Genomic DNA, 46,075 nt, shown 5'->3' with positions numbered 1-46,075 from the left:
GGGGAGGGGGGGGACGGGGCTTCGGGGATGGGGGAGCGGGCGCAGCGGAAATGAGCGCCGATACGAGCGAAGGGGTGCGGCAGTGCCGGCCCCGCTTAGTCCAGGCGCAAGACGCGCACGGTGACGGAGCCGAGGTTGTGCGAGCCCGTGATGCGCAGCGTCGGCGCGTTCGCGGGGAGCTGCTCCGGTGGGACAGCGCCGCGGGCGACCTTGAAGGTCGTCTCCCCGAAGGAGCCGTCGGTGTCGATGTGCACGCGGATGCCCTCTGGAACGAGGATCTTGACCTCCCCGAATGCGGCCCCCACGTCGATGGTGGTGTGGTGCGAGGCCAGGCGCGCGGCGAGAAGGTCGACAGTCACTGTTCCGGCGTGCGCTCGGATCTCCTGGTAGGCGGGCACGGTCCAGTGGTGGAGCCGGCGATCAGAGAATAGAGCCTGCACCCTGTTGTTGGGCAGGTTCTCGCCGGTGACCATCTGGTTGGCGAAGTAGGCGACCTCTTCCGGGGATCGCGTGGGTACCGCCGGGCGGTTGAAGTTGGTGAGCTTCTCCCAGAAGCTTTGCCCATTGTTCGTGGGTGCGGGCCGCTGCGTGGGCGTGCTCGGGCTCGGCGGGGCAGCGGGGGTTGTCGGGTGGCCGTAGAGTGCCGTGCGCGGGTCGAGGAAGAGATCGGTCAGCGGCACGAGCAGCTCGCCACGGGTCTGGGCGACGATGCACTGCTGCACCCGCTCGTCGAACTCCGCGATGCTGATCTGGCCTCGGCCAAGTGCGTCGTGGAGGAGAGCTTGGGCGCGGTTGCGGTCGTTGTCATCGCAACGGAGGGCGTCGTCGTTCATGGCTAAGAGGATAGTGCAGCTTAGCGAAAGCTGGGCGCGCTGGGCATAGGCGAAGGCCGCTTCCCGGAGAGATACTCCCGTGGGAGTAGGAAAGCGGCCTTGGGGTGTTGCGTCCCCCGGGGTACGAGAGGCACAACTGAACGCTGCTAAGCCATGTGGCTTGGTCCTATCGGATGAAGTTCAGCACGGCGGAGATGATCACTGCCAGCAGCCCGCCACCGAAGAGGGAAAGCCAGAAGGTCTTTGCCGTGTTCTTGCCCTCGTCCGACTTGTCGATGCCAAAGATCTTCTTGAAGAAGGACGCGATGCCGTCCGTGGAGGATCCCTGAGGCTCGTTGTTTGCCGGGGGATCGGTCGGCTTATCGGTCTCGCTCGGCTCTGGGTCGGTGGTCTCGCTTGGCTCCGGCTCGCCTGGCTTCTCGGTCTCGGATGGACCCGGCTCTGGGTCGGTGGTCTCGCCTGGCTTGTCGGTTTCCGTTGGCTCCGGAGTGGGCTCAGGCTTGGTCGGGTCGGTCGGTGCCGGATCAGTTGGCTTATCCGACGAAGTGGTCTCGCCCGGCTCCGGGTTGGTCGGCTTGTCGGTCTCAGCCGGTGCCGGGTCAGCCGGCTTGGTCTCCGACGGCTCCGGGGTCGGCTCCGGTGCCGGAGCAGCCTTGATGGTGGTCTGGTTCAGCTGAACCGCGGTGGTCGTGCAGTTGGTTGGCACGGTGGGCGCTACACCGCTACTAGTGTTCATCGTCAGGCTGATGATGTTGCTTGCAGCGCCGATGGTGACCTTCTCGCCATCCTTAGAGCGCAGGGTGAACTCGGCTGGCTGCGCGGTGACGGTAATGTCACTGGCGGAGGTCTTCGACGCAGAGAGTGCGTTGGAGATGCTCAGGACACCATTGGCGAGGGTGATTCCCTGCGGGCTACCCACGAGCTCCGCGTTGGGGGAGACCTGCAGGCGGACGGTGCTGTTTTTCGCGCTGACGGTCTTAACCAGGCTGAAGAGCGTCTTGTTAGTGATCTTAGTAGTGCCGGTCGTGACCTTCACCGGGATTTCCGCGCCAGCCTCGACCTCGGTGGGCATGTCAACGGTGATCGTGTTGCTGGTCTCGGCCACCCTCTCGCCGAGCGCATTATACGTGCACTTCAGCGCCAGGTCCTTGCTGGTGGACTCAGCCGCTGCCTGGCTGAGCAGGGAAGGGGCAGCTACACCGGTAGCCGTAAAAAGGAGGGAAACTGCGGCCGCGCCAGCTGCGACACCGCGATTAATACGAAGGCTCTTCATCGGGCCATCCTTAAGGTCTCGTACCAATACCGCACAGAAGGTTTCTGTGGTGAAAGTAAATATAGCATTGGCGTGAACTGACTAGCGGGCCAAAACCGTAAAAGCTTTTCTTGGCTTTGGTTTCCGCATGTGCGCGGGTGCACCCGGGGTGCAGTCCGCTTCACCCGCTAGACTCTGAGCCCATGGGAATCTTTTTTCGTGAGTCCAAGAAGGTCGGCCGCAACGGCCGCATCAACGTTTCCAGTGGCGGGGTGGGCGGCTCCTACAAGCTGGGGCCGGCCCGCATCACCCAGAAGGCCAATGGGCAGCAGATGATCCGCATCCAGACCGGCATCCCGGGTCTGAATTTCACCAAAACTTTCGGCAAGAAGCGCCGCTAAGCCACATAGCGCCCGGCGCCATCGACGTTCCGGGCCCACTGCAGGTGTAGCTCGTGCCCGAGCCTTGCGACCTCGCCCTGGAGCTCCTCAAGGTGCTGCTCGATCACCGAGCCCGGCCAGAGCGTGGTGCGCATCTGCAGTTCCACGCCGTACTGTTCCGCCGCGGCGGCGGCTACGCGTAGTGAATCCCACATTCGCTCCGCGGCCCGCGGCGCCAGCCCCGTGACTGCAGCAGCATGACGGGGGAGTGCCTTAACATCCAGCCCGATCCAGTCGGGTCGCGTGGCCTCCTTGGACAGCAAGGCGCGCAACCGCGCCGGCGCGTACCCGCTGGTGTGCAATCCCACCGGGAAGCCAGCAGCCTTCGTGTCCGCAATCGCTGCGGGTAGCCCGGCGGCCGCTAGTGGCTCCCCACCAGAGATCACCAAACCGTCAAGCATCCCCCGGCGCCGCTCCATGAGCTCCAGAGCATCCGAGAAGAGCGGTCGGCCCTCGGCTCCGCGAGTCCCACCCGAGCCTTCGCCAGCCCCGCCCAAATCTGCAGCAGGCTCGCCTCCGCCCACCACCGGGAATTCTTGCAGCTGCGCATTGTGGCAGTACACGCAGCGCAGCGGGCAACCCTGGGTGAACACCGTCGCTGTCAATTTTCCCGGCCAGTCAGTAGCGGAAAAGGGAATCAGCCCTGCCAAGGCCAAGCTGTTGGCGTCCTGAAAAGCGGCGGAACTACGCATGCGGTCGGGCTCCAACCGCGGACGGCGAGAACTCGCCAACCTGCCCAGTGCTGACTAGTCCAGTATCGTGCGACCCCGCACCGTCAATCTCAGCACCGCCCAGCCCGGCCTCAGCCTCGCGGAAGTACTCCCGCTCGCTGAACTCGCCGCGCTTGCCGGTGTTGAAGCTGCTCGTCGGCCGGAAGTAGCCCATCACGCGCGTCCACACCTCGGTATCGGTGCCGCAGTTGGGACACTGCGGGTGTTCGCCGGAAAGGTAGCCATGCTGTGGGCATACCGAGAACGTCGGGGTGACCGTCAGGTACGGCAGCTCGAAGCTCTCCAACGCCCGGCGTACCAAGGTCGCGCAGGCCTCCCCGGAGCTCATCGCGGCTCCCATGTAGAGGTGCAGCACGGTGCCGCCGGTGTACTTCTTCTGTAGTTCCTCCTGCTCGGCCAGTGCCTCGAAGGGGTCCGGGGTGTGCGCCACGGGCAGCTGCGAGGAATTGGTGTAGTACGGCTGCTCTGCGGTGCCTGCCTGCAGGATTTCCGGGTAGCGTGCGCGGTCCTCGCGGGCGAAGCGGTAGGTCGCGCCTTCAGCCGGGGTGGCTTCCAGGTTGTAGAGGTTGCCGGTAGCTTCCTGTGCTTCGACGAGCCGGTCGTTGAGGTGGTCGAGTAGCCGGGCGACGAGCGCGTGGCCCTCGTGGTCGGTGATGTCGCGGTCCCCGCCGGTGAAGTTGCGGATCATTTCGTTGCAGCCGTTCACGCCGATGGTCGAGAAGTGGTTGTTCAGGTTGGGGAGCCAGCGGCTGGTGTAGGGGTACAAGCCTCGTTCCATGTTCTCGGTGACGAACTTCCGGCGCCGTTCCAGTGTGTTGACCGCGAGGTCCACGAGTTCATCTACCGCCGCGAAGAGTGCTGCTTCGTCACCACGGTGCAGGTAGCCGAGCCGCGCGCAGTTGATCGTGACGACGCCGATCGAGCCGGTCAGCTCGGAAGAGCCGAAAAGGCCATTGCCACGCTTCATTAGTTCGCGGAGATCCAGCTGCAGGCGGCAGCACATGGAGCGAACCATGCCCGGGTCGAGGTCCGAGTTGAGGAAGTTCTGGAAGTACGGCAGTCCGTACTTGGCGGTCATGTCGAAAAGCAACGCGGCGTTGGTGCTGTACCAGTCGAAGTCCGGGGTGATGTTGTAGGTGGGGATGGGAAAGGTGAACGGGCGGCCATCGGCATCCCCGGCGCTCATGACCTCCAGGAAGGCCCGGTTAATTATGTCCATCTCTGCTTGGAGTTCGCCGTAGGTGAAGTCCACGGGCTCGCCCCCGATGAGTGGGTTCTGTTCTGCGAGGTCGGCGGGGCAGGTCCAGTCGAAGGTGAGGTTGGTGAAGGGGGTTTGGGTGCCCCAGCGGGAGGGCACGTTGAGGTTATAGATGAATTCCTGCAGGCACTGCTTGACTTCCTCGAAGCTGAGGCTATCCAGGCGGACGAAGGGGGCCATGTAGGTGTCGAAGCTGGAGAACGCCTGGGCGCCGGCCCACTCGTTTTGTAGGGTGCCGAGGAAGTTGACGGCCTGGCCGCAGGCGCTGGAGAGGTGGCGGGGCGGATGGGAAGAGATCGCGCCCGGGACGCCGCCGAAGCCTTCTTCGAGGAGTTGGCGCAGGGACCAGCCGGCGCAGTAGCCGGTGAGGCTGTCGAGGTCGTGGATGTGGATATCGCCGGAGCGGTGGGCGGCGCCAGCCTCGGGGGCGAAGATCTCGTCCAGCCAGTAGTTTGCGGCGATCTTGCCGGAGGCGTTGAGGATGAGCCCGCCGATTGAGTAGTCCTGGTTTGCGTTGGCGTTGATGCGCCAGTCTTGGCGGTGCAGGTACTCCTCGACTGTTTCGGTGGGGTCGACGGCGACTCGCTGCTGCGCGTTGCGGGTGTGGCCTGTGCGGTGGGCTGAGGATCGAATGCTGGGTGCGGACATGGAGGCTCCTCTCGTCGGGGTGGGGATGAGCCGTGGCGGGTGGGGTTCCACCCCGGCTGGTGCCAAATAACATACGTGGAATTCCGGGCCCCGCAAGCAATGGAAGCGCAATATATAGATGGTGACGTGTCTATAATGCCCATATGTAGTGCCTAGTTGTGCGTGTGGTGTGTTTGATGCGCACGTGTAGTGAGAGCGTGATCTTGGCCTCATTGGGGTGTCGAAGTGGTTCCGCAGTGCTCCCGTCATGGCTCGCCACCCCTCTCGCCTGCCCGCGACGGGAAGGTGAGCTGGGCGTTAACTGAACATGGCCATAAAGCCCTCTCTTTGGCTGCAAGATTGCCCGCCTGTGGTGCTAATCTCACTTGGTGGCAATTCGAGCCGGAGGGAGTAGAAGTGCACGTCCGAATTCGTCAGATCGCGGGTCTCGACGGGCTGCGAGGGGTCGCGGTGGCAGCCGTGGTGCTGTACCACTTCTTCGGCGACATCCTGCCCGGCGGGTTCATGGGCGTGGACGTCTTCTTCGTGCTCTCCGGCTTCCTGATCACGTCGATTCTGCTGCGCGAGGTCGCCCTCACCCAGGGCGTGAGCTTCCGGGTCTTCTGGAGGCGACGTCTGCGGCGCATCGCCCCGTTGGCCCTGTTCGTTCTCATCATGACGACGGCCGTGGTGGGGACGATCGGCGGCGATCTTGCGGTGAAGCTGCGCGCCCAGTTTTTCGGTACCGCGTTCTTCGTCAATAACTGGGTGCAGATCGCGAACTCTGAGTCCTATTTCGCGAAGTCGGATATCCAGGTCACTGCACACTATTGGTCGCTGGCGATCGAGGAGCAGTACTACCTGATCTGGCCGATTCTGGTCTGGTTGGTGCTGCTCGCCGTGCGGCGCAACGCGACTCGCTTCCGCCCGCGCATGGCGGTGCTGACGGCGGTGTTGGCCGTCGCCTCCATGGTCGCGATGGCGGTGATCTTCGATCCGCAGCAGGACCCGTCGCGGGTCTACTACGGCACGGATACTCACGCTTTTGGTCTGCTGCTCGGTTCGCTGGTCGCACTCCTGCTGACCTCCCCGGTGCGTTCCCGGGTCGCGGACTCGCATCCGCGCCGCCTCAACTGGTTCAAGCATCAGCTGCTCGCGGGCTGGGTCCCTGCCCTGGCCTTCGTGGGGCTCGTGGCGATGATGATGACCGTGCACGCGGAAAGTGCGTTCACCTACCGTGGCGGGCTGGTCATCGCCAGCCTGTTGACTTCTCTGGTCGTGATGGGGCTGGCGCGCGGAGATAACGCCATCGACGAGTGGATGAACATCCGCGTGCTCCGCTGGCTGGGGCACCGCTCCTTTTCCATCTACCTGTGGCACTGGCCGATCGTGATGATTCTGCCGGTTCTGGTGCCCAAGGCCCCCGAGCGGCTCATCGGCCTCGTGGCTGTGATTCTTACCGCCCTGATCTCCGAGTGGAGCTTTAATCACATCGAAACCCCGTTCCGGCGCCACGGTTACCGCACGACGATCAAGGGCTGGTTTAGTGGTGGAGTGATGCGCAAACTGAGTGTCGGATTCGCCGTCGTCCTCGTGGGGGCGCTGACCGCCTGCGGGCTGGCCACCGCTCCTTCGGAGTCGAGCCTGGAAAAGGACCTGAAGGAAAAGTCCGAGCGCCTGCAGAAGGCCAACGAGGAAGCAGCGAAGACCACCCCGCCCGTCCCGAAGGATGGCAGCAAGATCCCGGTCGAGGATCGCAAGATGCCTTCCGGCAACAAGATCAGCATGGTCGGTGACTCCGTGATGCTGGCCTCCGTGGACGCGCTGCAGGAGAAGTTCCCTGGCACGACCGTGGACGCAGCACAGAGCAGGCACTACATCGCGGCACTGCCGATCCTGCAGCAGATGTCGGACGCCGGAACGCTGCGCGAGTTCGTGGTGCTCGGCCTGGGCACCAATGGCCCCTCCGACGGCGCGGGGGACCCGGAGATGCTGAAGAAGATCCGGGAGGCCGTGGGCAAGGATCGCGTCATTATCTACGTGATGCCCTACGGTGACCGTGACTGGATGGCGCACGCCAACGAGGAGCTCATCGCGGAGGCGAAGAAGACCCCGAACGTTTACCTCGCGAACTGGTGCGAGGCAGCGAAGGAGAACGACGACTTCGTCGACGGCATCCACCCAGGCGAAAAGGGCGCGAAGCTCTACGCCGGCGCGGTGAAGGATGCGCTCAAGCAGTGGAAGAGCGGCAAGAAGGATATTCCACAGAGCTGCAGCAACTAGCTCACGGTTAGGGGGAAAGGCGGCAACACGGCGGGGGAGTGAGGCTGGGCTGGGGACTGTTAGCGCCAGCCAGGGCCAGCCGTGGTCGCCTGCCGGTACGTGCGCCTGGAGTCACGCCCGAAAGTACCTCCGGGTGCATTTGGTTTTCGGTAGCCCCTGGGGTAATCTGACCCGCGTAGATTGTATTGCTCCGATGGCGCGTACCGAATGGTAAACGGCAGAGGGTGCTTAATACAGGGATCTTCGTGCCGAGTGCGCGGAGTGATACAAAACGGTAGTGGCCCCGGAAAGAGCCCCCATTTTTTGCTGTTCAAGGGTGTTTTCGCTCAGTTCGGCAAGTGGGTGCCCCGCCAGGGGGTTCACGACATACCGAGGCTTCTGCAAGTTTAAAACCCAAAGAAGAAAGTCTATCTATGCCAACTATTCAGCAGCTGATCCGCAAGGGTCGCCACGATAAGCCGGGCAAGGTTGCGACCGCCGGTCTGAAGGGCTCCCCGCAGCGTCGTGGCGTGTGCACCCGCGTGTACACCACCACCCCGAAGAAGCCGAACTCGGCTCTGCGTAAGGTCGCCCGTGTCCGCCTGACCTCCGGCATCGAGGTCTCCGCTTACATCCCAGGTGAGGGCCACAACCTCCAGGAGCACTCCATGGTGCTCGTCCGCGGTGGTCGTGTGAAGGACCTCCCGGGTGTTCGCTACAAGATCGTCCGTGGCGCTCTGGATACCCAGGGTGTCAAGGACCGTAAGCAGGCACGTTCCCGCTACGGCGTCAAGAAGGAGAAGTAAGCCATGCCACGTAAAGGTCCAGTAGCACAGCGCCCACTCGTCAAGGACCCGGTGTACGGCGACGTCCTCGTCTCCCAGCTGGTCAACAAGATCCTGATCGACGGCAAGAAGTCCACCGCTGAGCGCATCGTCTACGGTGCCCTCGAGCAGTGCCGCGAGAAGACCGGCACCGACCCGGTCCTGACCCTGAAGAAGGCACTCGACAACGTTAAGCCGGCCCTCGAGGTTCGTTCCCGCCGCGTCGGTGGCGCAACCTACCAGGTCCCGGTCGACGTCCGTCCGGGCCGTTCCACCACCCTGGCACTGCGTTGGCTCGTCACCTTCAGCCGCCAGCGTCGCGAGAACTCCATGGTTGAGCGTCTCGCCAACGAGATCCTCGATGCCTCCAACGGCCTGGGCGCTTCCGTGAAGCGTCGCGAGGACATCCACAAGATGGCTGAGGCTAACCGCGCCTTCGCTCACTACCGCTGGTAGTCGCTTGACCGGCTGGCCGCGGTCGCTGCGGCTAGCCCAGGCGGGAGTAGTGGGGGAGGGAAAACTCCCCCTACTCCAGACGGCCATAAAAATGGCAAAATAGAACCTGAACAGACCCATGCGGCTCGCTAGGCCTTATGCGACCAACAACCTTAAGGTCCGGGCCGCTCGACAACGATTGAGCGGAGTTTTTAACCAGTGGCACTCGAAGCACTGACCGACCTGAAGAAGGTCCGCAACATCGGCATCATGGCCCACATCGATGCCGGTAAGACCACCACCACCGAACGTATCCTCTTCTACACCGGTATCAACCGTAAGGTGGGCGAGACCCACGACGGTGCATCCACGATGGACTGGATGGACCAGGAGAAGGAGCGCGGCATCACGATTACGTCCGCCGCGACGACCTGCTTCTGGAACGACAACCAGATCAACCTGATCGATACCCCGGGTCACGTCGACTTCACCGTTGAGGTCGAGCGTTCCCTGCGTGTCCTGGACGGCGCTGTTGCTGTCTTCGACGCGAAGGAAGGCGTTGAGCCGCAGTCTGAGCAGGTCTGGCGCCAGGCTGATAAGTACGACGTCCCGCGCATCTGCTTCGTCAACAAGATGGACAAGCTGGGCGCGGACTTCTACCACACCGTGCAGACCATCATCGACCGCCTCGGTGCGAAGCCGCTGGTCATGGAGCTGCCGATCGGCGCTGAGGACAACTTCGAGGGTGTTGTCGACCTGCTGCAGATGAAGGCCCTGATGTGGCCAGGCGTCGTTGCCGCAGGCACCGAGCCGACCATCGAGGAGATCCCGGCCGACCTGCAGGAGAAGGCTGAGGAGTACCGCGAGAAGCTGATCGAGGCTGTCGCGGAGTCCGACGAAGAGCTCATGGAGCGCTACTTCGCCGGCGAGGAGATCACCGTCGACGAGATCAAGAAGCAGATCCGTCACCTCACCATCAACGGCGAGGCATACCCGGTCTTCTGTGGTACCGCCTACAAGAACAAGGGCATCCAGCCGATCCTGGACGCCATCGTCGACTACCTGCCGAACCCGATGGACGTCGGCTCGATCAAGGGCTTCGACCCGAAGGACCGCGAGGTTGAGCGCAACCGCAAGCCGTCCCGCGACGAGCCGTTCTCCGCTCTGGCGTTCAAGGTCGCTGTGCACCCGTTCTTCGGCAAGCTGACCTACGTTCGCGTCTACTCCGGTTCCGTGGAGACCGGTGACAAGATCATCAACTCCACCAAGGACAAGCCGGAGCGCGTCGGCAAGCTGTTCCAGATGCACTCCAACAAGGAGCAGCCGGTTGACCGCGCATCCGCCGGTCACATCTACGCCTTCATCGGCCTGAAGGACACCTCCACCGGTGACACCCTGTCCGACTCCGCTAACCCGGTCGTCCTCGAGGACATGGACTTCCCGGACCCGGTCATCGAGGTGGCCATCGAGCCGAAGACCAAGTCTGACCAGGAGAAGCTGGGTACCGCTATCCAGAAGCTGGCGGAAGAGGACCCGACCTTCACCGTGAAGCTGGACGAGGAGACCGGCCAGACCGTCATCGGCGGTATGGGTGAGCTGCACCTCGACGTCCTGGTGGACCGCATGAAGCGCGAGTTCAAGGTCGAGGCAAACGTTGGTGCTCCGCAGGTTGCTTACCGCGAGACCATCAAGAAGCCAGTCGAGAAGCTCGAGTACACGCACAAGAAGCAGACCGGTGGTTCCGGTCAGTTCGCTCGCGTCATCATCGCTCTGGAGCCGCTGGAGCCGGAGGAGGGCTCCGAGGAGACCTACGAGTTCATCGACGAGGTCACCGGTGGCCGTATTCCGAAGGAGTACATCCCGTCGGTCGACCAGGGTATCCAGGACGCCATGCAGTACGGCTACCTCGCTGGCTTCCCGCTGGTGAACATCAAGGCCACCCTGCTGGACGGTGCTTACCACGAGGTTGACTCCTCCGAGATGGCCTTCAAGCTGGCTGGTTCCATGGCTCTCAAGGAGGCCGTGGCGAAGGCTAAGCCGGTTCTGCTGGAGCCGATGATGGCCGTGGAGATCATCACCCCTGAGGAGTACATGGGTGAGGTCATCGGCGACGTCAACTCCCGCCGTGGCTCCGTGTCCTCCATGGAGGACCGCTCCGGTGCGAAGGTCGTTAAGGCCCGCGTCCCGCTGTCCCAGATGTTCGGCTATGTTGGCGACCTGCGTTCCAAGACCCAGGGCCGCGCCAACTACTCCATGATCTTCGACTCCTACGCTGAGGTTCCTCAGAACGTGGCTGAGGAGATCATCGCCGAGCGCACCGGCAAGTAGTTCCCGATGCGGGGTGGGCTAGCTGCTAGTGCTAGCTAGCCTCCCGACGTCGAGGTTCTACACCTTTAAGCCCACCCGGGTGCGGTCCACGCGAGTGGAACCGCGCGAAACCTGGGCAAACACCGACCCCGCGCTTGGGGGGTGGGGTAGGGGCTTGCACGTCGCACCATCGAAGTTTTTAAAGTACTTCACATTTGAGTATGATGCGGTGTGCTGGCCGTTACCCACTTGGAGAGCCTTAAGAGTTCTTCAGGGTGGCTGAGATCAAGCGCCAGCGCGTCTGGTTGCTGATTTCAGGACAGTATGTAATCGGCATAATAAATTTCGGTTTGTCAGCTACCTGCCGTTAAGAGGTAAAATGGTGAACCGGAGAAGTAAATCAATGTGGCTGCGAGAGTCGTAGCCACCGAGAAGTCCAGGAGGACACTAAGTGGCGAAGGCAAAGTTCGAGCGCACAAAGCCGCACGTAAACATCGGTACCATCGGTCACGTTGACCACGGTAAGACCACCACGACTGCTGCGATCACCAAGGTTCTGCACGAGACCTACCCAGAGCAGAACAAGGCCTTCGCCTACGACGCCATCGATAAGGCGCCGGAGGAGAAGGAGCGCGGCATCACGATTAACATTTCTCACGTCGAGTACGAGACTGAGAAGCGTCACTACGCACACGTCGATGCCCCGGGCCACGCTGACTACGTCAAGAACATGATCACCGGTGCTGCTCAGATGGACGGCGCCATCCTGGTTGTTGCTGCAACCGATGGCCCGATGCCGCAGACCCGTGAGCACGTTCTGCTGGCTCGCCAGGTCGGCGTTCCGTACATCCTCGTTGCACTGAACAAGTGCGACATGGTTGACGATGAGGAGCTCCTCGAGCTCGTCGAGATGGAGGTCCGCGAGCTGCTGGGCGAGCAGGGCTTCGACGAGGAGGCTCCGGTCGTCCCGATCTCCGCACTGGGCGCCCTGGAGGGCGAGCAGAAGTGGGTCGACTCCATCCTCGAGCTGATGAAGGCTTGCGACGAGTCCATCCCGGACCCGGAGCGCGAGACCGACAAGCCGTTCCTGATGCCGGTTGAGGACATCTTCACCATTACCGGTCGCGGTACCGTTGTTACCGGCCGTGTTGAGCGTGGCGTCCTGAACCTGAACGACGAGGTCGAGATCCTGGGCATCCGCGAGAAGTCCACCAAGACCACCGTCACCTCCATCGAGATGTTCAACAAGCTGCTGGACACCGCAGAGGCTGGCGACAACGCTGCACTGCTGCTGCGTGGTCTGAAGCGCGAGGACGTCGAGCGTGGCCAGGTCATCGCTAAGCCGGGCGCTTACACCCCGCACAGCGAGTTCGAGGGCTCCGTCTACGTCCTGTCCAAGGACGAAGGCGGCCGTCACACCCCGTTCTTCGACAACTACCGTCCGCAGTTCTACTTCCGTACCACCGACGTCACCGGTGTCGTTTCCCTGCCAGAGGGCACCGACATGGTCATGCCGGGCGACAACGTTGAGATGAGAGTCAAGCTGATCCAGCCGGTCGCAATGGACGAGGGCCTGCGCTTCGCTATCCGTGAGGGTGGCCGCACCGTTGGTGCTGGTCGTGTGACCAAGATCAACAAGTAATACTGCTTCTTTAAGCGGTTGGCTTGCCGCTAGCCCCTAGGGGCCGGCGGGAAGCGTTAACCCCCGGAGCTTCGCTTCTCAGCGAGCTACCGGGGGTTCCTTGCGTCTAAGGGGGCGGGGCTACTTGCCGGTCTTGAAGCGCTTTGTGGCGCGGTTGAGGACGTCCTGAGCGGTCTTCTCGACCCTCTGCTTCACCTTGGGTGGGACCTTGGACTCGTAGAGGCCCTGGCCCTTCTCCCTGAGCCACTTGCCGCCCTTCTCGCCGCGCTCGACGAGGTAGTCCGCGGTTGAGACGACGGGGTCCGCGTAGCGCTCTGCGAACTGGATGGCCTGTTCTGCGGCCTTCGGGTCGATGAAGGAGGGGCGGTGCTCCTGGAGCTGTTCTCGCACGGCTGCACTGAACGCGGTCTTGCGCTCCCAGCGCTCGTCGAGCTTCTTGAGCTCCGCGATGAGGGCCTCGTTGGACCCGCCGTGGTCCGGGTGGTGTTCGCGGACGATGGCGCGGCGGGCCTTGACGTACTCCGGGTTCTTGCGGAAGCTCTGGTTGCCGCCGGTGTTGCGGGCCTGGTTGGCCATGGAAGCCTCTTCTCGATGGTTGTGTGCCCTTGTTGGGTGCTTTGGAGCCCTGGTGGCGTGCTGGCGCTGCCGGGCTCGCTCTGGCGCTGCCGACCTTATGTGGCCGCTGTGCGCAATGCCTTTCAGGTTATCGCAGTTGGGAGCTCGTGTGGGTATATAAAAGCCCACCCCCTCCGCCGGATGGTCCGGGGGAGGGGGTGGGCCGGGGTGTTAACTGCCCGTTGTGCCTAGAGCGTTGCGCTCGGCGGGTGAGGGGCTGTTAAGCGTTGATGCCGTTTTAGGCGAACAGCTTGCGGGAAGCTGCGAATGCACCAGCTGCAACCATTGCGACGACTGCGAGTGCAGCCAGGCCGCGTGCGGCAGCGTTGGAGCCGGTCTCGGCTGCGATACCACGGTCGGTAGCTGCGGCGTCTGCGCCCTCAGCCAGCTGACCGCCCTGTGCGATGACCTCGTCCTTGTTCTCGCCGAGCAGCTTGTCGGAAGCAGCCTTCTCCTCAGCGGTCGGGTCCTCGTTCTTGCGACCCTCGTCCGGGGTGTAGGTCTGGCCGTCCTTCATCAGGTGGTAAACGATGCCACCGATGATCAGGGCTGCCGGCAGAGCCAGCCAAGCCAGCTTCTTCTTGTCGAACTCCTTCTCCTCCGGGAAGGCCTTTGCGTATGCGTCGCGCAGCTCGTCGGTGATCTCAGCGTTCACCTTGTCCGGGGAGTCAACGTAGAGGTTCGAATCCTGCAGGTGCTGGTACCAGGTGTTGCCCTTAGAGTCCTCCTTGGTTGCTGGATTCGGGATGCCCTGGTTGTCATCGCCAGCCGGGTCCTCGTCCTCGGACTTGTCGCCCTCGGTCTTCCCGTCCTCGGACTTGTCGCCCTCGGTCTCCGGATCCGTCTGGTTATTGTCCTCTGCGTGCTTCTTTACTGCCTCTTCAGCCTGCTCATCGGTCAGGTATGCGTCCGCTTCCTTGTTGTAGTAGCGGCCGTTGTCCGTGAGGTAGTACTCGACGCCGTCGACCGTGACGGACTGCGGGGTCGGGATCTGTGCCTGTGCGACGGTTGCGCCACCGACGGCCAGGGCGCCTGCCATGACGGCAGCGGTCAGAGTGCGTGGAAAACGCTTCATGATCTCTCCTTGAAAGAAATTGGTGTTGCGTAATGCCAAACATCGGAGGCGGCATCAACAGTGTCAACTATAAGCGCTTCCTTAACTCTCGCAACAAATTTTGCACACAGAATGAGAAAAACCCTCAAAAAGGGGTGGAATTCTCAGCTTGTCATTACTCCGCTTCTTGGGGTGCTTGCTCCTCCTCGCCCTTGTCCACCGTTGTGGAGGTGCCCTGGAACTGCCAGCCCACCACCGCATTGCGAACGGCCGGGGCGAGCAGGTTCGCCGGCTGAATGCAGCTGATCGTCAGCAGTCGGCCCGGCATGGGGCCCTCGCCCCAAATCTCGGGGCTTTGTGAGAGCCCCTCCTTCTCCGGGTCGTGGAGATCGGTTGCGGAGTACACGAGCCAAGTATCGCCGGAGGCCTGGGTGCGCAGGTAGAGCTTGTCACCGATGCTGACCTTGTGCTTATCCTTCGCGCCGTCGTAGAGGTCGTTAAATACGGCTGGAACGCCCGCGCCCGTGTGGCCCGTAATGACCACAATGTCCTTGGCGTTGGTGCCGGGTAGGGAGTAGGGCTTGTCCTCCGAGGTGTAGGTGCAGGCCTTGTCCATCGTGTCCGGGTTGATCGCGCCGTCCTTCACGCGACACGGCCCGTCCTCGAAGGTGGCGTGCATCTTCAGGGCGGGTACGTACATCTCGATCACAGGGGAGGGGTCGATGGGAGGCGACTGCTCCGCGATTACCTCGTTGTTCTCCAAATCCTCCGGAGGGGAGAACCCGCCCGAAGGCCAGAGCGCAAACACGAGCACCAGGGCTAGTGCGGCGGCACCGAGCTTGAGCCACATCGGCTTCTTCTTGCCATCGCGCGAAGAGGTCTCCCGCCAGGCAGAGCCAAGCTGCGGTTCCGGCCGCCGGTGCTGAGCTCTCTCTTCATCCCGGCGGGCGCGGCGCTGCTGCACAGCGGCCATCTCCGGACCAAGTGCGCGACCCTGCCTCGGGCTACGGTGCCCATGGCCAGGGCTACTGGACGTCGCGGTGCGCCGACGAGGAGTCGAGCCTCCTGGCTGGCCATCCCTGCGGTAACGAGGTTGCTCCCCCTCAGGCCGCGGGCGGCGCGGGCGTCGAGCGTTCGGTTGCCCGTCAATGGGGGCCTGCGGTCGGCGGCGCTGGGGTTCGCCCTGCGGTCGGCGACGCGGGGGTTCGCCCTGCGGACGTGGACGGCGCTGGCTCGGCGGAGTGGGGCGGCCCCCTTCTGATGCCTGGGGGCGGGGACGGCGCTGCGGTTGGCCCTGGCGTGAACGAGGAGTGCCGACCTCTTCTTGGGAAAGCGGGCGGCGGCGCTGGGGCCTACCTTGCGAGCGGGGGCGTTGCTCACCTTCCGGAATGGGTCGACTGCCGCGTGGCTGCTGCGCACGAGGGCGGGGGCGCGGGTGGGAGCCTTGAGCGGCGCCGTGGTCTGCGTAACGAGGGCCGCGGGTTGACCGCTGCCCTGCCTCCCGCTCCGGCGCCGGTGTGTTCGCGCGCCGGTAAGTCGGCGGCTGCGGGCCGCCCTCATCGGACTGCGGGGAACGTGGAGCAGGCAGCGGGGATCTCCTAGGATCCGAGGGGCGCCGACGGGGATCCATAGAATCGCTCACTGTTTTGCCCTCCTTATATATAAGGTGTCAGCAACGATCACGCCTGAAACCTCTACGAGAAAACTATGTGGCGATTCTAATGCGTGTTGCACACGCTGTGTTAAAGCTCCCGTCGTGCGCTGCCCTCGGCCCGTGAGCGAGCCGCCGCGGGCTCAGAAAAATAAATTTGGCCTCACGCGTTCGATGTGGTTGAATACTTGACGTTGCTTTAACACGGCACATGAGGCCATGCGTGCTTGATTAAGCCTAACCGGAACTGATCAGGATAAAACGCCCAGCCAAGAAGGTGCTGATGGTGAAGCGAGCATGAACCAACACAGTGGGGGATAACTCTGCTGTGCGGTACTTCGCGCGGGAACGGCGACACGCCCGACCGCGGGTGCCGGAGTGGGACATGGTAAATGAACAGCGGCAGTAAGCATAAGGAAAGAACCTTTTGCCTCCTCTGCGTCCACAACTGCAGATAACCAGCAGTATTTAGGCGCATGAGCACTAGTCCCCACGCGGGGAGGGTCTCTTCCAACACACAGTGTGTGCTTTGTGAACAACGCAAACGCGATCGTTTACCACCCCAACCGGTGCAACGAAGTGAACAGAGAAGACACTGAGCAAACTGGCGTCTGGACCAGGCCCCACGGCCGGACAGCGTTAAGACAAGAAAAGAAGCGTGTTCGCTCACAAGCTCGACAGCAGGTCGAGAACGTGGGCACGCTGAGGAAGAGGACAAGCGTGGCGGGACAGAAGATCCGCATCAGGCTCAAGGCCTACGATCACGAGGCAATCGACGCTTCTGCCAAGAAGATTGTTGAGACGGTCACTCGTACCGGCGCCCGTGTAGTCGGCCCGGTGCCGTTGCCAACTGAAAAGAACGTTTACTGCGTCATCCGTTCGCCGCACAAGTACAAGGACTCGCGCGAGCACTTCGAGATGCGTACTCACAAGCGCCTGATCGACATTCTCGACCCAACCCCGAAGACCGTTGATGCCCTCATGCGCATCGACCTTCCGGCAAGCGTCGACGTCAACATTCAGTAAGCCTGAGTCGAGTCTGAATACAGCAGCTTAAAGGCAGCGGAGAACAAAACTATGAGTGATATTGAGATCAAGGGCATCCTGGGCAAGAAGCTCGGCATGACCCAGATCTTCGATGACGAGAACCGCGTCGTACCGGTCACCGTCGTCGAGGCTGGGCCTTGTGTCGTAACCCAGGTGCGCACCAAGGACATCGACGGCTACGAGGCCGTCCAGATCGCATTCGGTGAGATCGACCCACGTAAGGTCAACAAGCCTGAGTCTGGCCACTTCAAGAAGGCCGGCGTTACCCCTCGTCGCCACGTCGCCGAGATCCGCGTCGCGGATGCTTCCGGCTACGAGGTCGGCCAGGACGTAACCGTCGAGATCTTCAACGAGGTCGACTTCGTGGACGTCACCGGCACCTCCAAGGGTCACGGCTTCGCCGGTGGCATGAAGCGCCACGGCTTTGCTGGCCAGGGTGCAGCACACGGTAACCAGGCAGCGCACCGTCGCGTCGGTGGTATCGGCGGAGCCGCTACCCCGGGTCGCGTCTTCAAGGGCAAGCGCATGGCAGGTCGCATGGGCAACAACCGCGTGACCATGCAGAACCTGAAGGTTGCCAAGGTCGATACCGATTCCAACCTGCTGCTCATCAAGGGCGCAGTTCCGGGTATCAACGGCGGCATCGTCGTTGTCAAGACCGCAGTGAAGGGCGGTGCTAAAGCATGAGCAATCTGAAGCTTGATGTACATACCGCTGATGGTAAGACCAACGGCAGCGTAGAGCTCCCAGCATCCATCTTCGATGTTGAGGCGTCCGTCGCGCTGATGCACCAGGTCGTTACCGCTCAGCTCGCAGCGAAGCGCCAGGGCACGCACGCAACCAAGGGTCGCGGCGAGGTCCGTGGCGGTGGCCGCAAGCCATTCCGCCAGAAGGGCACCGGCCGCGCACGCCAGGGCTCCATCCGCGCACCACACTTCACCGGTGGTGGCACGGTCCACGGCCCGCAGCCGCGCGACTACTCCCAGCGCACCCCGAAGAAGATGAAGGCCGCCGCACTGCGCGGCGCCCTGTCTGACCGCGCACGCCACTCACGCATCCACGTGATCGAGGAGCTCGTGCCGGGCCAGATCCCATCCACCAAGTCTGCACGTTCCTTCCTGGAGCGTCTGACCGAGCGCAAGCAGATCCTGGTCGTCCTCACCCGTGAGGACCTGACCGCTCGCAAGTCCGTCGCCAACCTGCCGAACGTGCACGCACTGCCGGCAGACCAGCTGAACACCTACGACGTTCTGTACGCAGACGACGTCGTGTTCTCTGTCGAGGCACTGGACGCCTTCATCAAGGCCGCAAGCGGCGCCAACAAGGCCGAGGACCAGAACACGAAGGAGGAGGCTAAGTGAGCAACAAGGTTGTAGATCCTCGCGACGTCATCATCGCTCCGGTCGTGTCTGAAAAGTCTTACGCCCTGATGGAGCAGAACGTTTACACGTTCCTCGTCGCACCAACGTCCAACAAGACCCAGATCAAGATTGCCGTCGAGCAGATCTTCGGCGTGAAGGTCGCCAGCGTCAACACCGCAAACCGTGAGGGCAAGCTCAAGCGCACCCGCTACGGCTACGGTCGTCGCAAGGCCACCAAGCGCGCCATGGTGACCCTGGTCGCCGGCAGCGATCCGATCGACATCTTCGGTGGCACCGTCGCGTAAGCGCCGGCAAACCGACAGGTAAAGAGGAAGCAAAAGTATGGCTATTCGTAAGTACAAGCCGACTACGCCGGGTCGCCGCGCGAGCTCCGTCTCCGAGTTCAGCGAGATCACTCGCTCCACTCCAGAGAAGTCTCTGCTGCGCCCGCTGTCGAAGACCGGTGGCCGCAACGTTCACGGCCACATCACCACCCGTCACAAGGGTGGCGGCCACAAGCGTCGCTACCGCGTGATCGACTTCCGTCGTAACGACAAGGACGGCGTGGTCGCAAAGGTCGCTCACATCGAGTACGACCCGAACCGCACCGCAAACATCGCACTGCTGCACTACCGCGACGGCGAGAAGCGCTACATCATCGCCCCGCGCGGCCTGAAGCAGGGCGCACTGGTCGAGTCCGGCCCGAACGCAGACATCAAGGTTGGTAACAACCTGCCGCTGCGTAACATCCCGGCCGGTACCACCATCCACTGCGTCGAGCTGAAGCCAGGCGGCGGCGCCAAGATGGCCCGCTCCGCTGGTGCCTCGATCCAGCTGCTGGGTAAGGAAGGCAAGTACGCAGTCCTGCGTATGCCGTCCTCCGAGATCCGCCGCGTCGACATCCGTTGTCGTGCAACCGTCGGCGAGGTCGGTAACCAGGAGCAGATCAACATCCGCTGGGGCAAGGCCGGCCGTATGCGCTGGAAGGGCTGGCGCCCGACCGTCCGCGGTGCTGCTATGAACCCGGTCGACCACCCGCACGGTGGTGGTGAGGGCCGCACGTCCGGTGGCCGCCACCCAGTGTCCCCATGGGGTCAGCTGGAGGGCCGCACCCGCCGCCCGAACCGTCCGAGCGACAAGATGATTGTCCGCCGTCGCCGTCCCAACAAGAAGCGCTAAGAGGAGGTAGCAGAGAATGCCACGCAGCCTTAAGAAGGGCCCATTCGTTGACGAGCACCTCCTCAACAAGGTGGATGCTCAGAACGAGAAGGGCACCAAGCAGGTCATCAAGACCTGGTCCCGCCGCTCGACTATCTTGCCCGACTTCATCGGTCACACCTTCGCCGTCCACGACGGTCGTAAGCACGTGCCGGTGTTCATCGATGACTCGATGGTTGGTCACAAGCTGGGCGAGTTCGCACCGACGAAGACCTTTAAGGGTCACGTCAAGGACGACATGAAGGGTCGTCGATAATCATGACTGAAACTGTGAATTCCGCACGCGCCACCGCGCGTTTCGTGCGCGTCAGCCCGATGAAGGCACGCCGCGTGATCGACCTGGTCCGCGGTAAGTCCGTCGAGGACGCCCTGGCAATCCTGAAGTACGCCCCGCAGGCTGCTTCCGAGGACGTCGCCAAGGTTGTTGCCTCCGCAGCGGCTAACGCAGAGAACAACTTTGGTCTGGATCCGCGCACCCTGGTCATCTCCGAGGCATACGCCGACGAGGGCCCGACCATGCGTCGTTTCCGTCCGCGCGCTCAGGGTCGTGCTTTCCACATCCGTAAGCGCAGCAGCCACATCACCGTGGTAGTCGAGAGCCAGAAGGGAAGTGCTCAGTAGTGGGCCAGAAGATTCAACCCCACGGCCTCCGGCTGGGTATCACCTCCGATTGGCGGTCCCGCTGGTACGCCGACAAGCAGTACGCTGACTACCTTGCCGAAGACATCAAGATCCGCGAGTTCCTCTCCGAGGGCCTCGAGCGCGCCGGCATCGCGAACGTGGTCATCGAGCGCACGCACGACCGTGTGCGCGTCGACATCCACACCGCACGTCCGGGCATCGTGATCGGCCGTCGTGGCTCCGAGGCTGACCGCATCCGCGGCAAGCTCGAGAAGCTCACCGGCAAGCAGGTCCAGCTCAACATCCTCGAAGTCAAGAACGTTGATGCCAACGCTCAGCTGGTGGCTCAGTCCATCGCCGAGCAGCTGGTCAACCGTGTTGCATTCCGCCGCGCTATGCGCAAGGCAATCCAGGGTGCAATGCGTCAGCCACAGGTCAAGGGCATCAAGGTTGTCTGCTCCGGTCGCCTGGGCGGCGCGGAGATGGGTCGCACCGAGCGCTACCACGAGGGTCGCGTTCCGCTGCACACCCTCCGTGCCGAGATCGACTACGGCACCCACGAGGCCCACACCACCTTCGGCCGCATCGGCGTCAAGGTGTGGATCTACAAGGGTGACGTCGTCGGCGGTCGCCGCGAGTCCCTGATGAACGCTCGCGACGAGCGCCCGTCCCGCGGTGGTCGCCGTGAGCGCCCGCGCCGCGGTGGTGCACGCCGCCAGCGCGCCGAGAAGAAGCAGGAGGGCTAAGAACAAATGCTTATCCCCAAGCGCGTTAAGTTCCGCCGCCAGCACCGCCCGAACCGTAGCGGTATGTCCAAGGGCGGCAACCGTGTGACCTTCGGCGACTACGGCCTGCAGGCCCTGGAGCCGACCTACATCACGAACCGTCAGATCGAGGCTGCACGTATTGCCATCAACCGCCACATCAAGCGTGGTGGCAAGGTGTGGATCAACATCTTCCCGGACCGTCCGCTGACCCAGAAGCCGCTTGGCGTGCGTATGGGTTCCGGTAAGGGCCCGGTCGAGAAGTGGGTCGCCAACGTCAAGCCTGGCCGCATCCTGTTCGAGATGTCGTACCCAGATGAGCAGACCGCGTTGGAGGCTCTGCGCCGCGCCGGCGCGAAGCTGCCATGCAAGGTGCGCATCGTGAAGAAGGAGGATCAGTTCTAATGGCTACTGGTATCCCAGCCTCTGAGCTCCGCGAGCTCAGCAACGAGGAGCTGACCACCCGCCTGAAGGAGAGCAAGGAAGAGCTGTTCAACCTTCGCTTCCAGATGGCGACCGGCCAGCTGACCAACAACCGTCGTCTGAGCGTTGTCAAGAAGGACATCGCTCGCATCTACACGGTCCTGCGCGAGCGCGAGCTCGGGCTGTCGACCAACCCTGGTGGTGACGCAGCATGAGTGAGGCTAACGTGAACAAGAAGGAAAAGGGCCAGAAGAAGGTCCGCACCGGCTACGTGGTCTCCGACAAGATGGCTAAGACCATCGTCGTCGAGCTGGAGGACCGCAAGCAGCACGCCCTGTACGGCAAGATCATGCGCACCAACTCGCGCGTGAAGGCTCACGATGAGGAAGGCCTCGCCGGTGTCGGCGACCGCGTCCGCATCGAGGAGACCCGCCCGCTGTCCAAGGACAAGCACTTCCGTCTCCTGGACATCGTAGAGAAGGCTCGCTAGTTTTCTCTAAGACTTTCCGGTCTTTGCCGGTGTGCTGATGTAAGTCAGTCGTGGTAAGGTGGAAATTCGCACTATATACCCGCCGTAGGCAACCGCCTATGGCGGGTCTTTTGCTATCCACGCCCCTTCTCAAAAGCTGCATATTAGGTTATGCTAAGTTAATTCGCGCTTGCTGCACTTGTGCCACCACTTTGGCCAACGCAGCCCATAAACCCGTTATTTCCGCATCATGAGACAAGGGGCGCGTGTTGTCTAGCAACCCGTTTGATGACGAACAGGGCAGCTTCTTCGCCCTTATCAACGACGAGGGACAGTACTCGTTGTGGCCTACGTTCGCCGCCGTGCCAGACGGATGGACCGTGGCTCTGGGAGACCCTTCCCGTGGCGTAGACGGCGGGGTATCGCGGGACGAGGCGATGGAGTTCATCGACCGCGAGTGGACCACCTTGCAACCGGCAGGAAAGTCTCACGCTTAAGTGAGTGCCGTACTTCCCACTGCTTCGCCTGGTGAGTCCGCTGCGGAGATTGGCCGCCTGCTCCGTCGCACCGCAACTCCAGCAATTAGTGCGGTGCTGTTCACTTTCGCCGGTGCCTTGCTCTCTCTGGTGCCCATTTATCTGCTGGCCAGCGTCATCGATGCGGTAGCCGCCGGTGACGGCAAGTCTGGCGTGCTGAAGGTGATTGTGTGGGCTGCCGTGGCGTGTATTGGTACTGCCGTTGTCGCTGGCCTTGCGGAGGCGCTGACGGGTGTGACGATTGCCCAGGTAGTTGCGAAGTTGCGTGAGCGCGCCGTCGCCGCGGTGCTGAATCTGCCTTCCACCACGGTGGAGTCCCTGGGCCGGGGAGAGGTGCTGGGCCGAGTTGGTGCGGATGTCGCCGCGCTGGTGAGCAGTGCCCGCAAGTCGGTTCCATCGACCCTCAGCGCGCTGGTGATGGTCGTGGTGGCCAGCGCTGGAATAGCGGGGTTGGATTGGCGCCTCGCGTTGGCGGGGCTGTGCGGGATTCCGTTCTATGCGCTGGGGTTGCGATGGTATCTTCCTCGTTCTGCCCCTTTGTATCGACGCCAACGCGAATTAGAAGCCGGTGTCATCGGTTCCTTGCAAGGTTCTATGGAGGGCATTCGTTCGGTTCGTTCGCATCGGCTGGTGGATAGCCGCCAAGGTCTCACCAGGCGCTACGCGCAGGCTTCGCGGGACGAATCAATCGCTGCGTTTCGTGTGTTTTCCGGGCTGGTGGCGCGGGAGAACTTCGCGGAGTTCATGGGGTTGTCAGCCCTGTCTGTCGTAGGCTGGTTGCTCTTCCGCGAAGATGCGGTGACGGTGGGCGAGATCTCGGCAGCGTTGATTCTGTTCCACCGTCAGTTCGTGCCGATCGGCACGATTCTGTTCACCTTTGATGAACTGCAGCGCAGCGGGGCGGCCTTGGGGCGCATCGTGGGACTCATTCGCTCCGCGGGTGCGGATACGCCACAGCCGATTGATGACTACTCCTCGCATCGGCAGAGTCCAGCTGTAGAGGTCAAGGGCCTGAATTATCGGTACGAGGATGGCCCAGAGATCTTGCATGACTTGGCGTTCCACATCCCTGCGGGGTGCACGGTATGCGTGGTCGGCGGATCGGGAGCTGGCAAGTCCACGGTTGCGGAAATTGTCTCTGGAACCCTCGAGATGGCAGAGCCGGGTGTGATCACCGTTGGGGGGTGCGACGTGGTGGGAATGAGTGCGCAAGAAAGAAGCTCGATCTTTTGCGTTGCCTCCCAGGAAAACTACGTCTTCGCGATGAGTTTGCGCGATAATCTCCTGCTGGCAGCCGAAGGTGCCAGCGACGCAGAAATATGGGATGCGCTGCGCCGAACCGGTGCGGAAGATTGGTGCACATCCTTGTCCCATGGCGACAAGCAGGGCTTAGACACAATGCTGGGCGAAGGGGGCCTGCACGTAGATGCGGTGGCGGCACAGCGTCTGGCGCTGGCCAGGGTGGCATTGTCTCGGGCTGGCGTCGTCATTCTTGACGAATCAACGGCCGAAGATGACGGTGACCTCGAGGAAACACAGCAATCACACGAGGCCTTTTCGATGTCCTTGGAGGACGCTGCCCGCGCGGCGATCCGCGGACGGACGGCGATGGTGATTGCGCACCGGCTCAGCCAAGCAACCTCCGCCGATAGCGTGGTGGTGATGGAGCGCGGGCGCGTGGTGGAAACAGGTACGCACGAGGAGCTGGCAGCAAGAAACGGAACATATGCCGATATGTGGACCGCCTGGAATGAGCAGGGGAGGCAGGCGCGTGTCTGACAACAAGGTGGTGACGCTGCGCGGGCTGGTCAGAAAAAATTCTCGCGCGATGGCTCTGAGTGGCTTGTTGCTGAGCATCTACCACGTGGCAGAAGCCATGATTGCGGTGTTACTGGGATGGTTGGCGCACAGTCTTATCGCTAGCGAGAATGTGTGGCACCTGGTGGGTGGAATCGCAGCCTTAGGCGCTACGCTGGCGACGGTGTCTGTGAGCTGGCAGACAGGGTTCCGGATACTGCAGGCTACGTCGGCTCGGAACGTATGTGAATTGCGGGCAGGCATCACCTCGCAGGTGGTGAGCCATGGTGGGCATTCCGACGATGCGGACAGTCTGCCTCGCCAGGAATTGCCCACGGTGGTGGGTGAAGACGTGGTGCAGGCGGTAGACATCATCGAAGTGGTCCCGGTGGGGATCAGTGCGCTGGTGGGAGCCATTTTCTGCACGATTGTTCTGGCGCTGATTGATCTGCCACTGGGAGTGGTGGTGTTGGTGCTCAGCGCGGTGGTGTTGATAGTCCTGCACCGGCTGTCTCAGATCATTGAACGCCGCGCGGAGCGGCAACAAACTCTGCTCGCGCGAGTGACCGCGCGCATGACCGACATTCTGCAGGGGCTGCCGGTGATCTCGGGAGTGGCTGGCGCGCATCCGGCCTACCGTGGATATGCGCGTAAATCTGAAGAGGCGTGTGCGGATGCTCGGAAGCTCGCGTGGGTCAGCGGAGGTTATGAAGCCGTGGCGATGGGCAGCAATGTGCTGTTGCTGAGTGCGGTGGGCCTGTACGCGGGCTATCGAACCATTTCCGGCGATGTGACGTTGGGGGAGTTGGTCACCGTGGTGGCGCTGTCACAATTTATCGCGGAGCCGATGCGGCAGTGCAGCAGAATGCCGCGCTTCATTGGATTGGCGAGGGCTTCCGTTCGGAGGCTGCAGCGCGTGGCGGAAGCTCAGCGGCTGCGTGAGGGGCAGGGCGTGCCATCTGCTCAGATTGGCACGCCTGCCATTTCCATGCGCGGTGGAGACGGTGAGGCCGAAGGAGACGGCGAGGTCGAGGGATCAGAGCAGGCTTCCGTGGCGTTCGCAGAGGGGCGACTGACGGTGGTGCACTGTTCAGCCGCATGGGCAGATGCTCTGGTGGATGCGTTGGTCGCGGGGGAGTCGATGGAGCTTGGCTCCCTGACTAGGCCACAAACTCAACAACTGTGGATCCGGGGGCGCGATATTTGCGAGATCTCGGTAGACGATGTGCGTTCCGCTGTGCTTGCCGAGCCTCGGAAGCCGGCATTGTTTGGGGACACAGTGGGGCAGGCGGTGCTGCGGAGCTCTGGAGAGGGCAGGGCGGAGGATGCAGTAGACATTCTTAACGCCTTAGGGCTCGATGAACTGGCGCCGGGGGCGGCTCATTCAGCCGGGGTATTGGATCACGAGCTGACCGAAGGTGCGCGCAATCTTTCCGGTGGTCAGCGGCAGCGGCTGGGATTGGCACGAGCGCTACTGGCTGAGCCGGAGATGTTGGTGATGGTTGATCCGGTCTCGTCAGTGGATTCAATGACGGGCATGAAAGTGGCGCGTGCGGTGAGAGATATTCGCCGCGGGCGTACCACGGTGGTCCTGTGTGTGGGGAGGGCCTTCCAGTCGGTAGCCGAGGACGTAGTTGATGTGAAGCCTCTAGCTGGGAGTTTGCGGACGCGGGGTGAGCAATTCCCGCTAGGGGGTTGTTGAGCAATAGAAGATAGGTTGGCCTACCCTTTGCATTGCCTACCCTAAGAAGTTGGTTGGCGCATCCTACAGAGAGGCCATAGTGACCATCATCGATCGTCAAGCTCAGACATCCGCAGAGCGCAGTACCCACGAAAATTCCGTCCGCGACATCGTCGGGATCGGCATCGGCCCCGGAAACCTCGGGCTCGCGGTAGCTATCGAAGAGCAAGCTCCAGAACTCGATGCACTCTTTGTGGAAGCCCGCCCGGAATTCAACTGGCACCCAGGCATGCTCCTCGAAGGATCCAACATGCAGATCAGCTTCCTTAAAGACCTGGTTACGGTGCGCAATCCGCAGAGCCGCTTCAGCTTCATCAACTACTTGCATCACAGCGACCGCTTGATTGATTTCATTAACCGCCAAACCTTCACCCCGGAACGCGTGGAATTCGCCGATTACCTCCGATGGATCGCGGATCACATCACCGTGGACACGCAGTACAACACCACCGTGACGTCCATCGAGACGCTTCCGGAACCGGCCGCAGACGGAGCTCGTTTTGTGGTGCACGTCCGCAGGAAGTTAGGAAGCGGTGAGTCCGAAGGGCAGCGAGCTCAGCAGTCGGAGTCCATTCGCTGCCGCAACGTGGTGGTTGCCCGCGGTCTGGAAGCCAAGATGCCTGCGTGGGCAGAGGACAGCTCCTTGGACACCTCGCGCATCTTCCACAACATCGATTTGCTCCCGCGCACCAAGAAGCTGCTGAACAGTGGGTGGGATATCCGCCGAGCTTTGGTGATCGGCGCGGGCCAGTCCGCAGCCGAGGCCATCCGGTACTTCCACGATTGCCCGCATATCGATACCGTCACGGGCAGCTTGAACAGCTACGGCTTCATCCCCGCCGATGACAGCCCCTTCGCCAATCGGGTGTTCGACCCGGAGGCCGTTGATGACTTCTTCCATGCGCCCGATGCGATCCGCAACGAGCTGTTGATCCGCCACCGGTACACCAATTACGCCTGCGTGGAATCTGAGCTCCTCGATGAGCTCCACGATCGTCAGTATCGGGAAAGCGTCACCGGGCGTCAGCGGCTCGATATTCGCCGGACCACGGAGGTGCTCGGTGCGCGTAATTGTTCCGACGGCAGCGTCGACGTGGACATTCGCCACCGAGTAACCGGAGACGTGGTGACAGAAAACTTTGACGTGGTGGTGTGCGCCACGGGCCTCCGATCTCGCGGTCTTGCGGGGATTCACGCTGATAGTCACGGCAGTGAAGAATTCACCGTCACTAGGGATTACGGCGCCGTGCTCAATGGCGAGCGCGTGCCAGGACTCTTCGTGCAGGGAGCAACTGAGGCCACGCATGGACTCGGTTCCACGTTGCTCTCCAACATCGCGACCCGCTCCGGGGAACTGGTGGAGGCCATCACGGGACAGCAACGCACGCATCGTGCGCCGGCGGATGAAGATCTCCGCTCCGAGCAACATCGGGATTCTTCGCACCTGATCGCAGGCTGATTTTCCCGAGCCGTGCTCCGCGCGAGGTTGGCTGACACCTAGCCCGACGTCCGCCATCCGCGTCTGATTCCCTGTTTCCCCATCAACCGAAAGGCTCTTTGTGCCCACCCGATCGTCTGCTCACACTCCGTTTTCCTCTGGCGATACGCTTGCTTCTCGAGATGGCGGCGCCGTCATCGGTCATGGCCGCAGTGAACAGGATCGGATCGCCCAGCAGCGCATATGGAATGACACGGATCAGGATCGCGATCGCCCGGACCTGATTAGCCTGCTCCTGCAGCATGCGCAGGAGACCCCGGATGCGCTCGCAGTGGTGGATGACCGGCACAGACTGACCTATGCGCAGCTCGTCGCCCATGCAACTGCTGTAGCGCGAAATTTGCGGGAACACGGTATTGACGCTGGTCAGAGTGTGGGAATCTCCCTGCCGCGCAGCGCGGAGATGGTGGTGGGTATCGTCGCCACGTTGCTCGCCGGTGGCAGTTTTGTCCCGCTAGACCCCTCGTGGCCGCAGGCGCGCCGGGAATCCGTCACCCACGATGCCAGCCTGAGCTTCGTACTCACGCCGGACAACTGCGCGCTCACCGAAGACGCGCTATTCGACCTCGATGCCACCCGCGAGCTGTTCACCCCGCCGTCCACGGACAGCGTTGCGTACGTCATCTTTACCTCTGGCAGCACCGGCCGCCCAAAGGGCGCAATGATCCGCCACGGTGCGATCGTGGAGCGCTTGCTCTGGCAGCGCGATCAGATCCTGTTCTTCGGCCGCGATGATGCCTCCCTGTTCAAGGCACCGCTGGCCTTTGATATCTCCATCAATGAGATCTTCCTGCCGCTGGTTTGCGGGGGCCGCGTGGTGGTGGCCGCGCCGGGCGTGGAGCAAGACCCCCAACGCTTGGCCCGCCTCATCCATCGCGAGGGCGTGACGTTTGCGTATCTGGTTTCGAGTGTTCTCGACGTCATGCTCAAACAGGCCGAAGGCACGAATCTATTAGACAGCTTGCGGCATGTCTGGTGTGGCGGAGAGATGCTCACCCAGGCGCTGTTCCGTCGCTTTCGCCAGCAGCTGGCCATCCCGCTGTACCACGGGTACGGGCCAGCGGAAGCTACCATCGGTGTCTCCCACGTCATCTACCGTGACGACGAGGATCGCCTCAACACGAGCATCGGTGTGGCCAATCCCAACTGTCGGCTCTATGTGCTCGATGAGCACCTGCGGGTGGTTCCAGACCAAGAAATTGGTGAACTCTATGTGGCCGGATTCCTGCTGGCCAAGGGGTATATCAATGCCCCAGGACTCACGGCCAGCCGCTTTGTTGCGGATGTGTTTGCGTCGGACGGAAACCGGATGTACCACACGGGAGACCTGGTGCGCCGGCACAACGACGGCTCGCTGGAATTCGTGGGGCGGGCCGATAATCAGGTGAAAATCCGTGGCATGCGTCTGGAGTTAGAGGACGTGGAATCTGCGCTGGTGGGACACCCAGATGTGGAGGCGGCGAGCGTGATTGCTCGGGAGGGGCGACTGCTGGGCTACGTGACGGTGACTGCGGGCCTCGTGGGTGCTGCGATCCGTAGTTGGTGTGCCGAGGTACTGCCCGAATACATGGTGCCCGCGATTATCACCGTCATGGATGAGTTGCCGCGGACGGCCAACGGAAAAGTGGATCGGAAGGCACTGCCGGAACCTGATTGGAGCTCGCTCACTGATGCCCCGGCCGATGCTGAACGTGACGGGGAAACCGTTGCTCTGCTCGCGGAGGCAATGGCTGAAGCATTGGGGGTTAGCGCGGTGGGTGCGGAGACGGACTTCTTCGATATCGGTGGCGATAGCCTGCGGGCCATCACCCTGGTCTCGGCTCTGGGACGGCGCGGGGTGGAGGTGAGTGTGGGAGATATTTTCTCTGCGCGCACTCCACAGCAACTGGCTCGGTGCGCCGAAGAGCGCGGAACCTTCGTGCAGGATCCAGACGATGAACCAACCGGTGAGGTGCAGTCGCTGCCGATTCTGCGCTGGTTCGATTCCATTACTGATCACGTGGACGGCTTCATTCAGTCCGTGGAGTTTTCAGTTCCAGAAGATGTGGATGCGCAGCTGGCCGGGCGAATGGTGGCTGACGTGCTGCAGGCGCACCCTGCACTGCGGGCCCGTGTGCAGCGGAATCCCTTGCGGCTGGAACTCCCGGAGGGTCCTGGCGAAGAAGCGGTGGCGATCCACCCCACCACGGACATCGCTGCGCTTTCTGAACTGCTGGATCCGGCAGTCGGAGTGGTGGTAGCGGCTGGGCTGGTGCCCGGAAGATTGCGCCTGGTGGTGCATCACCTGGTGGTCGATGGCGTGTCATGGAACATTATCGGCGAGGACCTCGCCGCGGCGTATCGCGGGGAACAGCTCGCGCCGGAGCGGACGTCCCTGCGCCGATGGACGCAGCTGCTGCAACAGGCCGTTGATACTGGCGAATTCGCGGAGGATGCCAATAGTTCCCTGCCCCCATTGCCGAGTGCGGATGAACCTCTGCGGGACCCGCAGGTGCCAGCGCTTGCTGATAGTCCCGAGAAAGCGCCCACAGTCCGTGAGGAGCGCAGCGTGGTACATGAGGCATCAGTGCAGATCACGGACGAATTACTGGGTGCGGTGCCCCACGCTTTCCGCACGGGGGCGAATTCCGTATTGCTTACGGCATTGAGCGTGGCGTTGGCGCGTTGGCGTCGAAACAAACATGGACCCTGGTGGAGATGGAGGGGCACGGCCGCGAAACCCGATTCGTACCCGGGCCACAGGGCAGGGAAGCGGACCTCTCACGCACCGTGGGCTGGTTCACCTGCCTATATCCCATGCTGATCGACCCCACCCGGGCGGCAGTGCAGGAGGCTTCCGCGGCGACCGAGGGCCACATCGCGCCGCTAGCGCTGGCACTCAATGCAGTGAAAGACCAGCTCGCGGCCATCCCCGGCAACGGCGTTCCTTACCAGGCCCACACCTGGTTGCATCAGTCCGCGAAGACCCCTCCGCAGGCACAGGTGCTGTTCAACTACTTGGGGCGCGTATCCGCAGGAGCACAAGATTTCGCTCCCGCGGGTTCCACCGGCCAACTCGGCGAGCAACGCGACCCGGACCAGCCGTTGGTCCGCGAGCTGGAGTTCAACGCGATCGCCGAAGACACCGGCGAGGGATACGTCCTGCGCACCACGATCTCCTGGGCGCGCGGCAGGATCTCCCCCGAACGGATCGACGAATTGGTCGCGCACTGGGATGTGGCATTGCGCGAGGTGGCAGCGCTTGCCGATCACGGCGTGTTGTCCGTGGGCGACGTTGCCCCCCGCAACCGTGAACTCTGCGGACCTGGCACGAATCACTGCACAGAGCTCCGCGGAGCTGCAGGACGTGCTGCCGCTGACCCCGCTGCAGCACGGCATGTACTTCCACTCGCTATTCGAGGAATCGGCCAGTTCGTATGTGGAGCAACAGGTCTTGCGGGTGGAATGCAGCGAACCGTTTGACCGGGAGCGATTCGCTCGCGCTGCGCGTAATTTGATCCGACGCCACCCCGCACTGAGCACCCGCCCTTGGGAAACTGACGGTGGCGATGTGGTTGCCGTGATTGATCCGGGGGATTGCCGAGCATCTGCGGGTGGACTTTCGGGAGGTGACGGTGCCTGCTGAGTTGGCTGAGGCTGGATTGGAGGGTTGGCTCGCGCAGCGTGCGGAGGAGATTGCCGCTGACGACATCTCGCGGGGAATCTCCTTGCAGCCGCCCGGTGATGCCGCGCCCGAGCCGCTCATGCGATGGACCGTTGTGCTCCCGACCAGTGTCGATGGTGCGGTGTGTGGCCAGGACATCGCCGTGATCCAGACGGTGCATCACCTGATCGCCGACGGATGGTCCGTGCCCATCATGCTGGGGGATCTCCTGGAGATCTACCGGGATGACGATGCCCGGATCCCGCGCTACGACCCGGACGCCGGAATGGCCGGCAGCGTGCGATGGGTGGCGCGCAGAGACGCGGAAGCCGATATGTCCGTCTGGCGCGAGGAAATGCGCGAGGTGCGCCCCACGGTGCTGTGCCCTAATCCTTCGAGTTCGCTCGAGCGCCGGGAGTTGCTGGTAGACGATCCGCGGACTGTTGGCTTGTCTGAGCGTGCTCGGGCAGCGGGTGTGGGCCTGCCGGATGTGGTGCACGCGGCGTGGGGGCTGGTCCTTCGCACCTTGGTGGGCTGCGAACCTGGGGCTGACGTGGTGTTTGCCACTTCCGTTTCCGGCCGCGACATTCCCGTTCCTGGCGTGGCCGATGCCGTGGGCATGCAGCTCAACACCATCCCGGTGGTCGCGCCGGGGCAATCTGATCCCACCCTGCCGGTGACCAGCATGCTGCACGCCATGGTCCATCACAACAATCAGGTCCGCGATGTGCAGCACGTCAGCCTGGCTGATATTGCCCGAGACCTGGGAACCAACGCCAGCGAACTGCTGGATACGTTGATGGTGGTGGAGGTGCTGCTATCTCCACAGGACGTGGGCTGCCCCGGCTCGCCACTACAGGTTGCTGACGTGCGCAACAATGGCGCGCCGCACTTTCCCCTGTCCGTCGTGGTCAACCCTTCCGCTGAGCACCCACTGCGCCTGATCTACGATCCGCAGCGAATCACCGAGGTACGTGCCGAAAGGATCGCGCAGATGCTCGCGGTGAGTGTGGATTCTTTGCTGTCTGAATCCGGTGCGGTGGCGACCGTGGGTGAGGTTGCAGAGGCGTTGGGTGCGGTATCTGGTGTGGACACGCTTCCTTCTTTGTGGCGACGCAGCTTCGAACATTTCCGCGACCGGCCCGCCCTGACCAGCATCGGAGAAGACGGTGCTGCGGAGCATTGGACCTACGAAGAACTAGACGACGCCGCTCAGCGTATACGCGCTGTGCTGGACCGGAAGGTTGCCATCCACACCCCGAGAGTAGCCCTGCTCATGGAGCGCGATGCGTGGCAGGTTGCGGCCATTCTGGCGACCACGATGTCCGCCGGCACCTACGTTCCCGTGGATCCGTTGTCCCCGCAAGCGCGGGTGGAATTGATCCTGGAGGATTGCCAGCCCGATGCCGTGCTGGTGTCTCCCAGCGCGGAAAAAATGGTCTCTGAGCTGGTAGATTGTCCCGTCCTCGTGGTCAGTGAACAGACGATGAGCGGGGAAGCGAAGCCGCCTGCGGGCCGGTCGGCAAGCGTGGCCCGTGCCAATGACATCGCCTACGTGATCTACACCTCCGGCTCCACAGGGCGGCCGAAGGGCGTGGCCGTCACACACGCCAACGTGACCGCGATGCTGGGCAATGCTCGCAGCCACGTGGAGTTTTCGCAGGAGGACGTGTGGTCGATCAGCCACAGCTTCGCCTTTGACTTTTCGGTGTGGGAGATGTGGGCAGCGCTGAGCTCCGGCGGGCGTGCCGTGGTGATGCCGTATGCGCTGATGCGCTCGCCCGAGGATGCCGCAGAGGTGTTGCGTGCCGAAGCCATCACGGTGCTGAGCCAGACCCCAACCGCCTTTGCCGCGTTGGAGCCGCACCTCGGGCAGGACTCTGCGGTGCGCACGGTGATCTTCGGCGGCGAGGCCTTGGAGGCCCGCGCAGAGGCTGCCTACTGCAGTGCTCATCCGAATGTTCGGTTTATCAACATGTATGGCATCACGGAGACGACAGTGCACGTCACAGCACACGAATGCTCCGAGAATGCAGGGGAGGCCCGCAGCCCGATCGGCCGCCCGATGGACGGGTTGCGTACCTATGTTCTGGACGCGCAATTACAGCCGGTGCAGCCTGGAGAGACCGGCATGATGTACGTTGCCGGGCCGCAGGTCACCGCGGGTTATTGGGGGCTTGCTTCTACCACGGCCTCCCGCTTCGTGGCCGATCCTTTCGTTGGCGGCGGCGCGCGGATGTACTGCAGCAAAGACATGGCAAAGGTGCTGAACAACGGTCATCTGGATTACGTGGGCCGCGCCGATAGGCAGGTGCAGCTGCGCGGTTATCGCGTGGAGCTGGGGGAGATCGAGAGCGCGCTGGAGAAGGTCAGCGGTGTGCGGGAGGCCACCGTGGTGGTCGTCGATCTGCCCGAAGGCCAGGTGCCGGGTGCGTTGTTGATTACGGATTCTCGTGCCGACGCAAAGGCGATCACCTCCCGAGCTGCCGCAGCGGCCCGAGACGCGCTCCCTGCCTACATGGTTCCGCAGCTATTCGCGGTGAGTACGCAGGTGCCGCAGACCATCAATGGCAAGCGGGATGAGCGCGCGATCCTGGACCTTCTGGGTGAGATTCCTGCTGCTCAGGAGGCTTCGGGCACCTCGGATCTGGTGGAGGCGATCTCGCAGGCAATTGCTGATGCACTTCGCTTGGACCGCGCCGAGGTGGAGCCGGACTCGGACTTCTTCCGCTTAGGTGGAGACAGTATTCTTGCCATCCGCGTTACTCACGCGCTGGCGCGCGCTGATCTCAACGTGACTCCGCGGGACTTCTTCTTGGGCCGCACGCCACGCAAGATTGCCGAGCGGGTCACGCCGCAGGCCACCCAGCAGAAAATCCAGGAAACAAGGCAGAGCCAGGAAGAAGCCCTGCCCAAGGACGGGCACCAGGAGATCTCGGGGGCTTTCCCCATCCCGGCGATGCTGCGCAGGCAGATGGAAAGAGGCATGAGCGACCGCTTTGTGCAGGCGCGCCGCTTGGATCTGGGGCCAGTCGCTGTGGAGGACTTGGAACAGGCCCTGCAGCAGGTAGCGCAGGCACATCCGATGCTTCGTACGCGCGTGGACACCAGTTCTGCGTTCGCGCACTTTGTTGGTGCCGAGGGAGACGGCCCTATGGTTGTGCGGGCTTTGGACGTGGATGCATTGATCGATCACATCGATATTGCTGCTGGTCGTAGCGTGGTGCTCGGGTGTGTGGATGGGTACGTCAAGGCCGTTGCTCATCACGCGGTGATCGATAGCGCCAGTTGGATGATTCTGGAAGACGATCTGCGCGATGCGCTCGCAGGGCGCAGGATTCTCTCCGGGCAGGCGAGCTACAAGGATCTTTGCCTGCAAGAACTGCACGATGCTCACACCGCAGCAGCTCAGGATGCCCTGCACTGGAGTGAACTGGCTACGCTGCCACGGCCCGTCGAGGACTCGAACCAGTGGAGTACGGATCATGTGAGCACGCTCGAAGTGAACATTGACGGACAGACCGCGCAGGTCCTGCAGAGCGTTGCACCCGACGTGATGGGTGTGGACGTTCAGGACCTCGTGGCAGGACTGGTGACCGTCGCGGTGGCTCGAACAATGGGCACGGACGCGCGGAGCTGGGCCGTGGACGTAGAAGGCCACGGACGTCCGGCTGATCATTCCTATGGTCGAACCCTCGGATGGTTTACCACCATCGCGCCGGTGGAAATCCCGTTGGCTGATCCAGCGGATGCAGCACGTGCCGCAGCGGAAATGCGCGCGCTCCACGAGGACGGCACAGCCCCGGACCGCCGCACTTATCAGGCACTGCGATACACACACCCGCAAGGGCAGCGAACCCTGGCCCATGGGGCACAGATCCTGGTCAACTACCTCGGACGGGGAGAGACTGGCGCTGTCCTCCACGCGCCGGGCGATGCCGCCTGCCAGTGGACGGATTACCTGGTGGAGGCCGATGTGTGGTCTAGCGAGCGGGCCGTAAGCATGGAGCTGTCCGTGGTGAATGCGGTGATTTCCGCCGAGCGTTTGCGCAGCGCCATCGGCGAGGTTGCTCGCGAGTTGCAGGAGCACGTCAGCCGCGAGCAATCCTCAGGACGCCGCGCTCCGCTGAGCGTGCTGCAGCGCGGAATCTGGTTCCAGTCACAGGTGGCAGCACCGGGTGCCTACGTTGCACAGACTGCGTTGACGTTTGACCGGAGACTGGATGCCGAGGCCGTGGTGGAAGCCTTCCGGGACACAGTGACCGTGCATCCAGCCATGGGCGCGGAGTTCCACACCGATGCTTCCGGCCAACCCGTGCAGAACTTGCCGTGGAGTGGACAGGGCATTGACCTCCCCGTCGAGACCACCGAAGGGGATCTCGAGGCGATCATGCACGCTGATCGCAGCGCGGGCATCGATCTCGCATCCGTGCCGCTGGTGAAGGCAACCATCGTCACCGGCCGAAGTGACGGACAGCCTGGCGACACGCTGCTTCTTACCTACCACCTGGTTCTGGTCGATGGTTGGTCGCGTGCAGTGATGCTGCAAACCTTCCTCGAGAGGCTGACGTTGAGGTCCGGCCAGGCCCGCACGCAGGGTGCGGGAGAGTTGGTTCCTCGCGGTTGTTCTATTGCTGACGCCCTGCTCGAGTCCGTTGACACTCGCAAAGAGCAGGCAGATAGCGACTATTGGGTACATCGCCTAGAGACGTTGTCTCAGTCCACGCTCGTTGCCCCGCAGGCCGCGGATATCTCTTCAGAGCACGCTGGTAGCGAGTTGCCTCGCCAGGTGTTTGCCGAGGTCAGCGAGCAGCTGACCGGCGCACTGCAGGAAAAGATCCGGGCGCAGGCCGTGACGTTGACCTCCGTGGTCAACGCAGCCGTGGCCGTGGCCTTGGGTGCTGTCACAGGGGATTCGGATGTGGTGTTTGGTCAGTCTGTCAGTGGCCGCGATGCCTTGAGCGACCCCGCCATGTCTGATGTGGTGGGAGTGCTGCTCAACACAGTGCCAGTGCGAGTGACAGCTCGGCCCGGCCAGAGCATAGAAGAACTGGTCCAGGATGTTTATCGCCAGCGCATCGAGGATATGGACCACGATTCCGCGGACCTCGGCGCCATCCAGCGGCAGCTGGGGGTAGGCACGCTGTTCGATTCCATGGTGGTGGTGCAGAACTTCCTCGATCCGCAGGCAGCAGCGGAACTTCGGGAACGCCACGGGGTTGTGGAGGAGCGCGCGGAAGATTCCACGCACTTCCCTCTGACCTGGGTATTCACTCCGGGGCCGAAGCTGGGCATCAAGCTGGAATTCCGCCACGACGTGGTGGACGAGTCCCTCGCACATTCCGTGCTCAAGGCCGCGACCGAAGTCCTGACCGCGTTTGTGGACACACCAGAGGTCCCGCTCGCTCAGCTGGCCCAGTTGGCGCCAGCCCGAGCGGAGGATTCTTCCCCGCAAAGCACGACGGAGCAGATGGCTTCCTGGCAGAAGGCCGAAGGCATTGACCGCACCATTGCGGATGAGCTCAAGGACACCGCCCAGCGCTTCCCAGATCGCATCGCGCTAGCGGATGACGCACAGCAGTGGACGTTCGGTGAGCTGATTGCTCGCTGTTCCGACATTGCGGAAAAGATCAAGAATTGCGGCGTGACCAGCGGCGATACTGTCGCCATTGCGGTGGAGCGCTCCGCGCATTCGGTGGTGGCTCTGCTGGGAGCCCTGTGGGCAGGGGTGCGCTACGCGCCGCTTGATCTGACGCACCCCGATGGGCGGCTCCGGGTCCTCGTGGAGGACAGCCAGCCCGCAGCCGCGCTGGTGGACTCGAGTTCTCGGGAGCGCATGGAGCGGATCGGTGCGCTTCCTTGCGTCGACGTCACCACTGCCGATTCCCACGCCACCACCCACACGCCTGCGGCGGTGCCCGGGGACGATGCCTACCTGATGTACACCTCCGGATCGACCGGCAAGCCCAAGGGCGTGGTGATCAAGCATCGCGGGCTGCACAACATGCTGGACAATCACCGGCGCAAGATCTTCGCCCCAGCTGCTGCCGATGGGCGGACGTTGCGGATCGCGCATGCCATCAGCTTCGCCTTCGATATGTCGTGGGAAGAGCTGTTTTGGCTGGTGGAAGGCCACGAGGTGCGGATCTTCTCCGAGGATTTGCGACGCGATGCTGCGGCCATGGTTGAGGCCATTCGCGCGCATCAGGTGGATGTCATCAACGTCACCCCGACCGTTGCCGAGCAGCTGCTCGCGGAGGGGATGCTGGAATCCGGCGCGCATCGCCCGCGGCTGGTGCTCTTGGGCGGCGAGGCTGTCTCGCACGGCGTGTGGGAGACCTTGCGAAAGGCCGATGACGTGCGCGGATACAACCTCTATGGACCCACCGAGTACACCATCAACGCCCTGGGTGCTGGCACGGATGAGAGCGCCACGCCCGTGATCGGAATGCCGGTGGATCGCACGGCGGCGTTCGTTTTGGACCCGTGGTTGCGCCCCGTTCCTACAGGAGCGCCGGGTGAGCTCTACCTCGCGGGCAGCGGCTTAGCGCAGGAGTATCATGGGCTCGCGGCGCGCACCGCCAGCTCCATGGTCGCCTGCCCGTGGGGCGCCCCGGGTGAGCGGATGTATCGCACGGGAGACATCGTCCGCGTGCGTGCGGATGGCATGTTCGAGTACCTCGGACGCAGCGACGATCAGGTGAAAATTCGTGGTCACCGCGTGGATCCCGGCGACGTCTCGGCCGCCGTGTCCCGCGGCGTTGATCCCCGCATCCTCCACTGCGTGACCGTTCCTGTTCGTATATCCGACGCCACACTCCTGGCCTGTCACCTCGTGGCCCCACAACTGCGCGATGCGGACCAGGGGGAGCGGCAGAGTTTCCTGACTGGCGTGCGTAATGCATTGCGCGAGGAACTGCCCAGCTACATGATCCCGGATCGATGGTCGATCGTGGATGAGTTGCCGGTGACGTCGAATGGAAAGACCGACCTTGCTGCACTGGGTGAGGGAGAAAGGATCACGGAGAAGGGCCGCGAACCGGCGAACGAAACCGAGGAGATCACGGCGGAGCTGTTTGCCGAATCGCTAGATATTGAGCCCGAGGACGTGCCGGTGGATGCTGATTACTTTGACATGGGTGGGCACTCCATGGCGGTCATCAAGCTCTGCGCACTGCTGCGTGGAGAGCTGGGAGTGGAGGTTGGCGTGCGCGAATTCTACGGTCTGCGGACAGTCGAGCGCGTGGCGGAGTTTGTGGAGGCGCGCTCGTAGATTCAGCCCAGCAATTCGGCGAGTGCCGGGATGATCCCGTGGCGCCACATCGCAGGGTCGTGGCCACCGGGCGTGCGGTGATTGGTGGTGGGAAAGCCGCGGCGTGTCAGGGCATCGGCCACTGCATCCACGTGTCGTTGCATGGGCGGCTCTTCTGCACCGCACGTCAGTACGATGCGTGCCAGACCGGAGCCACTGTGAGCCGCAGGATTTTCGAGTGAGGGGCCAGTGAGCTGTGCGGCAATGTCGCCTCCTGCGGGCCCGTCCGAGAGCGTGTCCGCGAGCTCTGCAGAACGGTCAGCGGACCACCAGACGGCAGGGGACTGGGCGATGGCTCCTTTGATTGCAGGCGTGGTTTCGGTGGAAGCCGTAAGAGCTGCGCGCAGGGCGGAGAGACCGCCGAAGCTTTGCCCCACCAGGACTATGTGGCTGCTGTTGATGATCGGCGGAAGCTCGGTGGCCAGTGCGCTGGCGAATGTTTGGGAGGTGTACTCCTCGCTGCGGTCTTTGGCTGCCGGCAGGAAGACGCGGTTGATCTGGGGGATAAGCCCTGCCGTGACTGCCCGGTCCAGTGCGCCCGTGAGGTCATGCAGATGGATCCAGTCATCGCCATCCAAAAACACCACGGTGGTATCCGCACCGCGGTCATCGAGGCGCGCGGTGCAGCGCCTGCCGAATACCTTCCGGTCGATGGACAGGCGTGCGCCGGGCAAGTCCGCGATGACTTCTGGGGAGCGAGGCGGCCAGAGTGTCTGGTCCACAGAATCGCCGCTCAATAGGCTCGCCTGTGGGCCTGCGCCGTGTGCGTTATGTGGATCGGGATATTTCAGCTCGCCGGATTGAAAGCTATAGGTCACTGCTGAGTGCGCCGGGATGCGCACATCGACGGTGGACATCGATTCGGTGAGCTCGACGTTCGAGCGGTAGGGGTCCGGGAAAACGAGGGCTTCCGCATCCGCGGGCACCGAGATTCGGTGAAGGGTGGTCACGTCCGGGGAGTCTGGCATGAAAATTGCGCCACTTTCATCATTGACTACATAGGTAAACCTAAGCTAACATCCCCTGCATGCGAGTTGCTGTTTTCGGCTATCAGTCGTGGGGACACCGGACGTTGTCTGCGGTCATCAATGCTGGTCATGAAGTAGTTTTGGTAGTTACGCACCCTGCCAGCGATCACCCTTATGAGCAAATGTGGGCAGACTCCGTTGAGGAGCTCGCCAGCGAACATGAGCTCCAGGTGTGTGTCACTGAGCGCGTGGGTCAAGACGTCATTGAGGCGTTGCGCGATGCTGCACCAGACATCATCGTGGCCAACAATTGGCGAACCTGGCTTCCTCCCGAGGTTTTCAGCCTGGCCAAGCACGGCGCATTGAATGTCCACGATGGTCTCCTGCCCGAGTACGCCGGATTTTCGCCCATCCTGTGGGCGCTGTTGAACCGGGAAACTCACGTGGGCGTCACTGTGCACGAGATGGATGAAGTGCTGGACGGCGGACCCATCGTTGCCCAGCGCGCGATCCCCGTGGGTCCGCAGGACACCACCACGGATCTCGTGGCCAAGACCATCGACCTCATCGAGCCCCTCGTGGAACGCGCATTGAGTGACGTCGCCCAAGGCACCGCCACTGCGCAACCTCAAGATCCCACCCGCGCTACGTACTTCCACAAGCGCGGCGAGCAGGAATCTCGCATAGATTTCACCCAACCTGCGGAAGATATCGCCTTGCTGGTCAGGGCGCAGTCCGACCCGTACCCCAATGCTTACTTTGAATTCCGAGGCCAGCGAGTCCGCGTGCTTTCCGCGCACGTCTCGCTGGGCCGCTTCGGCGGAACCCCCGGCCGAGTCACCATCCCTCACGAGGGAGGAATCGCGGTGGTCTGTGGATCGCCCCGTGCCAACGTGCCGGCGCCGGCGATTGTTCTGGATCGTGTTCGTCTCGACGACAACTCGGAACTGACCGCCACCGAATTCTTTGGACATAGGGCTGGATATATCCAACCAAAGGTTTGACCTTTCCCTTTTGTGTACGGGCCACACCTCGCGCGGAAATCCGTCACCAGTAACAACGGAGAAAAATGACACTCAAGAAGATTCTCGTTAGCACCGCTGCTGTGCTGACCTTGGGCGCGGCACTGACCGCTTGCTCGACTGATGACCAGTCCGGAAATTCCGGGGACTCCCAGGCAGTCAACGCCGAGCAGGGCGCATTCCCCACCACCATCGAGCACCGCTACGGCTCCACCGAAATCAAGGAAGCCCCGCAGCGCGTGGTCTCCTTGGGCTACACGGATCAGGACGCACTGCTGGCGCTGGGAGTTACTCCTGTCTCCGTGAAGTACTGGGACGGAATGACCCCGGATGGTCAGGCTGCGGGCAACTGGTCCAATGACAAGATCGAGGGCGACACTCCTCGGATCGACAAGGACACAGAAGTCAACGCGGAAGCCATCGCCAAGGACAATCCAGACCTCATCGTGGCCGTGTACTCGGACATCGATGAAGACACGTACAAGAAGCTGTCTGAGATCGCCCCTGTCGTCGTACAAAAGGGCGAATACGAAGAACTACAGCAACCATGGGACGTGACCACGGAAGAGATCGGGCAGGCCGTGGGCAAGCCTGAAGAGGCAAAGCGCCAGGTGGAGCAGGTCAAGGAGAAGTTCGCAGAGCTCAAGGGCCGCCACCCAGAATGGGCCGAAAAGGAACTCGGCGTGGCCACTGTCTCCGACGAGAGCCTGGCTGTCTTTGCCGAGGGCGATCCGCGTAGCCGCTTCTTCACCGAGCTGGGATTCAAGATCAACCCGGCCTACGCGGGCATCACCAAGGACAAGTTCTACGGTGAGGTCTCCAAGGAAAACGCAGACCAGATCAACTCTGACGTGCTGGTGTGGGATCAACTGTCTTACTCTCCGAAGCAGAGCAAGGCTTCTGTGACCGAGGATCCGATCGTGGGCAAGCTGCCCGCCGTGAAGGACGGACACAGTGTCTACCTGGAAGGCGACCTGGAAAAGGCCTTCGGATGGCAGACCGTGCTGAGCCTGAACTACCTGCTGGACAAGATCGAGCAGCCGTTGGCAGACGCCACGAAGTAGTCTGAATCAACCGCCGAACCGCCCCGCATGAACGTGCTGGGGCGGTTTTGCTGTTGCTGGCTAGGGGACGGGCACTCACGGGGATAACGGATGCACGCTAGGGGCGAGCCTTGCCGACGAACCAATAAGGGCACCACAGGATGTTGTCCTTGTTGAGCTGCCAAGTCTTGATGGCGTGGGAGCGCACCACCTTGCAGAAATCCCCCTCCCCGGCGACCCACACATAGTCCACGTCTGGGTGGGGCTTGTGCTGTCGATTGCGCGAGGACTCAACGTCAATGTTGGCGAGATGCTCGGCGATGGCCTGCGCATAACCGTCAGAAGGTGCGGAGATCCGGGTGAGGCTGCTTAGACGGTTGCGCCAATCTTCCAGGTGGGGCTCTGAATCGGAATCGGTACTGGTGACCGCGATGACGTGCGTGGAAGCGAGCTGTTCGGGATAGAGCGTGGCGAGGTACTCTAGGATCGCGCGCATGGAAGGCAGGGAGGTGGGATCTGCCACCAGTAGTTGTGTGCGGTGCTCGCGATGCCACAGGCCTTGGCAAGTCCACAAGCCAGCAGGGTCGCCCGGCTGTGCGGACAAACACCACGAGAGCCCTGGGCCGGAGGTGGAGTGGACATCTTCCGCAGACACCCCGTGCGGTAAGAATAGACCAGTTGTTTTCTATAAGGGATTCCCTGTGCACTTAAGCGACCTCATGGACGCCACCACCCTGCTCCAGAACTTTGGCGGCTGGGCGCTCGGCGGCATTGCGCTGATTATCTTTATTGAATCCGGCGTGCTCTTCCCGTTCCTCCCCGGCGATTCCATGCTGGTCACCGCGGCAATCTTGCGCGATCAGCTGGGCTTGAACGTTCCGATTCTGGTGGGCGTGGCCATCGTCGCGGCGTTCTTGGGCGACCAGGTAGGTTTCTGGCTCGGCCACCGCTTTGGCCGCAAGTTGTTTAAGCCCGACGCCAAGATCCTCATAACCGAGCACCTCGAACAAGCCGAGGCTTTCTTCCTGAAGTACGGGCCGTTGGCTCTGGTACTGGGGCGCTTCATCCCGATCGTGCGTACCTACATTCCCGTGGCCGCTGGTACCGCGGAGATGCCGTACAAGAAGTTCGTGGGATGGAACGTCACGGGTGCAGTGCTGTGGATTGTCAGCATGGTCGGCATTGGCGTGCTGCTGGGGGATATCCCGGGCATTGCGGATCGCATCGACATGATCGCCATCGTCATCGTGCTGGTGTCTGTGACTCCGGTGGTGATTTCCGCGATGATCAACTGGCGGAAGTCCAAGAAGACTCCCGCCCAGGAGCTGATGGAGGACTAAGCCCTGATCGTCACTTGGGGACGATCAGCGGACCGCCGGTGACAGGATCCTCGATGACTAGCGCGTTGAGGGCAAACGCCTCGAGCAGTAGCTCTGGGGTAATGACCTCGCTGGGACGCCCGGTGGCGAGGACCTGTCCATCCTTCATCACCACGAGATTATCGCTGTAGCGTACAGCCAAGTTGAGATCGTGCAGCACCATCACCACAGTCCGATCCAACTCTCGGCGTAGACGCTGCACCAGCTCCAAAATCTCTACCGACGTGGCCAGATCCAGGTAGGTGGTGGGCTCGTCCAGGAACAGGATGTCCGTGTTCTGCGCAAGAACCATGGAGATCCACACACGCTGCCGCTGCCCTCCGGACAGAGAATCCAGGGTGCGCTCCGCCAGCCCCATCGAGCCAGTCATTTCCAGCGCCTTGTGCACCTCGGCTTCGTCCGTGGACGACCACTGACGGATCCACGATTGGTGTGGGTGCCGACCGCGCGAGACGAGATCAGCCACGTTGAGTCCCTCCGGGGCGGTAGGGGTTTGTGGCAGCACGCTGATGGTCCGTGCGAGGTCCTTGCGCCTGATGGATGAGATATCGGCGCCGTCTAACAGCACTTCGCCCTCATTCGCCGGAAGGAGACGAGACATGGCTCGCAACAACGTGGATTTGCCGCAGCCATTGGGGCCGATGATTGTGGTGATCTGCCCGCGAGGAAAGTCCACGTCCAAGCCTTCGATGACCGTCCGGTCGCCGTAGCCCACGGCGAGGCCGCGTGCGCTCATGCTGTGCTTCTGAGTCATGTGTCCTTCTTTGTTCGCGGCACTGCTAACTTCCAGGGTGGGATCTTTTCTCATGCCGTGGTTGACCTATTCCGTTGGACCAGCAAATAAATAAGGAACGCACCGCCGATTGCCGAGGTGAGAATGCCCACCGGCAGCTCTACGGGCAGAAGAGTTTGGGTGCTGATATCTGCCAGCAGGAGTAGCGCAGCGCCGGTCAGCGCAGAGGCCAGAAGCGGTGGTGCAGAGCAGTTGCACAAGCGCAGCGCCACCTGTGGGGCCACGAAGGCGACGAACCCGATGGGGCCAGCGGCCGAGACCGCCACTGCTGCCAAAGCCACGGCAGCGGCGAGCAGAAGCACCTGCACACCCTGGACGTTTTGTCCCAAAGCCCGTGCAGTATCCGAGCCCAGCAAGGTGGCTAAAAGTTGGTGACCAATCCAGGCCAGCAGCGGTGTAAACACCAACACAACAATGGCGATGGGCCACATCTTGGACCAGTCCGCAGTGCTCAGGGAGCCAGTAAGCCAGAACTGCGCGGCCGCGGCATCGCGCAACTCCGTGCGGATCATCAGGAAGTTGATATACGAGGTCAACAGAGCAGAGATGATGATGCCGAACAGCACTAGCCGGAAGGAATCAGTCGATCTCCTCCACGCCAGAGCCCACATCACCGTTGCGGTGACAGCCGCACCAAGCACCGCGGCCAAGGGAATGCCGATGCTGCTGAGCCAGCCGAGGAAACCACCAGCGCCACCACCCAGAGTGATGACGGTGACCGCGGCCGCGGACGCGCCCGTAGTGAAGCCCAAGATATCCGGGCTGGCCAGCGCATTGCGAGTCACGGACTGAGTGAGGGCTCCGGATAATCCCAGCGCACAGCCCACCAGAATGGCCGTCAGCGCACGAGGCATGCGCCAATCCAAAACCACCAGACGCTCAATGCGGGTGCCCTGGCCGGTGAACAGCACCTCCAGCACACGAGCCGGGGACACAGGATAGTCACCCAGGCCGATGGAGACCGCCGCTAGCAAGACGATCGCCACGAGCAGCAATAGAGACACCGTCAACGCGCGAGGGCGCCAGACCACAGAAAATGAGCCCACGCGGAATGGCGGGCGCCCAGGGATAGTGGAAGAGGTAGGGCGGGCAAGGAGGGAACTCATTAAATGGCCACCACCCGGCGTCGATAAATAAGGGCGATGAAGAACGGCGCGCCCACGAACGCGAGGATGATGCCTACTTGCAACTCGCCCGGACGAGCGATCAGACGGCCCACCACGTCTGCGAACAGCATCATCACCGCACCCGTCAGGGCAGAGTAAGGGAGGATCCAGCGGTAATCAGGGCCCGTGATGGCGCGCACGAGGTGCGGGACCACCAGGCCGATGAAGGTGATGGGGCCGGCGGCAGCTGTCGCGGCACCGGCCAGCAGTGCGATCAGAGCCATGCCAATCAGGCGGGCGCGCTGGGTGTTGATGCCCAGTCCGGAGGCGATGTCATCGCCCAGATTCAGGAGGTTTAGCTGCGGTGCCGTGATGAACGCCAGCAGGAGGCCCACCAGGATAAACGGCAGCACGCCGTAGAACACGGTGAGATCCCGGCCCGCGATGGAGCCGACGGTCCAGAAGCGCATGCGATCCAGATTGGCATCGTCAGTGAGGATAAAACCGCTGATGATGGCGCTGAGGACCGCGGACAAAGCCGCGCCGCCGAGGACCAGCGTCATTGGATTGGCCTGTCCTCCTCCTATGGACGCCAAACTAAACACCAACGCAGTAGCAGCGATGGCCCCACCGAACGCCCACATGCTGGTAGCCCACACGGACGTCACACCCAGCAAGGAGAAGCTGGCAACCACGGCCAGGGACGCACCGTAGTTGATGCCGAGAATGCCCGTGTCCGCGAGAGGGTTGCGCGTGTGCCCTTGGATCAATGCACCGGAGGCGCCAAGGGCAGCACCGGCGACTAGGCCCAACAGGGTGCGGGGAATGCGGAGCTCGACGATCACGCGCTGATCCACATTCAGCCCCTCCGCGTGGCCGAACGCCGTGCCGAGATCGCGGAACACGGCGGACACTTCTCCAAAAGGGATCTGCCGTGATCCAAACACGATGCTGGCAACGATGCTGGCGAGCAATAGGAGGAAAAGGACGCCGAGGCCGACGAGGCGACGCGGGATTTTACCTGATGGAGCGCTGGCAGAAGCGTCCGCAGTAGCGTCCGCGCGAGACCCCAGGTGTGATTGAGAAGGGGATTGCGCATGCGGGGTAGAGATAGCCATGCATCCCTCCTTGACGCGTGAAAGTACATGATCTTAACGGGAGCAAGCTTATGTGAACAAGGTAAGCCTAATCAAAGTACTACAAGGAGGGATTGTGGAGCTGTGCAGGTGAGTGTGTGAGCCAGCAGGTGCGGCTAGTGAGGTCGGTCGGCCCTGAATGGCGCCGACCCTACACCTCAGCTCTATGCTTCTGAGCAGGGATTTGGACATGTTTTAGCTGGTTGCTAGGCTAGTCAGGTCTTGCCGTAGGTGAGAGTGTCCGATTGTTTGTGTGCGGGGGTTTGG

Annotated in this window: 41 protein-coding genes; 29 read left to right on the top strand and 12 right to left on the bottom strand. The window is 62.5% G+C overall.

The window, feature by feature from the left end:
• Nucleotides 1-95 precede the first annotated feature (95 nt).
• Nucleotides 96-833, bottom strand: coding sequence for a DUF1707 SHOCT-like domain-containing protein (locus HMPREF3088_RS03635; RefSeq protein ID WP_070758482.1), 738 nt, complete (start codon nucleotides 831-833; stop codon nucleotides 96-98).
• Between the two features lie 166 nt (nucleotides 834-999).
• Complete coding sequence (locus tag HMPREF3088_RS03630) at nucleotides 1,000-2,106, bottom strand: ICP22 family protein (RefSeq protein WP_070758481.1); 1,107 nt, start codon at nucleotides 2,104-2,106, stop codon at nucleotides 1,000-1,002.
• Between the two features lie 182 nt (nucleotides 2,107-2,288).
• Between HMPREF3088_RS03630 and HMPREF3088_RS03625 the strand changes: the two genes are divergently transcribed.
• Nucleotides 2,289-2,486, top strand: a complete 198-nt coding sequence (locus tag HMPREF3088_RS03625; protein ID WP_070758480.1) for a DUF4236 domain-containing protein — start codon at nucleotides 2,289-2,291, stop codon at nucleotides 2,484-2,486.
• Here the strand turns inward: HMPREF3088_RS03625 and HMPREF3088_RS03620 are convergent.
• Together HMPREF3088_RS03620 and HMPREF3088_RS03615 are read right to left on the bottom strand one after the other, a co-directional pair.
• The gene (locus HMPREF3088_RS03620) at nucleotides 2,483-3,217 is read right to left on the bottom strand and encodes a radical SAM protein (RefSeq protein WP_070758479.1); all 735 of its coding nucleotides are present in this window, start codon (nucleotides 3,215-3,217) and stop codon (nucleotides 2,483-2,485) included. The two genes, HMPREF3088_RS03625 and HMPREF3088_RS03620, sit on opposite strands and share 4 nt — an antisense overlap.
• The gene (locus HMPREF3088_RS03615; protein ID WP_070758478.1) at nucleotides 3,210-5,162 is read right to left on the bottom strand and encodes a ribonucleoside triphosphate reductase; all 1,953 of its coding nucleotides are present in this window, start codon (nucleotides 5,160-5,162) and stop codon (nucleotides 3,210-3,212) included. Before HMPREF3088_RS03615 ends, HMPREF3088_RS03620 begins: the two co-directional genes overlap by 8 nt.
• Nucleotides 5,163-5,558: 396 nt before the next feature.
• Between HMPREF3088_RS03615 and HMPREF3088_RS03610 the strand changes: the two genes are divergently transcribed.
• The 5 genes from HMPREF3088_RS03610 (at nucleotide 5,559) to tuf (ending at nucleotide 12,611) form a co-directional block, all read left to right on the top strand.
• Entirely contained in the window at nucleotides 5,559-7,424 is a 1,866-nt protein-coding gene (locus HMPREF3088_RS03610; protein WP_246818032.1) for an acyltransferase family protein, read from the top strand.
• 413 nt (nucleotides 7,425-7,837) lie between these two features.
• The gene (gene rpsL, locus HMPREF3088_RS03605) at nucleotides 7,838-8,209 is read left to right on the top strand and encodes a 30S ribosomal protein S12 (protein WP_070758476.1); all 372 of its coding nucleotides are present in this window, start codon (nucleotides 7,838-7,840) and stop codon (nucleotides 8,207-8,209) included.
• A gap of 3 nt (nucleotides 8,210-8,212) precedes the next feature.
• The gene (gene rpsG, locus HMPREF3088_RS03600; protein ID WP_070758475.1) at nucleotides 8,213-8,683 is read left to right on the top strand and encodes a 30S ribosomal protein S7; all 471 of its coding nucleotides are present in this window, start codon (nucleotides 8,213-8,215) and stop codon (nucleotides 8,681-8,683) included.
• Nucleotides 8,684-8,881: 198 nt separating this feature from the next.
• A complete protein-coding gene (gene fusA, locus HMPREF3088_RS03595; protein ID WP_070758474.1) occupies nucleotides 8,882-10,990 on the top strand; it encodes an elongation factor G in 2,109 nt (702 codons plus the stop codon).
• Between the two features lie 430 nt (nucleotides 10,991-11,420).
• Nucleotides 11,421-12,611 carry an elongation factor Tu gene (tuf, locus tag HMPREF3088_RS03590; protein ID WP_070758473.1) on the top strand — a complete coding sequence of 397 codons (1,191 nt, stop codon included), beginning with the start codon at nucleotides 11,421-11,423 and terminating at the stop codon, nucleotides 12,609-12,611.
• A 120-nt stretch (nucleotides 12,612-12,731) separates the two neighbouring features.
• Here tuf and HMPREF3088_RS03585 read toward each other — a convergent pair whose 3' ends face one another.
• The 3 genes from HMPREF3088_RS03585 to HMPREF3088_RS10690 all read right to left on the bottom strand — a co-directional run bounded on the left by HMPREF3088_RS03585 (nucleotide 12,732) and on the right by HMPREF3088_RS10690 (nucleotide 15,253).
• Complete coding sequence (locus HMPREF3088_RS03585) at nucleotides 12,732-13,187, bottom strand: hypothetical protein (RefSeq protein ID WP_070758472.1); 456 nt, start codon at nucleotides 13,185-13,187, stop codon at nucleotides 12,732-12,734.
• Between the two features lie 277 nt (nucleotides 13,188-13,464).
• On the bottom strand, nucleotides 13,465-14,301 hold the full coding sequence (locus HMPREF3088_RS03580; RefSeq protein ID WP_070758471.1) for a hypothetical protein: 837 nt from the start codon (nucleotides 14,299-14,301) through the stop codon (nucleotides 13,465-13,467).
• 154 nt (nucleotides 14,302-14,455) lie between these two features.
• A complete protein-coding gene (locus HMPREF3088_RS10690) occupies nucleotides 14,456-15,253 on the bottom strand; it encodes a sortase family protein (RefSeq protein WP_246818031.1) in 798 nt (265 codons plus the stop codon).
• Nucleotides 15,254-15,264: 11 nt separating this feature from the next.
• On the opposite strand from HMPREF3088_RS10690, the gene HMPREF3088_RS10685 reads away from it, so the two are divergent.
• The 20 genes from HMPREF3088_RS10685 (at nucleotide 15,265) to HMPREF3088_RS03495 (ending at nucleotide 38,322) form a co-directional block, all read left to right on the top strand.
• Nucleotides 15,265-15,882: a hypothetical protein gene (locus HMPREF3088_RS10685; RefSeq protein ID WP_246818030.1), complete on the top strand. Its 618-nt coding sequence runs from the start codon at nucleotides 15,265-15,267 to the stop codon at nucleotides 15,880-15,882.
• 769 nt (nucleotides 15,883-16,651) lie between these two features.
• Nucleotides 16,652-16,957, top strand: a complete 306-nt coding sequence (gene rpsJ, locus HMPREF3088_RS03570) for a 30S ribosomal protein S10 (protein WP_010120790.1) — start codon at nucleotides 16,652-16,654, stop codon at nucleotides 16,955-16,957.
• A 51-nt stretch (nucleotides 16,958-17,008) separates the two neighbouring features.
• Entirely contained in the window at nucleotides 17,009-17,665 is a 657-nt protein-coding gene (rplC, locus tag HMPREF3088_RS03565; protein WP_012359575.1) for a 50S ribosomal protein L3, read from the top strand.
• On the top strand, nucleotides 17,662-18,339 hold the full coding sequence (gene rplD, locus HMPREF3088_RS03560) for a 50S ribosomal protein L4 (protein WP_070758469.1): 678 nt from the start codon (nucleotides 17,662-17,664) through the stop codon (nucleotides 18,337-18,339). The genes rplC and rplD overlap by 4 nt, the downstream gene beginning before the upstream one ends.
• A complete protein-coding gene (gene rplW, locus HMPREF3088_RS03555; protein ID WP_070758468.1) occupies nucleotides 18,336-18,644 on the top strand; it encodes a 50S ribosomal protein L23 in 309 nt (102 codons plus the stop codon). Before rplD ends, rplW begins: the two co-directional genes overlap by 4 nt.
• Nucleotides 18,645-18,681: 37 nt before the next feature.
• Nucleotides 18,682-19,518 (top strand): 50S ribosomal protein L2, encoded by an 837-nt coding sequence (rplB, locus tag HMPREF3088_RS03550; RefSeq protein WP_012359578.1) that lies wholly within the window; start codon nucleotides 18,682-18,684, stop codon nucleotides 19,516-19,518.
• Nucleotides 19,519-19,534: 16 nt separating this feature from the next.
• On the top strand, nucleotides 19,535-19,813 hold the full coding sequence (gene rpsS / locus HMPREF3088_RS03545; protein ID WP_012359579.1) for a 30S ribosomal protein S19: 279 nt from the start codon (nucleotides 19,535-19,537) through the stop codon (nucleotides 19,811-19,813).
• 2 nt (nucleotides 19,814-19,815) lie between these two features.
• Entirely contained in the window at nucleotides 19,816-20,178 is a 363-nt protein-coding gene (rplV, locus tag HMPREF3088_RS03540; RefSeq protein WP_012359580.1) for a 50S ribosomal protein L22, read from the top strand.
• Nucleotides 20,178-20,924 (top strand): 30S ribosomal protein S3, encoded by a 747-nt coding sequence (rpsC, locus tag HMPREF3088_RS03535; RefSeq protein ID WP_012359581.1) that lies wholly within the window; start codon nucleotides 20,178-20,180, stop codon nucleotides 20,922-20,924. The genes rplV and rpsC overlap by 1 nt, the downstream gene beginning before the upstream one ends.
• Before the next feature lie 6 nt (nucleotides 20,925-20,930).
• Nucleotides 20,931-21,347, top strand: coding sequence for a 50S ribosomal protein L16 (gene rplP, locus HMPREF3088_RS03530; RefSeq protein ID WP_070758467.1), 417 nt, complete (start codon nucleotides 20,931-20,933; stop codon nucleotides 21,345-21,347).
• On the top strand, nucleotides 21,347-21,580 hold the full coding sequence (gene rpmC / locus HMPREF3088_RS03525) for a 50S ribosomal protein L29 (protein WP_012359583.1): 234 nt from the start codon (nucleotides 21,347-21,349) through the stop codon (nucleotides 21,578-21,580). The genes rplP and rpmC overlap by 1 nt, the downstream gene beginning before the upstream one ends.
• Nucleotides 21,577-21,855 carry a 30S ribosomal protein S17 gene (rpsQ, locus tag HMPREF3088_RS03520; RefSeq protein ID WP_070758466.1) on the top strand — a complete coding sequence of 93 codons (279 nt, stop codon included), beginning with the start codon at nucleotides 21,577-21,579 and terminating at the stop codon, nucleotides 21,853-21,855. The genes rpmC and rpsQ overlap by 4 nt, the downstream gene beginning before the upstream one ends.
• A gap of 248 nt (nucleotides 21,856-22,103) precedes the next feature.
• A complete protein-coding gene (locus HMPREF3088_RS03515; protein WP_011274127.1) occupies nucleotides 22,104-22,331 on the top strand; it encodes an MbtH family protein in 228 nt (75 codons plus the stop codon).
• 93 nt (nucleotides 22,332-22,424) lie between these two features.
• A complete protein-coding gene (locus HMPREF3088_RS03510) occupies nucleotides 22,425-24,149 on the top strand; it encodes an ABC transporter ATP-binding protein (protein WP_070758465.1) in 1,725 nt (574 codons plus the stop codon).
• Nucleotides 24,142-25,869 (top strand): ABC transporter transmembrane domain-containing protein, encoded by a 1,728-nt coding sequence (locus tag HMPREF3088_RS03505; RefSeq protein WP_011274125.1) that lies wholly within the window; start codon nucleotides 24,142-24,144, stop codon nucleotides 25,867-25,869. The genes HMPREF3088_RS03510 and HMPREF3088_RS03505 overlap by 8 nt, the downstream gene beginning before the upstream one ends.
• Before the next feature lie 79 nt (nucleotides 25,870-25,948).
• Nucleotides 25,949-27,367 (top strand): lysine N(6)-hydroxylase/L-ornithine N(5)-oxygenase family protein, encoded by a 1,419-nt coding sequence (locus HMPREF3088_RS03500; RefSeq protein WP_070758464.1) that lies wholly within the window; start codon nucleotides 25,949-25,951, stop codon nucleotides 27,365-27,367.
• Nucleotides 27,368-27,467: 100 nt separating this feature from the next.
• Nucleotides 27,468-30,209 carry an amino acid adenylation domain-containing protein gene (locus HMPREF3088_RS10680; RefSeq protein WP_246818029.1) on the top strand — a complete coding sequence of 914 codons (2,742 nt, stop codon included), beginning with the start codon at nucleotides 27,468-27,470 and terminating at the stop codon, nucleotides 30,207-30,209.
• Nucleotides 30,203-30,868: a hypothetical protein gene (locus tag HMPREF3088_RS10675; RefSeq protein WP_246818028.1), complete on the top strand. Its 666-nt coding sequence runs from the start codon at nucleotides 30,203-30,205 to the stop codon at nucleotides 30,866-30,868. The genes HMPREF3088_RS10680 and HMPREF3088_RS10675 overlap by 7 nt, the downstream gene beginning before the upstream one ends.
• The gene (locus HMPREF3088_RS10670; protein ID WP_246818027.1) at nucleotides 30,783-31,031 is read left to right on the top strand and encodes a condensation domain-containing protein; all 249 of its coding nucleotides are present in this window, start codon (nucleotides 30,783-30,785) and stop codon (nucleotides 31,029-31,031) included. Before HMPREF3088_RS10675 ends, HMPREF3088_RS10670 begins: the two co-directional genes overlap by 86 nt.
• The gene (locus tag HMPREF3088_RS03495) at nucleotides 31,015-38,322 is read left to right on the top strand and encodes a non-ribosomal peptide synthetase (RefSeq protein WP_246818026.1); all 7,308 of its coding nucleotides are present in this window, start codon (nucleotides 31,015-31,017) and stop codon (nucleotides 38,320-38,322) included. The genes HMPREF3088_RS10670 and HMPREF3088_RS03495 overlap by 17 nt, the downstream gene beginning before the upstream one ends.
• A 2-nt stretch (nucleotides 38,323-38,324) precedes the next feature.
• Here HMPREF3088_RS03495 and HMPREF3088_RS03490 read toward each other — a convergent pair whose 3' ends face one another.
• Entirely contained in the window at nucleotides 38,325-39,329 is a 1,005-nt protein-coding gene (locus HMPREF3088_RS03490) for an alpha/beta hydrolase (protein ID WP_005325324.1), read from the bottom strand.
• Nucleotides 39,330-39,388: 59 nt separating this feature from the next.
• On the opposite strand from HMPREF3088_RS03490, the gene HMPREF3088_RS03485 reads away from it, so the two are divergent.
• Together HMPREF3088_RS03485 and HMPREF3088_RS03480 are read left to right on the top strand one after the other, a co-directional pair.
• Entirely contained in the window at nucleotides 39,389-40,333 is a 945-nt protein-coding gene (locus HMPREF3088_RS03485; protein WP_041628451.1) for a methionyl-tRNA formyltransferase, read from the top strand.
• Between the two features lie 65 nt (nucleotides 40,334-40,398).
• A complete protein-coding gene (locus HMPREF3088_RS03480) occupies nucleotides 40,399-41,415 on the top strand; it encodes an iron-siderophore ABC transporter substrate-binding protein (RefSeq protein WP_005291893.1) in 1,017 nt (338 codons plus the stop codon).
• Nucleotides 41,416-41,512: 97 nt separating this feature from the next.
• On the opposite strand, the gene HMPREF3088_RS03475 is transcribed toward HMPREF3088_RS03480, so the two are convergent.
• A complete protein-coding gene (locus HMPREF3088_RS03475) occupies nucleotides 41,513-42,049 on the bottom strand; it encodes a siderophore-interacting protein (RefSeq protein WP_012359589.1) in 537 nt (178 codons plus the stop codon).
• A gap of 46 nt (nucleotides 42,050-42,095) precedes the next feature.
• Here HMPREF3088_RS03475 and HMPREF3088_RS03470 point away from each other — a divergent pair, with 46 nt between their 5' ends.
• Nucleotides 42,096-42,734 carry a DedA family protein gene (locus HMPREF3088_RS03470; RefSeq protein WP_005325329.1) on the top strand — a complete coding sequence of 213 codons (639 nt, stop codon included), beginning with the start codon at nucleotides 42,096-42,098 and terminating at the stop codon, nucleotides 42,732-42,734.
• A gap of 10 nt (nucleotides 42,735-42,744) precedes the next feature.
• On the opposite strand, the gene HMPREF3088_RS03465 is transcribed toward HMPREF3088_RS03470, so the two are convergent.
• From HMPREF3088_RS03465 to HMPREF3088_RS03455, 3 genes are read right to left on the bottom strand one after another with little or no spacing between them, the layout of a single operon-like run.
• Nucleotides 42,745-43,527 (bottom strand): ABC transporter ATP-binding protein, encoded by a 783-nt coding sequence (locus HMPREF3088_RS03465; protein WP_019176090.1) that lies wholly within the window; start codon nucleotides 43,525-43,527, stop codon nucleotides 42,745-42,747.
• 50 nt (nucleotides 43,528-43,577) lie between these two features.
• Complete coding sequence (locus tag HMPREF3088_RS03460; protein ID WP_005325330.1) at nucleotides 43,578-44,672, bottom strand: FecCD family ABC transporter permease; 1,095 nt, start codon at nucleotides 44,670-44,672, stop codon at nucleotides 43,578-43,580.
• A complete protein-coding gene (locus HMPREF3088_RS03455; RefSeq protein WP_005325331.1) occupies nucleotides 44,672-45,790 on the bottom strand; it encodes a FecCD family ABC transporter permease in 1,119 nt (372 codons plus the stop codon). The genes HMPREF3088_RS03460 and HMPREF3088_RS03455 overlap by 1 nt, the downstream gene beginning before the upstream one ends.
• Nucleotides 45,791-46,075 lie beyond the last annotated feature (285 nt).

The sequence above is a fragment of the Corynebacterium sp. HMSC22B11 genome (assembly GCF_001815965.1).
In the GTDB taxonomy this organism is placed as follows: Bacteria; Actinomycetota; Actinomycetes; order Mycobacteriales; family Mycobacteriaceae; genus Corynebacterium.
Note: the sequence above shows the minus strand (reverse complement) of the source record. Positions and strands in the feature narration are given on the sequence as shown.

Coding starts and splice junctions, on each gene's coding strand:
- HMPREF3088_RS03625 (WP_070758480.1), top strand. CDS start 2,289: ATGGGAATCTTTTTTCGTGAGTCCAAGAAGGTCGGCCGCAACGGCCGC.
- HMPREF3088_RS03630 (WP_070758481.1), bottom strand. CDS start 2,106: ATGAAGAGCCTTCGTATTAATCGCGGTGTCGCAGCTGGCGCGGCCGCA.
- HMPREF3088_RS03585 (WP_070758472.1), bottom strand. CDS start 13,187: ATGGCCAACCAGGCCCGCAACACCGGCGGCAACCAGAGCTTCCGCAAG.
- rpsQ (WP_070758466.1), top strand. CDS start 21,577: ATGAGTGAGGCTAACGTGAACAAGAAGGAAAAGGGCCAGAAGAAGGTC.
- HMPREF3088_RS03615 (WP_070758478.1), bottom strand. CDS start 5,162: ATGTCCGCACCCAGCATTCGATCCTCAGCCCACCGCACAGGCCACACC.
- rpsL (WP_070758476.1), top strand. CDS start 7,838: ATGCCAACTATTCAGCAGCTGATCCGCAAGGGTCGCCACGATAAGCCG.
- HMPREF3088_RS10675 (WP_246818028.1), top strand. CDS start 30,203: ATGCTGATCGACCCCACCCGGGCGGCAGTGCAGGAGGCTTCCGCGGCG.
- HMPREF3088_RS03635 (WP_070758482.1), bottom strand. CDS start 833: ATGAACGACGACGCCCTCCGTTGCGATGACAACGACCGCAACCGCGCC.
- rplD (WP_070758469.1), top strand. CDS start 17,662: ATGAGCAATCTGAAGCTTGATGTACATACCGCTGATGGTAAGACCAAC.
- rpmC (WP_012359583.1), top strand. CDS start 21,347: ATGGCTACTGGTATCCCAGCCTCTGAGCTCCGCGAGCTCAGCAACGAG.
- HMPREF3088_RS03465 (WP_019176090.1), bottom strand. CDS start 43,527: ATGACTCAGAAGCACAGCATGAGCGCACGCGGCCTCGCCGTGGGCTAC.
- rplP (WP_070758467.1), top strand. CDS start 20,931: ATGCTTATCCCCAAGCGCGTTAAGTTCCGCCGCCAGCACCGCCCGAAC.
- rpsG (WP_070758475.1), top strand. CDS start 8,213: ATGCCACGTAAAGGTCCAGTAGCACAGCGCCCACTCGTCAAGGACCCG.
- HMPREF3088_RS03490 (WP_005325324.1), bottom strand. CDS start 39,329: ATGCCAGACTCCCCGGACGTGACCACCCTTCACCGAATCTCGGTGCCC.
- rplB (WP_012359578.1), top strand. CDS start 18,682: ATGGCTATTCGTAAGTACAAGCCGACTACGCCGGGTCGCCGCGCGAGC.
- rplC (WP_012359575.1), top strand. CDS start 17,009: ATGAGTGATATTGAGATCAAGGGCATCCTGGGCAAGAAGCTCGGCATG.
- HMPREF3088_RS10670 (WP_246818027.1), top strand. CDS start 30,783: ATGTACTTCCACTCGCTATTCGAGGAATCGGCCAGTTCGTATGTGGAG.
- rplV (WP_012359580.1), top strand. CDS start 19,816: ATGACTGAAACTGTGAATTCCGCACGCGCCACCGCGCGTTTCGTGCGC.
- HMPREF3088_RS03580 (WP_070758471.1), bottom strand. CDS start 14,301: ATGAAGCGTTTTCCACGCACTCTGACCGCTGCCGTCATGGCAGGCGCC.
- HMPREF3088_RS03480 (WP_005291893.1), top strand. CDS start 40,399: ATGACACTCAAGAAGATTCTCGTTAGCACCGCTGCTGTGCTGACCTTG.
- rpsS (WP_012359579.1), top strand. CDS start 19,535: ATGCCACGCAGCCTTAAGAAGGGCCCATTCGTTGACGAGCACCTCCTC.
- HMPREF3088_RS10690 (WP_246818031.1), bottom strand. CDS start 15,253: ATGGCCGCTGTGCAGCAGCGCCGCGCCCGCCGGGATGAAGAGAGAGCT.
- HMPREF3088_RS03620 (WP_070758479.1), bottom strand. CDS start 3,217: ATGCGTAGTTCCGCCGCTTTTCAGGACGCCAACAGCTTGGCCTTGGCA.
- HMPREF3088_RS03460 (WP_005325330.1), bottom strand. CDS start 44,672: ATGAGTTCCCTCCTTGCCCGCCCTACCTCTTCCACTATCCCTGGGCGC.
- HMPREF3088_RS03485 (WP_041628451.1), top strand. CDS start 39,389: ATGCGAGTTGCTGTTTTCGGCTATCAGTCGTGGGGACACCGGACGTTG.
- HMPREF3088_RS03455 (WP_005325331.1), bottom strand. CDS start 45,790: ATGGCTATCTCTACCCCGCATGCGCAATCCCCTTCTCAATCACACCTG.